This is a genomic window from Nocardia sp. NPDC052316 (assembly GCF_044547795.1).
Lineage (GTDB): Bacteria > Actinomycetota > Actinomycetes > Mycobacteriales > Mycobacteriaceae > Nocardia.
In genome coordinates, this window is the sequence record NZ_JBIUBB010000007.1 from 460207 (window position 1) to 517877 (window position 57671).

Annotated in this window: 43 protein-coding genes (2 of these 43 only partly in view); 29 read left to right on the forward strand and 14 right to left on the reverse strand. The window is 68.1% G+C overall.

Annotated features, from left to right (window positions below; translation table 11 throughout):
- The 3 genes in view from ACIHA7_RS33625 to ACIHA7_RS33635 are tightly spaced (at most 42 nt apart) and all read left to right on the forward strand, a layout consistent with a single transcriptional unit that may run on beyond the window.
- Positions 1-410 carry the 3' end of an aldehyde dehydrogenase family protein gene (locus ACIHA7_RS33625; RefSeq protein ID WP_397295218.1) on the forward strand. It extends 1078 nt beyond the left edge of the window, so 410 of the gene's 1488 nt are visible here — the last part of the coding sequence; its start codon lies off the left edge, out of view; it ends in the stop codon at positions 408-410.
- A 21-nt stretch (positions 411-431) separates the two neighbouring features.
- Positions 432-2294 (forward strand): asparagine synthase (glutamine-hydrolyzing), encoded by a 1863-nt coding sequence (asnB, locus tag ACIHA7_RS33630; protein ID WP_397295220.1) that lies wholly within the window; start codon positions 432-434, stop codon positions 2292-2294.
- A gap of 42 nt (positions 2295-2336) precedes the next feature.
- The gene (locus ACIHA7_RS33635; protein ID WP_397295221.1) at positions 2337-4628 is read left to right on the forward strand and encodes an ATP-binding cassette domain-containing protein; all 2292 of its coding nucleotides are present in this window, start codon (positions 2337-2339) and stop codon (positions 4626-4628) included.
- 50 nt (positions 4629-4678) lie between these two features.
- On the opposite strand, the gene ACIHA7_RS33640 is transcribed toward ACIHA7_RS33635, so the two are convergent.
- The 4 genes from ACIHA7_RS33640 to ACIHA7_RS33655 form a co-directional block, all read right to left on the reverse strand.
- Positions 4679-5515: an SCO2522 family protein gene (locus tag ACIHA7_RS33640; protein ID WP_397295223.1), complete on the reverse strand. Its 837-nt coding sequence runs from the start codon at positions 5513-5515 to the stop codon at positions 4679-4681.
- A gap of 28 nt (positions 5516-5543) precedes the next feature.
- A complete protein-coding gene (locus tag ACIHA7_RS33645) occupies positions 5544-6461 on the reverse strand; it encodes an SCO2523 family variant P-loop protein (RefSeq protein WP_397295225.1) in 918 nt (305 codons plus the stop codon).
- 4 nt (positions 6462-6465) lie between these two features.
- Positions 6466-8298, reverse strand: a complete 1833-nt coding sequence (locus ACIHA7_RS33650; protein WP_397295227.1) for an SCO2524 family protein — start codon at positions 8296-8298, stop codon at positions 6466-6468.
- A gap of 196 nt (positions 8299-8494) precedes the next feature.
- The gene (locus ACIHA7_RS33655) at positions 8495-10654 is read right to left on the reverse strand and encodes an acyltransferase family protein (protein ID WP_397295228.1); all 2160 of its coding nucleotides are present in this window, start codon (positions 10652-10654) and stop codon (positions 8495-8497) included.
- A gap of 272 nt (positions 10655-10926) precedes the next feature.
- On the opposite strand from ACIHA7_RS33655, the gene ACIHA7_RS33660 reads away from it, so the two are divergent.
- Entirely contained in the window at positions 10927-12069 is a 1143-nt protein-coding gene (locus tag ACIHA7_RS33660) for a Fic family protein (RefSeq protein WP_397295229.1), read from the forward strand.
- A gap of 163 nt (positions 12070-12232) precedes the next feature.
- Here ACIHA7_RS33660 and ACIHA7_RS33665 read toward each other — a convergent pair whose 3' ends face one another.
- A complete protein-coding gene (locus tag ACIHA7_RS33665; RefSeq protein WP_397295230.1) occupies positions 12233-13693 on the reverse strand; it encodes an MDR family MFS transporter in 1461 nt (486 codons plus the stop codon).
- A gap of 305 nt (positions 13694-13998) precedes the next feature.
- On the opposite strand from ACIHA7_RS33665, the gene ACIHA7_RS33670 reads away from it, so the two are divergent.
- From ACIHA7_RS33670 to ACIHA7_RS33680, 3 genes are all read left to right on the forward strand, one after another.
- Positions 13999-14853 (forward strand): arylamine N-acetyltransferase, encoded by an 855-nt coding sequence (locus ACIHA7_RS33670; protein ID WP_397295232.1) that lies wholly within the window; start codon positions 13999-14001, stop codon positions 14851-14853.
- A gap of 88 nt (positions 14854-14941) precedes the next feature.
- Positions 14942-16738, forward strand: coding sequence for an HSP90 family protein (locus tag ACIHA7_RS33675; protein ID WP_397295234.1), 1797 nt, complete (start codon positions 14942-14944; stop codon positions 16736-16738).
- A complete protein-coding gene (locus tag ACIHA7_RS33680) occupies positions 16738-19563 on the forward strand; it encodes a hypothetical protein (RefSeq protein WP_397295236.1) in 2826 nt (941 codons plus the stop codon). Before ACIHA7_RS33675 ends, ACIHA7_RS33680 begins: the two co-directional genes overlap by 1 nt.
- 49 nt (positions 19564-19612) lie before the next feature.
- Here ACIHA7_RS33680 and ACIHA7_RS33685 read toward each other — a convergent pair whose 3' ends face one another.
- Together ACIHA7_RS33685 and ACIHA7_RS33690 are read right to left on the reverse strand one after the other, a co-directional pair.
- Positions 19613-20611 (reverse strand): Acg family FMN-binding oxidoreductase, encoded by a 999-nt coding sequence (locus tag ACIHA7_RS33685; protein ID WP_397295238.1) that lies wholly within the window; start codon positions 20609-20611, stop codon positions 19613-19615.
- 220 nt (positions 20612-20831) lie between these two features.
- Positions 20832-21770, reverse strand: a complete 939-nt coding sequence (locus ACIHA7_RS33690; RefSeq protein WP_397295240.1) for an RNA polymerase sigma-70 factor — start codon at positions 21768-21770, stop codon at positions 20832-20834.
- Between the two features lie 168 nt (positions 21771-21938).
- Between ACIHA7_RS33690 and ACIHA7_RS33695 the strand changes: the two genes are divergently transcribed.
- From ACIHA7_RS33695 to ACIHA7_RS33760, 14 genes are all read left to right on the forward strand, one after another.
- Positions 21939-22424: a carboxymuconolactone decarboxylase family protein gene (locus ACIHA7_RS33695; RefSeq protein WP_397295242.1), complete on the forward strand. Its 486-nt coding sequence runs from the start codon at positions 21939-21941 to the stop codon at positions 22422-22424.
- Positions 22425-22591: 167 nt separating this feature from the next.
- Positions 22592-23224, forward strand: a complete 633-nt coding sequence (locus ACIHA7_RS33700) for a hypothetical protein (protein ID WP_397295244.1) — start codon at positions 22592-22594, stop codon at positions 23222-23224.
- Between the two features lie 25 nt (positions 23225-23249).
- Positions 23250-24782, forward strand: coding sequence for a dolichyl-phosphate-mannose--protein mannosyltransferase (locus tag ACIHA7_RS33705; protein ID WP_397295245.1), 1533 nt, complete (start codon positions 23250-23252; stop codon positions 24780-24782).
- A 167-nt stretch (positions 24783-24949) separates the two neighbouring features.
- The gene (locus tag ACIHA7_RS33710; protein ID WP_397295247.1) at positions 24950-25966 is read left to right on the forward strand and encodes an ABC transporter substrate-binding protein; all 1017 of its coding nucleotides are present in this window, start codon (positions 24950-24952) and stop codon (positions 25964-25966) included.
- Between the two features lie 11 nt (positions 25967-25977).
- The gene (locus ACIHA7_RS33715; RefSeq protein WP_397295249.1) at positions 25978-26790 is read left to right on the forward strand and encodes a siderophore-interacting protein; all 813 of its coding nucleotides are present in this window, start codon (positions 25978-25980) and stop codon (positions 26788-26790) included.
- Positions 26791-26860: 70 nt separating this feature from the next.
- The gene (locus ACIHA7_RS33720; protein WP_397295251.1) at positions 26861-27223 is read left to right on the forward strand and encodes a DUF6221 family protein; all 363 of its coding nucleotides are present in this window, start codon (positions 26861-26863) and stop codon (positions 27221-27223) included.
- A 109-nt stretch (positions 27224-27332) separates the two neighbouring features.
- The gene (locus tag ACIHA7_RS33725; RefSeq protein ID WP_397295253.1) at positions 27333-29675 is read left to right on the forward strand and encodes a bifunctional salicylyl-CoA 5-hydroxylase/oxidoreductase; all 2343 of its coding nucleotides are present in this window, start codon (positions 27333-27335) and stop codon (positions 29673-29675) included.
- The gene (locus ACIHA7_RS33730) at positions 29672-30460 is read left to right on the forward strand and encodes an SDR family NAD(P)-dependent oxidoreductase (protein ID WP_397295255.1); all 789 of its coding nucleotides are present in this window, start codon (positions 29672-29674) and stop codon (positions 30458-30460) included. The genes ACIHA7_RS33725 and ACIHA7_RS33730 overlap by 4 nt, the downstream gene beginning before the upstream one ends.
- Before the next feature lies 1 nt (position 30461).
- Positions 30462-31004 (forward strand): MarR family winged helix-turn-helix transcriptional regulator, encoded by a 543-nt coding sequence (locus ACIHA7_RS33735; RefSeq protein WP_397295256.1) that lies wholly within the window; start codon positions 30462-30464, stop codon positions 31002-31004.
- Positions 31004-31855 carry an enoyl-CoA hydratase family protein gene (locus ACIHA7_RS33740; protein WP_397295257.1) on the forward strand — a complete coding sequence of 284 codons (852 nt, stop codon included), beginning with the start codon at positions 31004-31006 and terminating at the stop codon, positions 31853-31855. The genes ACIHA7_RS33735 and ACIHA7_RS33740 overlap by 1 nt, the downstream gene beginning before the upstream one ends.
- A gap of 2 nt (positions 31856-31857) precedes the next feature.
- Complete coding sequence (locus ACIHA7_RS33745) at positions 31858-33024, forward strand: acyl-CoA dehydrogenase family protein (RefSeq protein WP_397295259.1); 1167 nt, start codon at positions 31858-31860, stop codon at positions 33022-33024.
- Positions 33025-33059: 35 nt separating this feature from the next.
- A complete protein-coding gene (locus ACIHA7_RS33750; RefSeq protein ID WP_397295260.1) occupies positions 33060-34697 on the forward strand; it encodes an AMP-binding protein in 1638 nt (545 codons plus the stop codon).
- Positions 34694-35122: a RidA family protein gene (locus ACIHA7_RS33755; protein ID WP_397295262.1), complete on the forward strand. Its 429-nt coding sequence runs from the start codon at positions 34694-34696 to the stop codon at positions 35120-35122. Before ACIHA7_RS33750 ends, ACIHA7_RS33755 begins: the two co-directional genes overlap by 4 nt.
- A gap of 5 nt (positions 35123-35127) precedes the next feature.
- Complete coding sequence (locus ACIHA7_RS33760) at positions 35128-36705, forward strand: carboxylesterase/lipase family protein (RefSeq protein ID WP_397295264.1); 1578 nt, start codon at positions 35128-35130, stop codon at positions 36703-36705.
- A gap of 4 nt (positions 36706-36709) precedes the next feature.
- Here the strand turns inward: ACIHA7_RS33760 and ACIHA7_RS33765 are convergent, their stop codons facing one another.
- The 4 genes from ACIHA7_RS33765 to ACIHA7_RS33780 all read right to left on the reverse strand — a co-directional run bounded on the left by ACIHA7_RS33765 (position 36710) and on the right by ACIHA7_RS33780 (position 41803).
- Positions 36710-37696, reverse strand: coding sequence for an ABC transporter ATP-binding protein (locus tag ACIHA7_RS33765; protein WP_397295265.1), 987 nt, complete (start codon positions 37694-37696; stop codon positions 36710-36712).
- A 176-nt stretch (positions 37697-37872) separates the two neighbouring features.
- The gene (gene rox, locus ACIHA7_RS33770; protein ID WP_397295267.1) at positions 37873-39297 is read right to left on the reverse strand and encodes a rifampin monooxygenase; all 1425 of its coding nucleotides are present in this window, start codon (positions 39295-39297) and stop codon (positions 37873-37875) included.
- A gap of 162 nt (positions 39298-39459) precedes the next feature.
- Entirely contained in the window at positions 39460-40113 is a 654-nt protein-coding gene (locus ACIHA7_RS33775) for a maleylpyruvate isomerase N-terminal domain-containing protein (protein ID WP_397295268.1), read from the reverse strand.
- A gap of 22 nt (positions 40114-40135) precedes the next feature.
- Entirely contained in the window at positions 40136-41803 is a 1668-nt protein-coding gene (locus ACIHA7_RS33780) for a bifunctional 3'-5' exonuclease/DNA polymerase (RefSeq protein ID WP_397295270.1), read from the reverse strand.
- Between the two features lie 135 nt (positions 41804-41938).
- On the opposite strand from ACIHA7_RS33780, the gene ACIHA7_RS33785 reads away from it, so the two are divergent.
- The 4 genes from ACIHA7_RS33785 (at position 41939) to ACIHA7_RS33800 (ending at position 46573) form a co-directional block, all read left to right on the forward strand.
- Entirely contained in the window at positions 41939-42721 is a 783-nt protein-coding gene (locus tag ACIHA7_RS33785) for an SMP-30/gluconolactonase/LRE family protein (RefSeq protein WP_397295272.1), read from the forward strand.
- Positions 42722-42785: 64 nt separating this feature from the next.
- Complete coding sequence (locus ACIHA7_RS33790; RefSeq protein WP_397295274.1) at positions 42786-45632, forward strand: AfsR/SARP family transcriptional regulator; 2847 nt, start codon at positions 42786-42788, stop codon at positions 45630-45632.
- 111 nt (positions 45633-45743) lie between these two features.
- Positions 45744-46139, forward strand: a complete 396-nt coding sequence (locus tag ACIHA7_RS33795; protein WP_397295276.1) for a nuclear transport factor 2 family protein — start codon at positions 45744-45746, stop codon at positions 46137-46139.
- Positions 46136-46573, forward strand: a complete 438-nt coding sequence (locus ACIHA7_RS33800) for an SRPBCC family protein (protein ID WP_397295278.1) — start codon at positions 46136-46138, stop codon at positions 46571-46573. Before ACIHA7_RS33795 ends, ACIHA7_RS33800 begins: the two co-directional genes overlap by 4 nt.
- A 37-nt stretch (positions 46574-46610) precedes the next feature.
- On the opposite strand, the gene hrpB is transcribed toward ACIHA7_RS33800, so the two are convergent.
- Positions 46611-49052 (reverse strand): ATP-dependent helicase HrpB, encoded by a 2442-nt coding sequence (hrpB, locus tag ACIHA7_RS33805; protein ID WP_397295280.1) that lies wholly within the window; start codon positions 49050-49052, stop codon positions 46611-46613.
- Between the two features lie 174 nt (positions 49053-49226).
- On the opposite strand from hrpB, the gene ACIHA7_RS33810 reads away from it, so the two are divergent.
- The 4 genes from ACIHA7_RS33810 (at position 49227) to ACIHA7_RS33825 (ending at position 54464) form a co-directional block, all read left to right on the forward strand.
- On the forward strand, positions 49227-51995 hold the full coding sequence (locus ACIHA7_RS33810; protein ID WP_397295281.1) for a PQQ-binding-like beta-propeller repeat protein: 2769 nt from the start codon (positions 49227-49229) through the stop codon (positions 51993-51995).
- Positions 51996-52047: 52 nt separating this feature from the next.
- Complete coding sequence (locus tag ACIHA7_RS33815; RefSeq protein ID WP_397295283.1) at positions 52048-52893, forward strand: alpha/beta fold hydrolase; 846 nt, start codon at positions 52048-52050, stop codon at positions 52891-52893.
- Positions 52894-52923: 30 nt separating this feature from the next.
- Positions 52924-53697, forward strand: a complete 774-nt coding sequence (locus tag ACIHA7_RS33820) for a MerR family transcriptional regulator (protein WP_397295286.1) — start codon at positions 52924-52926, stop codon at positions 53695-53697.
- A 125-nt stretch (positions 53698-53822) separates the two neighbouring features.
- A complete protein-coding gene (locus ACIHA7_RS33825) occupies positions 53823-54464 on the forward strand; it encodes a PAS and ANTAR domain-containing protein (protein ID WP_397295552.1) in 642 nt (213 codons plus the stop codon).
- A gap of 166 nt (positions 54465-54630) precedes the next feature.
- Here ACIHA7_RS33825 and ACIHA7_RS33830 read toward each other — a convergent pair whose 3' ends face one another.
- Together ACIHA7_RS33830 and ACIHA7_RS33835 are read right to left on the reverse strand one after the other, a co-directional pair.
- Positions 54631-55560 carry a bile acid:sodium symporter family protein gene (locus ACIHA7_RS33830; RefSeq protein ID WP_397295288.1) on the reverse strand — a complete coding sequence of 310 codons (930 nt, stop codon included), beginning with the start codon at positions 55558-55560 and terminating at the stop codon, positions 54631-54633.
- 165 nt (positions 55561-55725) lie between these two features.
- Positions 55726-57671: the 3' portion of a LuxR C-terminal-related transcriptional regulator gene (locus tag ACIHA7_RS33835; RefSeq protein WP_397295289.1), read on the reverse strand. 79 nt of this gene lie beyond the right edge of the window; the window shows 1946 of its 2025 coding nt (coding positions 80-2025); its start codon lies off the right edge, out of view; the stop codon is at positions 55726-55728.

Genomic DNA, 57671 nt, shown 5'->3' on the forward strand with positions numbered 1-57671 from the left:
AGGGCGCGACCTTGACGATCGGCGAGGTTCCCGCGTCCGTGCCGGACGGCGGATACTTCATTCGCCCAACGCTTTTCACCGACACGACACCAGACATGCGGATCTGCCGCGAGGAGATCTTCGGGCCGGTGCTGGTGGCGGCCCCCTTCGACAGCATCGACGAAGCCGTGCACTCGGCCAATGCCACCGACTACGGTCTCGCGGCCGGCGTCTGGACCCGAAACCTGAGCGACGCACACACTCTCGCCGCACGCCTGCACGCGGGCTCGGTCTATCTCAACACGTGGGCGCCGGGTGATCCCGCCGCGCCCTTCGGCGGTGTCAAAGCGTCCGGTGTCGGCCGGGAAATGGGCCGGGCCGGGCTCGACGCGTATCTCGAACCGAAGACCGTGTGGGCGACCCTCGCGTGACGACAGCGAAAGGACAAGACGATGTGTGGAATCGCCGGTTGGGCGGATTTCGCCCGTGATCTCACGACCGAGCGCCCGGTTCTCCAGAAGATGGTGGACACCATGGCTTTCCGTGGTCCCGATGACGAGGGACTGTGGCTACAGCCGCACTGCGCCCTGGGGCATCGGCGACTCTCGGTGATCGACCTCGCGGGTGGCAGCCAGCCGATGCTTACGCCGGAGACGCTGCCCGACGGCACACCGCTGGCCGCGATCAGCTACAGCGGCGAGGTCTACAACTTCGCCGAACTCCGCGAAGAGCTCATGGCGCACGGTCACCGCTTCCGGACACGAAGCGACACCGAAGTCGTCCTACGCGCCTATCTGGAGTGGGGCGCGGATTTCGTGCGGCGACTGAACGGCATGTTCGCCTTCGCGATCTGGGATAGCCGCGTCGAGGAATTGCTGCTGTATCGGGACCGGTTGGGCGTCAAGCCGCTGTTCTACTATCCGACCCCAGGTGGGGTGCTCTTCGGCTCCGAGCCGAAAGCGATTCTGGCCCATCCGGAAAGCCGGGCGGTGCTCACCCTCGACGGTCTGCGCGATGTGCTGTCCTTTGTCCGGGTTCCCGGACAGACACCGCTCGACGGCATGTACGAGGTGCGTCCCGGGCATGTTCTTCGGGTTCGCCATGGCCGGCGGACCGAGGAGAAGTATTGGGAACTGGCATCCCGGCCGCACACCGACGACATCCCCGCGACCGTAGGCGCGGTCCGCGGTTTGTTGGAGGACATCGTTTCTCGTCAACTGGTCGCCGATGTCCCGTTGTGCACCCTGCTGTCCGGCGGTTTGGATTCCAGCGCGTTGACGGCCCTGGCGCAGCGCAGGCTCGACGCCGACGGCGGCGGGCGAATCCGCAGCTTCTCGGTGGATTTCGAAGGGCAGGTGGAGAATTTCGCGCCGGAGCCGCTGCGTGAAGCGCCCGATCAGCCGTTCGCGACGGAGTTGGTGCGGCATGTCGGCACCGACCATCAGACGATCCTGCTGAACAACGCGGATCTGGTGGCCCCGCACATCCGGTCGGCGGTCTCGCGCGCCTGGGATCTGCCCTTCGGTGACGGCGACCTCGGCCCGTCGCTCTACCTGCTGTTCCGTGCGGTGCGCGAGCAGTCGACCGTTGCCCTCTCCGGCGAATCCGCGGACGAGGTCTTCGGCGGCTACCTGTGGTTCCACGACGAGAAGGCCGTGCGGGCCGATACTTTCCCGTGGCACGCGCTGGGCGAGCGGTCGATCACCGAGCAATCCACGGCGTTCCTGAATCCGGATCTGACGGCGCGGCTGAATCTTCCGGAATACATTGCCGACCAGTACCACACGGCCCTTCGAGAAGCGCCGCACCTGACCGGGGAAACCGGGCACGACCGGCGCATGCGCACCGCGAGCTATCTGAATCTGACGAGGTGGCTGCCGGTCATGCTGGATCGCAAGGACCGACTGAGTATGGCCAGCGGCATCGAGGTGCGTGTTCCGTTCTGCGACCATCGCCTGGTCGAGTATGTGTTCAATGTGCCGTGGTCGATGAAGACCTTCGACGGCAGGGAGAAGAGCCTGCTGCGCGCCGCCACCGCGGATCTGCTGCCGGAGTCCATTGTGCAGCGGCGCAAAGCTCCCTATCCCTCCACCCAGGATCCCGGCTACGACCGGGCGATCAAGCAGATACTCGGAAAGATCGTCGCGGAGCCGAGTTCACCGGCCTTGCCGTTGTTCGATCTCGATGCGCTCGACCGGCATCTCGACGCGCCGGTCGGGGCCGCCTCCTCCATGCAGGAAAGGGGGCTATACAACGAGACGCCGATTCGTCTCGCCGAATGGGTAGCCGACTATGAGGTCGACGTCCTGGTATAGTTTCCATACGGAAACTACTTGCGCACGCTGAGGGGAGTAGAGATGTCGGATCGACCCGGACGGCAAGCGAACGACAGCATTACGCTGCACGGCGTCCGAGAGAACAACCTGAAGAACGTGTCACTGGAGATCCCGAAGGGGCAGTTGAGCGTCTTCACGGGCGTGTCGGGTTCCGGAAAGTCGTCGCTGGTGTTCGGCACGATCGCGGTCGAATCACAGCGCCAGCTCAACGAGACATTCCCCTGGTTCATCCGCAACCGGCTGCCGAAGTACGAGCGGCCGCACGCCGAAGCCATGTCGCACCTGTCCACCGCGATCGTGGTCGACCAGCGCCGGATCGGCGGCAGTTCCCGCTCGACCGTCGGGACCATGACGGAGATCAATCCCATTCTGCGCGTGCTGTTCTCGCGGCACGGCAAGCCGAGCGCGGGCGAGTCGACCATGTACTCGTTCAATGTCCCGCAGGGCATGTGTCCCGAATGCGAAGGACTCGGCCGCACCGCACGACTCGACCTAGATCTGCTCCTCGACAAGTCGAAGTCGTTGAACGAGGGCGCCATCCAGTCACCGCTGTTCGCGGTCGGCGGCTACCCGTGGATCACCTACGCCGAATCCGGGCTGTTCGATCCCGACAAGCCGCTGCGGAAGTTCACCGCGGCGGAATGGGACAAGCTGCTGCACGGCGGGGGTTTCAAGGTCCGGCGCCCCGGCAAGGACGTGACGCACTCCAACGAATACGAGGGCATCGTCGTCCGGTTCAATCGTCGCTATCTCAAGAACGGCCTGGATGCGCTGAAAGACAAGGAGCGCAAGGACGTCGAGCAGGTGGTGCGGACCAGCACCTGCGATGTCTGCGGCGGCGGCAGGCTCAACAAGGCCGCGCTCGCCTCCAAGATCAACGGCAAGAACATCGCCGACTACGCGGACATGGAGGTGAGCGAACTGATCGTCGAGCTGGGGAAGATCGATGATCGGGTCGCCGAACCCGTTGTGCAGGCGGCTATTACCGCGCTGTCTCGGCTGGAATCGATCGGACTCGGCTACCTCAGCCTCGGCCGCGAGACCTCCACCCTGTCCGGCGGCGAGGGCCAGCGACTGAAGACGGTGCGCCACCTCGGCAGCAGCCTCAGCGATCTGACCTTCATCTTCGACGAACCGAGCGTCGGCCTGCATCCACGAGATGTGCACCGCCTCAACGAACTTCTCGCGCAGTTACGCGACAACGGCAATACCGTGCTGGTGGTGGAGCACAATCCGGACGTCATGGCGGTCGCCGACCGCATCGTCGACATGGGGCCGGGAGCCGGGTCGCACGGCGGTGAGATCGTGTTCGAGGGGACCTACCGGCAACTCCTGAAAGCCAAGACGCTCACCGGCCGACGGCTGCGTGCGCACACCGGCTTGAAGGAGCAAGTCCGGGAGCCGACCGGCGCGCTGGAGATCAGCAAGGCCTCGCTGAACAACTTGCAGAACGTCTCCGTGCGCATCCCCACCGGGGTGCTCACCGCGGTGACCGGCGTGGCGGGTTCCGGCAAGAGTTCGCTCATCTCAGGAGCTTTCGCCGCGCAGCACCCGGACGCTGTCATGGTGGACCAGTCGGGCATCGGCATCTCCGCGCGGTCGACGCCGGCCACCTATGTCGACATCATGGATACCGTTCGAAACCTGTTCGCCAAAGCCAACGATGCCGACCCCGGACTGTTCAGCTTCAACTCGACCGGTGCCTGCCCGGCATGCAAGGGACGCGGCGTGATCGAGACGGACCTCGCCTACATGGACCCGGTCACGGTCACCTGCGAAGTATGTGAGGGCAGCCGGTATCGAGACGAGGCACTCGAAAAGACGCTGCGCGGCAAGAACATCGCCGAGGTACTCGGACTCACCGTCGAGGAGAGCCTGTCCTACTTCACCGAGGACAAGGTGACCGCCAAGCTCGCCATGCTCCAGGAAGTCGGGCTGGCGTATCTGACACTGGGACAACCGCTCTCGACTCTGTCGGGCGGCGAGCGTCAACGGCTCAAGCTAGCGCACCGGCTCCAGGACACGGGCACCGTGTTCGTCTTCGACGAGCCGACCACCGGCCTGCACATGGCCGACGTAGACCGGCTGCTCACCCTCTTCGATCGCCTGGTCGACGAAGGAAACACGGTCATCGTGGTGGAACACGACCTCGAGGTCGTCAAATACGCCGACTGGGTCATCGATCTCGGGCCGGGCGCGGGCCGCCACGGCGGCAAGGTGCTCTTCGAAGGCACCCCGGAGCAGCTGACCGCGGACAAGAAGTCCGTCACCGCCGAGTATCTGCGCAAGGACCTCGAGCGCGCGGACCGCTGACCGTCAGAGCTCTGTGCCGACCCTTGCCTGCCGCTTCGTGTCCAGGGCGCCTACCAATACGCGATTGCGCAGCTCGTCGCACGAGGGTTCAGTTTGAGCACGGCGGGCAACTCCGACCAGCCGGCCGGCCAAGGCTGCCGACGGTCCCACAGCTGTGGTTCGATCACCGGCCTGCCGTGGAAGCGCAGCAGACCCAGCCGTAACAGCTGCCAGATCGACGTGAGAAACGGCAACGACCAAGTGATCGGCGACTCGTTGCTGCCGTGCTGTTTTCGCGGCTCCGCGCGCCACAGCTCGACATCGAGGAAGATCGAGTGCGCGGGACTGCCGAACTCTTCGGGCGGCCGATACGGGTCGTTGTGCATCGCCTGCACGGGTTCGTCGGAGGCGCGGGTGCCGTTGCACAACCAGCCGGATTGGTCGGTCGGCGGCCTGCGGCCCGTCGCGCCCCGGGCCGGTGCGGCCACAATCCGGGCCCGAACCGCCTGCGCCAGTTCGATTCCGGGCGCTTGCCCGGTGCCGGGGACGACCGCGCAGCCTGCCTCTCGACCCAGATAATCGATGGTGAGCCCCTTGTCCTCGGCGCACCCGAGCAGTCGGCCGAGCACCTCGCCGGGGTCGGTGTCGGCGCGGAAGTAGTCATCGACCAGCAGGCAGGTGCTCACGCGGGCCTGCGGGCCGAATTCGGCCTTCGCCGCGTCCGTGAACCACGTGACCAGCGGGACTACCTTGCGGAATTGCTCGCGGATCCAGTCGTCCCCGTTGTCGAGGTCTGCCATCCGCAGATGCCCCACCTCGATGGAGACGTGGGACAGCGGCACCCCGATGACCCGCGGCTGCTCGCTGCCCTCGCTGTATCCGGCGGCGTACTCCACTGTGCTCGACACCTTTCGCGATGATCTCGGCGCGCCCGCGCTACTGCAGCGGCTGCCAAATCGATTCGGAGAGTATGCGGTTCGCCAGGCTGCCGAACGCCTCGACGGTGTCTTCCTTGGCGATGCCCTGCATCACGTCGATATCCAGGATCAGTTGCTCACGCCACTGCAAGACCGGATCGATCGGTGTCTCGCCGAGCAGAACGCCGGCGCCGATCCGGTATTCGGTCGCCAGACGCTTCAGCCGCGCGTGCTGTTCGTGCAGCCACGCGGCCTGCAAGCCGGTGACCTCGGTCGCCTCGGTCAATCGTGGCACCGCCGTGCGCACGAATCGAATGTTCTCCAGCAACATCCGGGGATCGTGCCCGGCAACCGCACCGGACTCCAGCACGCCGTGCGGGCCATGGACCAAGCCGGCCGCCGCGACGATGTGTTGGCGGGTCCAGCGGTGAAAGACCAACCAGCGCACCGTCTTCGCGGCGAACTGCCGCAAGCCCGTCGCCTGCACCGCGATCTCCAACGCCACTGACCGGCCCGCGCTGACGTCGACGAGGCAGACATCGAAGTCCCGCTCGATCGCGAGCAGCAGCTCCGCACAGCGGTGGACCACCTCGTGGTCCACCTTCGCGAACTCCGCGCCACCCATGTCACCCGGCAACAAGGCGAGCTTGCCCGTACGCGTTCGCATCCGCTGCAACTCGCGGCGATCGGTCTTGTGCCGCACGTCGATTCGGGTGGGCACACCGACGCCGCCGGTCAGATAGGAATGCAACCCCGTACCCCCGGCAACACCCTGCTCGACACTGTCGATCTCGAACAGTGCGCCCGCCGTCGGCGACCCGAAATCGAAATCGAGATACGCGACGCTCTTCCCCATCACACACATCCGATACCCGATATTGGCGCTGGTCACCGAACGCCCGGTACCACCCTTGTCGGAAATCGCGAACACGATCACGGGTTCAGGTGCTCCTGCTCGCGTCGCGGCGGGCGATCGACAGCTGCTCGAGGTCGCGCAACGCCTCGATCGCGTGCACCAATGTGGTTGCGGGGTTGTGCTGCGCCTCTTGCCTTGCCGCGTCGATGCGCGCTTCCACACGGTCGAGCATGAGTCGTTTGGCCGATCGGTCGTCCAGAGCGACCCCCAGCTTGGTCTGATCGTATCGATGGTCGGCGATGGCCAGCAGGTTTCGTGCCATCCGCTGCAACTCCGGCCATTGCGGTGGCCGTTGCCGGTAGCTGCGCTCCGCGGTGATCAGGCACTCGACCAGTCGCTCGGTGATCGACCAGGAAGGCTCGGTCGCGACGGGCGCGCCATTGTCACCGAAGACGCCCGCCGGGTCGTCCCAGAGTCCGGTGGCGCCCGACCGGAGTATCCGCCGATCCAGATGGTCCATTACCGATTTGGCCAGTTCCATCAGGGTGTCTCTGGTCTCGACATTGCTGGACAATCCGACCGCTCGCAGCACCTGCCGCAACAGCATCGGGGCGAAGTCGGACACCGCCCACTGCAACACCGGACCGTCATCGGTCGGCTCGCTGCCGCGAAGGGGCAGCCGTAGGCCTGGTGTGTGCAGTCCAACGGCCGGATCACCGAGCAGTGCCCTGCGGGTGATTCGCCCACGAGCGGCCAATTCCTCGAAAATCGCTGCGACCCTTGTCAGGTCGTCGTCGGCGGCCGTGCGCGCGGTCAGATCCTGGATCAGTACCGCCGACACCAGGAGACTGAAGTAGTCCGACGCCGAGCCGTCCGAGGTGCGCCACGGGATGTCCTCCAGCGGCCAGCTGCCGACACCGAATCGGGCGAGCGTCGACCAATACCGCTGGGCCAGCTCCCATCTGAGCCGCAAGGCTTGGGCAAGCCGGATCTGGCGTTCGTCGAACCCGCCGAGCTCACCGGTCCGCGGGGCGACGAGGTCGTTGATGGCGTCCAGCGCGATGACGGTGAAGTACAGGTGGGGGCGAGGATCCGCGATACCGCCGCGGTGCGCGATCCGCGCGTCGACGCCATCGATCTCACCGGCGGTGTGCGCGATTCCCCAGCTCCATCCGCATTCGAAGAGCATGCTGTCGTCATCGAGCTCTACGGACAAGGCTGCTCGGCCGAGGATGACATCGTTGAGCAGCAGCGTCCGTACCCGTTCGAGGCTGCGCCGCAGATCGTCGTGTATCACCCGATCGGGCTGCCCCGACTGGTTCAACATGCCGAGTATCGCGTGTCCCGCAGGCGAATCGGGTGGCGCAGTAGTGACTACGAAGCTTCGGATCAATCCGGTCATCGCCGCGGTCAGCCGCGCGCTCAGCCGGGCGGACAGTGCGTCGATCCGGTCGGTCAGCTCGCCGTGCCGCGTCCTGACGCGGCAGGCCTGCAGGAAACGCAGACCGGTCAGGCAGACGGTCAGTGACACCGCATACGAGCTGACGACCTCGATGCGCCGTTGTGCGTCGGTCGGTTCACCGCGCAGGTAGTCGCCCGCGGCGAACATCGGTTCGCCGTGCTCGTCGGTGTTGCGGTCGAGGTACTGGGCCAGTAATGAGACGACGAAGCCGGCTAGCTGGTTCCTTCGACCGATCGGCGCCAGCACCTCGGCGACGTCGTCTTGGATGCGGTCCGGGTCGTCCAGCGCGAACACGTCGATCTCGGTGGCGGGGTAGAGCAGGCACAGCAGCTGTTCGGAGTCGCTGAGGGAGTTGGGGGCCGTCTGCTCGTTCCAGCACCAGCGCCGACCATCCCAGCATGCGGCGAGCAGGGCGCGCCACAGGTCCAGAAGCTGTTCTCTCGGTTGAATTCGCACCCGCCGTCCTCCTCCCCCACGCCGCAGGCTTGCCCGCGTGCGCACGGCGGGCTGGAAGGTACTCCGCGGATGGAGAATATCGCTCCGTCGAGTGCGGCGTCCCGGGAATGCCGGTCTCGTGGGCGGCCGCATCGTCGGCGCTGCGGTTCTGGTCGGGTCGAGTCCTGGTGCTTGGTTTCGTTCGTGCCCAGCGGGTTCAGGCGTGGGCCAGCGCGCGGTCGGCCAGTGCGGCGATGACCGGTGCGAGCGCTTTGGCGTAAGCGACCGTCAAGTGGTTGTCGTCGCGGTAGATCAGGGTGTTGCCGGTGATGGGCGGGCAGCGGTGGGCGGTGCAGAACAGGGCGGTGAGGTCGGCGTACTGGGCGTCGCCCGCCGTTGTCGCGGCCCGTTCGGCGGCGATGCCCGCGTCGTCGACGGCGACCGGACGGGTCGGTGCGCAGGCCAGCGCGTCGTCCAGATGGCCGGACAGGCAGGTGGGCACGGTGCTGTGCGGGTCCGGAATCGGCCCGAGGACAAGGACACTCGCTCCGGTCGCGCGCAACTGCGAGGTCAGCCGGGACAGGCTATCGATCCAGGCTTGGTCGTAGGTGGTGAATCCGAAGTCGCCGCCGTAGCGCCGGGACATGCTCAGCACGATCAGCCGCGGATGTTCGGCCTGCAGCCTGGCCAGGACCTGGTGCCGCCATTGCACGCATTCGGTGTAGTCCCGGCCGAGGTAGGGGCTGGTGATGGGCAGTTCCATCAGCGGGCAGGTGACCTTGCTCATCGTCTCCAAGCGCCAATGCCGTTGCTCGGCAATCTGTTCGAACGCCGGGCTCCACATCGCGGCGTGCGAGTCACCGACAAGTGCCATCGTGTTCGCCGAGCCGAGGTCGCCCGCGGCACACTCCGGCTGCCCGATATCGAGCCACGAACGCACGCAACCGTTGTTGAATACGGTGGCCTTGTCGGCGGGCGCGGCGGCGAGCGAGGGGGACAGATTCGACGGCACCGACGGCGATTCGGCCGAGGCCGCGACGGCGGTCTGCACCTGTGCGGTCAGCTGTCGCACCGCCGCATCGTGCGGATCGATGGATTCGGACGGGGGCGCCTGCGGTGCCGCGACGACAGTCAACGCCTCGGCCGCCGCGCCACGCCCGACCGGTACCGGCACGAGCACGAGCAGCGCGACTCCGACGCCGACGGCGACCGCCGTGACGACACCACCGCCGGCCAAACTCAGTGCGGCCGAACGCCGTAGCGGTGCCGCGAAGCGGGCGGGATCCTCGACGAACCACAGCGTCAGCATGGCCAGGCCCGCCGCCGTGGCGACCGCCCCCACCGAACCGACCAGATCGAGCGGGTGACCGCTGAGCTTCGGTGCGAGCAACAGCACCGGCCAGTGCCAGAGATACCAGGAGTACGACAGCCGCCCGAGCGACCGCAACGGTGCCGTCGACAACACTCGACCGACACCCAGGCGAGGCGCGGCACAGCCCGCGGCCACGATCACCGCCGCACCGAGCACGGGCAGCAGCGCAGCGGTCCCGGGGTACGGCGTCCGCCCGTCCAAGTAGGTACAACTCACGACGATCGCCGCCAGCCCCAGCCACCCGGCGACAGCGGCAACCGACGCCGGCATTCGACGCCAGACCGGAACCGAGAGCGCCACCATCCCACCGACCGCCAACTCCCACGCCCGCGCCGGTAGCGCGAAGAACGCCCACGACGGCAACGTGCTGGTCCATTCCAACGACACCGCGAACGACAGCGCGGCGACCACCCCGAGGACAGCCAGATACGGAGTCGGCGAAGCACTCTCGGTCCTACGCCGATGCACGAACCAGGCAACCCCGATAATCAGCGCAGGCCACAACACATAGAACTGCTCCTCCACCCCCAGCGACCAGTAGTGCTGAAACGGCGAAGGCGGCGCATCCGCAGCGAGATAGTCCGTGCCGTGCAACGCAAGCCGATAATTCCCCACATACAACGCACTGGCAATCCCGTCCCCCAGCACCTCCCGCGCCTGCAACGGCGGCAACAACGCCGCCGCACCCCCCGCCGTCGCAACCAGCACAATCCCCGCCGCAGGCAGCAACCGACGCGCCCGCGCCCCATAGAACCGCGCCAACCGAATCGTCCCGCTACCCGCCACCTCCCGCCACAACATCCCCGTAATCAAAAACCCGGAAATCACAAAGAAAACATCCACCCCCACAAACCCACCCCCCACCCCGGGCACCCCCGCATGAAAAACCACCACGGCCAGCACCGCAACCGCCCGCAACCCGCCCACATCCCCCCGAAACCCCACCCGCGCAGCCCCCACCCCACCATGGCGCACCAACAATTCCCGCGAGGCCGTCCCTATCATGGAACGCATTCTTACCAACGATCCCCAGCAATGTCGCAGCGACATTTACTTTTTAAGTTGTCCTGAATAATTCGATAAGTCTGGCTATACCAACCGCGACGCGCCCATATCAATGTGCGACCAAACGCGCGAAGGCCATCTACCGCAGATCATGAATCTCTACGCATCTGTGCCGGAGAAAGCTCGGCGATGCCGCACCGGCAGTCCCCTCCCCGGCGCGGCACACCCCGAATGTATTTGACGCAATGATTACGTCACTATATTGTTGACGTGTGCTGTTCCCTACACCGCCATTGAGCGACGCCGACGAACGCGTGCTGTCCGAGGTAGACCGCATGCGTGAAGCGCTGCGTCACCAGCTACAGAACGCGCCGGCGGCGTGGACAGGAGGACTGCGGAAGTTCCTCACCGCCGACGCGGTCGCCGCATCCAACTCCATCGAAGGATTCAAGGTCGCCACGGTCGACGTAGAAGATCTGATGGCCGGTGAGCGTGACGTCGATATCTCGGAGGAGAACCGGGCAGAGACACTGGCTTACGAGCGAATGATGACCTACCTCCAGACGCTGCACGATGCCCAGGACTTCTCGTACAGCAAGGGACTTCTCAACGCATTGCACTGGATGCTGCAGGGACACCGGCATACGGCGCGCCGACCGGCCGGGCAGTGGCGGCGCGGCCCGGTCTACGTGACCGATGTGCGCGACCCGAGCATCGCCGCCTATACCGCACCCGAGGCCGCGGCGGTGCCGACGTTGATGGCGGAGCTGGTGGATTGGCTTGCCGACACCGATGAATTCCATCCCCTGGTTCGCGCCGCGATGGCGCACCTGCATCTGGTATCGATTCATCCGTGGGCCGACGGCAACGGCCGGATGTCACGGTCGCTGCAAACGTTGATGATCGCGCGCGAAGGCGTGCTGGCGCCGGAGTTCTCCTCGATCGAGGCGTGGTTGGGGCGCCCGGGTAATACCTGGGAGTACTACCAGGTATTGGGGCGTCGCGGCAGCGAGTACCACCCGGATCAGGATGTCTCGGAATGGATCCGGTTCAACCTGATCGCCTATCACCAGCAGGCGCAGACCGTCCACGCGAGATTCGTGCGCTCCGGCCGAGTATGGGAGGCACTCACCGATTTCGCGACCTCCACCGGTTTGGACGAGCGGCTCATCACCGCGCTGCACGACGTCGCGATGTCCGGCCGGGTACGCCGCACCCGCTACGAGCAGAACGAAGGGCTGAATCTGCAACAGGCGCAACGCGATCTACGCGAACTCGTACGCAGGCAAGTGCTCGAACCAGTGGGACGCACCCGCGCGAGATTTTACGTCGCTGGTCCCGATTTTTCCGAGACCGCCCTGGAAATCGCGCGCACACCGACGACACTGGTGGATCCATACGCCGCGTCTACGTAGAGAACCGCCCGTTCCGCGACACCCGTTGCCGGACAAACGATCATGGGAAATTGTTGGGGTAGCTCTCTCGGGCGATGCCTACCTCAGCTCCTCGTGATCAGTCGACCAATAGACGAAACCCCCGGCGCGCGGGGTGCGGCCGGGGGTTCGTGGGGTGAAGTGGTCAGCCCTTGACCAGTTCGGGGGCCGCTGTTTCGGGTTCGTCGGATTCTTCCGGGGCGGCGGCCCGGTTGGGCAGCAGGACTGCCATGACGATGACGATCAGGGCCAGCACGGCGGAGACCAGGAAGGCCAGGCGCATGCCGTCGAGGTGGGCGGTGATGGCGTCGGTGCCGTCTTCGACGAGCTGGGTGCTGCGGGCCGACATGACGGTGACCACCATGGCGGTGCCGAAGGCGGCGGCGACCTGTTGCAGGGTGCCGAGCATGGAGCTGCCGTGCGAGTACAGCTGGTGCGGGAGCGCGCCGAGACCCAGGGTGAAGACGGGGGTGAAGGTCGCGGCCAGCGACACCATCAGCACCATGTGTAGTGCGATCAGCTGCCAGTACGGCATGGTCATCGAGACCTGGGTGAAGCCGGCCAGTGCCACGGCGATGCCGATCGAACCGGGGATCACCAGGCAGCGGCCGCCGAAGCGGTCGAACAGCCGGCCCACGGTCGGTCCGAGCAGACCCATCGCCAGACCACCCGGCATCACCAGCAGGCCGGTCGCCAACGGGCTCAGGCCACGCAGGTTCTGCAGGTACAGCGGCAGCAGGATCATCGACCCGAGCATCGCCATGAACGCAACCGACATCAGCACCAGCGCCTTGGTGTAGGTGCCCGCCAGCAGCACCCGCAGGTCGAGCAGCGGGACACCGGTGCGCTGCAGACGCAGCTGCCGGAACACGAACGTGGCGATGAGCGCCACACCGGCGGCGACGATCAACGCCGGGCCGGTCAGGTTGTCGGCCTCGAACTTGCTGAGCCCGTACACCAGACCACCGAAGCCGAGCGCGGCGAGCAGCACGCTGGACCAGTCGATCGCGCCGGGCTGCGGCTCGCCGACGTTCTCCAGCTGCCGCAACCCGAGCCAGGTGACCACGCCGGTGATCGGCAGCACCAGCACGAAAAGCCAACGCCAGGAACCGACCTGGAGCACCAGCCCGGAGATGACCGGCCCCATCGCGGGCGCGACCGAGATGGCGAGGGTGACGTTGCCCATCACCCGGCCGCGATCCTGCTCGGGCACCACGGTCATCAGCGTGGTCATCAGCAGCGGCATCATCACCGCGGTGCCGCCGGCCTGGATGATCCGGCCGATCAACAGCACCACGAACGACGGCGCAACGGCCGACAGCGCGGTACCGGCCAGGAAGACACCCATCGCCAGGGCGTAGGCCTGCCTGGTGGTCACCCGCTGCAGGAACCAGCCGGTGGTCGGGATGATGGCCGCCATGGTGAGCATGAACGCGGTGGACACCCACTGCGCCGCCCGTTCGGTGACCGCGAGGTCCTCCATCAACCGCGGGATCGCGTTGATCATGATGGTTTCGTTCAGGATCACCACGAAGGTCGCGAGCACCAGCACCCGGATGACGGTCGGTGTCCGTCCTCCCGAGGCGGGAGCGGATGGTTCGGGCATCGGATACCTCCGGGGGCAGTGAGATCGGCAGGGCAACGTGTGGCCTTGGAGCTGCGCGCCCGCGGCGCCACAATGATTGAGACGGACTCGGGTGCGCGAACTCATCGGCGCGCATCAGTAAACCGGTCGATACCGACAAGTTTCATCGGATTTTCCCGCGCGCCTTCCGTGAGCCCGACCCGAATCAGCTGGTCAGCGGCCATTAATGAACCAATCGAACTTCAATCGTGAGCCTGGTCACTCTCGAGGGTCACGGCAAAGTGAGACCCGACCGCACACGGCCGGCAACACACTAGGGTTCGGACATGCGCGAGATCGATGCGTCCGAGTTCCTTCGGCGTTTGTCCCTACCCGGCGCGGAACCACCGAGCGTGGCCGCCCTGACCAGACTGCACGAGGCCTTCGTACAGCATGTGCCCTACGAGGCGTTGGAGATTCAACTCGGCCGGACCACCACGCTGGACCCGCTCGACTCCGCCGACCGGATCGTCCGGCAGCGCCGCGGCGGCTACTGCTACCACCTCAACGGCGCCTTCTCCGCGCTACTGCGGGCTCTCGGCTACCGCGTCACCTTGCACCGGGCAGGCGTGCAGAATTCCGGCGGTACCCCCGAGATCAGCCGAAACCATCTGGCGCTCACCGTCTCCGGCTTACCGGACGATCCGGAGACGACCTGGCTGGTCGATGCCGGACTGGGTGACGCCCTGTTCGCGCCACTGCCGCTGCGCGCGGGCGACTATCGGCAGGGCCCGTTCACTTTCGGTCTGCGCCCGTCCACCGCGGTCGCGGGCGGCTGGCGCTTCGACCACGATCCGCGCGGCAGCTTCGTCGGCATGGACTTCGATCCAGCCCCCGCGACCATGTCCGACTTCACCGAACGCCACCAATACCTCTCCACCGCACCGGAATCCGGCTTCGTCCGGGTATGCGTGGTGCAGCGCCGACATGCGAACGGCGGCGACACCCTGCGCGCCCGCACCCTCACCAGAATCGAAGACTCCCACACCAGCACAACGGTTTTGGATACGCAGGAGGACTGGTTCACCGCACTGCACGAGGTATTCGGCATCTCCCCCGCCGTCTTCGATCGCGCCGCCCGCCACCGGCTGTGGCAGCAGGTCACCGCGCAACACGAGGCACATCTGTCCCGGCAGAGCTGAGCCGCCCCCCAGAATCGAGGGGGAAGCATCTGCCGGTCCTATGGCTAGAGTGATCGGCGTTAGCTGGTGGGTTTGTCGGAGGGCAGCGGTGGAGCAAGCGTTCAGGGTCGATTTGCGTGGCGTTGTCGACCTCCTAAGTCACCACCTCTACGGCAGCCCGCGGGTATACATCCGCGAGTTACTGCAGAACGCGGTCGACGCCGTCACCGCGCGGCAGGCCATCGACGCGGACGCACCCGCCGAGGTGCGCATCGAGACCCCCGACAGCACGGGCGACGGCAGTATCCGGGTGTACGACAACGGCATCGGGCTGACCGAGCCGGAGGTGCACGAGTTCCTGGCCACCATCGGCCACAGCGGCAAGCGCGACAGCCTCGGCTTCGCCAGGCACGAGTTCCTCGGCCAGTTCGGCATCGGCCTGCTCTCCTGTTTCCTCGTCGCCGACGAGGCGCGCATCCTGACCCGTTCGGCCCGAGGCGGGCCGTCGGTGGCGTGGACCGGCTACGCCGACGGTCGCTACCGCGTCGAGGTCGCGGCCGAGCAGCGGCCCGAGCCGGGCACCACCGTGACCCTCACCCCACGCCAGGGCATGGAGCCGTGGCTGACCAGCACCACCGTCGTCGAGTTGGCCACGCTCTTCGGCGGCATGCTCCCGTTCCGGGTCACCGTCGACGGACAGACCATCACCGCGCCCGATCTGCCCTGGCGGGCACCGCATCCCACCCCGAGTGACCGCCAAGCGGCGCTGGCCACCTACGCCGAGGACACCTTCGGTTTCACCCCGTTCGCCAGTTTCGACCTGTCCAGCGCCGAGGCCGGGCTCACCGGCGTGGCGTTCGTGCTTCCGCAAGCGGCGAATCCGGCGGCCAAGACCGGTCATCGGGCCTATCTCAAGCGCATGCTGATCGCCGAGAACGTCACCGGGCTGCTGCCCGATTGGGCGTTCTTCGTCCGCTGCGTGGTCGACACCAGCGAGTTGCGCCCGACCGCCAGCCGGGAAGCCCTGTACGAAGACGACCTGCTGGAGTCGACCAGGGAGGCACTCGGCGAACAGGTCAGGGACTGGTTGATCGAGCTGTCCGCCGCGGACCCGGCCAGACTCGCGCAGTTCCTGCAGATCCATGACCTCGGCGTGAAAGCCCTTGCGCTGCACGACGACGACATGTTGCGCCTGGTGGATCGCTGGCTCGCGGTGGAGACCAATGCGGGCCGGATCCCGCTCGCCGAGTTCCGGCGGCGCTTCGGCGACATCCGCTTCACGCCCTCGGTGGAGGAGTTCCGTCAGCTCGCCGCCGTCGCCAACGCCCAGGGCATCGGCCTGGTGAACGGCGGCTACGCCTACCTCACCGAGATCCTCGAACGACTACCGACGATCGATCCGGAGATCCGCGTCTCCCGGCTCGAAACCAGTGAGCTGGCAACCCATTTCGACCTGATCGATCCGGCGACCGAGTTGGCGTTGCGCCCCTTCCTCGTGACGGCGCAGCGCGCGCTGGACCGGTTGGACTGCGAGGTCACGCTGCGCACGTTCGACCCGCCCTCGCTCGCGGCGCTGTATCTGCTCGACCGGGAAACCCAGCATCGGGCCGAGCTGCGCGCCACCCGGGCGATCGCCGACGACCTCTGGGCGGATGTACTCGGCGCCTTCGACACCGGGCTCGGTCCGGATCGGCCGCAGCTGGTCCTCAATCATCGAAACCCTCTGGTGCGCAAAATCTCTGCGCTAGCCGATCCCCGACTGGCCACCATGGCGGTCGAGGCGCTCTACAGTCAGGCACTACTGCTCGGCCAGCACCCGCTCCGCCCCGTGGATACGGCCTTGCTCAACAGATCTTTCGTCGGCCTGCTCGATTGGGCGGTACACGACGAGCGGGGAGAGGCGTAATGGCCAAGTCGGCGGACAGCCTGTACCAGTTGATCGAACAAGCCGATCAACTACCCTACGGCGACGGCAAAGACGCACTGCTGGAAGAGGTGCTGCGGCACGCGGAGGCCGGGGAGCACACCGAAGTCGCCTTCTACGCGCGGCTGCGGTTGATCGACGCGTACACCCAGGGGATGCAGCCTGCCAAGCTGTTCGTTCCGTTCGCCCGGTGCCTGGCCGATTACGACCGTAACCCGGCGGCGCACGAGCCGTGGGTGGCGGCGACGCTGCGCTGGGATTTCAAGCACGCCATCACGGCGATGACGAAATTCCCTGAGGTGCCCAAGGATCGGGCGTTGGCCGTGCTCGACCAGATGGAACGGCGTTACCGCACCGAGGGCCAGAGCTTGCACGCGGTGTACGCCTACCGCTACCGAGTGGCCGCGCACATCGGCGACCGCGCGGCCGCCGACGAGTGGTACGCGAAATGGTGTACGACGCCGCGGGATGAGAACTCCGACTGTGCGGGCTGCGATCCGACCAACAAGGCCGACTACCTGGTCGATCGGGGCCGCGACGCCGAGGCCATCGCGGTCGCAGGCCCAGTGCTGGACGGCGAGTTGGACTGTGAGCAGCAACCGCAGCGGATACTCACCACCCTGCTGCTGCCGTATGTGCGCACCGGGCAACTCGAGCAGGCGCGCAACGCGCACCGCCGGGCCTATCGCATCCTGCGCACCAGACCGCAGGATGTGGCCGAAATCGGCGACCACCTGCAGTTCTGTGCCCTGTCCGGCAACCAATCTCGCGGCCTCGAACTCCTCGATCGGCATCTCGGCTGGCTGGATCGCGCGCCGAGCCCCAAGGACGCCATGTGGTTCGCCGCGTCGGCGGCCTTGTTGCTGCGCACGGTGGTCGACGCGGGCCACGGCGCGGCGATCGTCCGCCGACCGGCGCACGCGGATCGCCCCGCGGCCGAGCTCAACGCGCGGACGCTGCACGATGAGCTGGCGCGCCACGCGTTCGACATCGCCGCCCGGTTCGATCAGCGCAACGGCACCGATCATCAAACGTCCACTGTGCGAAGCCTTCTGGCGAGCGAGCCGCTGGTGGAGCAGCTGCCCTTGTCCGCCGCGGCCGACCATCGGGTACCGGCGCCTCGACCGCAGGTGGCCGCCGCGGTGGACGTCGCCGCGCTGACCGCCAACGAACTCGTCGAACGCGCCGAGCACCTGTTGCGCCGATATGCCGACGAAGCCGCAGAACCTCTTGTGCGGCAACTTATCTCGCTTTCCGAAGACGCTCCCGCCGACTCGCTGCTCGCCGCACGTACCGCAGTCCTGCGGGCGCGGTTGGCCTCGTGGGACGACCACGACGCGGCGACCGAATCGCTACTGTGGCAAGCCGTCGAGCGGTACGAGGCCGCGGGTGATGAGAACGGTCGCCAGGTCGCCCTCGGCTGCCTCGGCAAGTACCTGTGCGCGCACGATCGAGTCGAGGAGGGATCGGCGCTGCTGCGTGCTTCGCATGCCTATCTGATCCAGCGCCCCGAACTCGAAGGCCAGGTCTGGTCCGCTATCCGGTTGGCCAGCGGCCTGTTGCAGGCCGAAGATTCCCCGGCCGAGCACCTGGCCGAGGTCGAGTCCCTGCTCGCGCAGGCCGCCGCCACCGCGGCCGAATCCGGCGACCCGGTGCTGATCGGCGATGTCGCGGCGCACCGCATGCATCGGCACATCCACAGCGCCGAAGACCTCGACGCCGCGATCGACGCCGCGCGCACGGCCGTTGCGGCCTTCAAGGAGGCCGGAATCCCCCGGATGGTCGCGCCTTCGGCCTTCCGCCTCGGCGTGCTGCTGCGCAGCCGCGATGAGGCCGAGGCGGCGTTGGTCGCCGCCGACGAGGCGTTGGCCGCCCTCGCCGCGGACGCGCCCGCCGACCTGCGGGTGGTGACGCACGGCCTGCGTGGTGCCGTGCTCAACGACCTGGACCGGCCGGGCGAGGCCATCAACGATCTGCTCACCGCGGTCGCTATCGGCCGGGCGGAGGGTCTGCCTCAGGTCGCTCGTTGTGTGTGGGATCTGGCCATCGCCTACCGGGCGACCGGGCAACTGCTCGACGCCGCCGACCTCGCCGAGGAGGCCGTCGCGAGCTGGGAGGGGCTCGGCCAGCACGACTCGGCGCATCAGTGCCGGTATCTGCTCGCGGGCCTGCATCTGCAGCTCGGCGAGCCGGATCAGGCGCTCGCGCTGTACGAGGAGATCGTCGAATTCCACCGTGCCCGAGACGAACACGGCGCGGTGGCGGAGATCCTCGCCGAAACCGCCGACCTACTCGACACTCTCGATCGCGACGCCCTCGCCGCCGAACACTACCGACAGGCCGCCGACGCGGCGCTGCTCGACCACGACCCACTGCGCGTTGCCTACTGCCGCTACTGCGCGGCGCTCTCGCTGCACTGGAGCGGTGAAACGGCCGAAGCGCTCGCCGCGCTCGAGGTGGCCGATCAAGCCTTCCGCGATTTCGCCGACGCCGAGCCCGATCCGAGCCTGCTCACCTGGCATCGCGCACGGCTCGACTACAACGCCGCGCGCATCCTGTTCGCCGACGACCGGCTGGCAGATGCCGCGTCGCGAGCCGTTGCCGCCGCGACCGGCTTCCGCGCCATCGACGCCATCGAGCCCGCGCTACGCGCCGATCTCGTATACGGGCGGGTCCTGCTGGAGATGGGCCGCGCCGATGAAGCCGCAGCAGTCCTCGGCAAGGCGCTCACCGAAGTCGAGGAAGACGATCCGCTGCACGAAGTTCTGTCCAGCGCCTTGGCTGCCGCACGCGAACACAGCGAATGAGCCAGCCCCCCAGGCGATCCGTGGCGCGACGCGCCCCGAAGTAGACCTCTCAGCGCCCGAAAGCGCTGGCGGCCAAGGGATCCACGTCGATCATGTCTTCGATGTCCCGGCGCGGGGTGGCCGGCAACGGCGCGGCGTCGGTCGGCACCCAACCGACGCGGATCATGGTTTGCGGGAAGGCGCAGTCGTAGAGCACGTGGGATCGGATGTCGTCGCGCAGTTCGGGGAGGCCGAGCGGCTCGGTCTGCAGGCAGCTGGACAGCCCGAGGCGGGTGGCTTCCAGCAGCAGAGCGCTGGTGGTCTCGCCGGCGCGCAGTTGGGACGGGCGGTCGTCGTGCGGGGTGCAGACCACCAACCACTCCGCCGCGTCGGGCTCGGTGAGGCCGTCGATCAGCTCGGCGTCGGCGAACACGCGGGCGGGGATCTGGTCGCACTGGTGCGGGCGTGGCACATTCGCACCGGGCACGCCGTCCTCGGTCCGGTGCCCGCCGCTCCATTCGGCGAGCTCGAGCTGATAGTCGGAGTCCACCGCGTGCCGGGCCACGGCATCGTGGAACGGCCGCACCAACCGGAGGCGAAGCCCGTCCGGGACGTGGCGCACCACGGCGCCGAACTTCGCCGCCCTGGTCGAGATGGTCCGGAGGTGACCTGCCGGGATCTCCCACGAGCGGTAGCCACGGCGGTCGCTGTGCCGCTGTAGTACCGCGGCACCGAGCTCGATGTCGGCCTGGGTGGGCTGGTGCGGTGTGAGCTCGATGGTGGCCAGATGGTCCGGTTCGTCCGGGTCGGGCAGCTGCGTCACGTCGGCGGACCAGCCGACCACGGCCAGCGCGACGCGCAGATGATGCAGCGCCGCGCCGCAGCTCACCACCAGCTTGCCCTGCCGCGGATCGCTCGCCACCAGATGGCGCTTCGGATCGGCCCACAACTCGATCACCCGGTCCCGGATCCGCCACCGCCACGGCTGGGTGTTGTGGATCGACGGCGCGCGTACCGCCATCTCCAGCGCGATCTTGACCGTGTCCATGGTCGGCGCCGACGGTGCCATGAGTGCGAGATACCTTCCAGATAGAAAAATTCAGTAGGCGCCACACCTTGTTGACCAGGCCATTCGTCGTCGACGCCGTTCTCCAGTGTCACCGCGGTACGCCGTTCTGTCATCGAGGTGAATGTCACTTCAGTCCCAGACACAGCTCGACGCCGCCGGTCATGGGTAGACACGGCGGCGGCGGGCTGCGCTACCGCGGCACACCGCGCCATCATTCGACTCAGCGACGCAACGCCGTCTCCTGCTCCATGTGCGAGAACTTCTCCGGATTACGCACGGAGTAGAGCCCGGTGACCAGCCCGTCGTCGATACGCAACGCGATGACGCTGTCGACGGCGCCGTCGTGGCGGAGCAGCAGCGCCGGGGAGCCGTTGACCTGCACCGGCTCGATCGTCATCATGGCGCGGACCCGCGGCAGGCCGATGGACAGGAAGCGGGCGACCCGGTCTGCTCCGATGATCGGATGCAGTGCGGCCTGCTTGATGCCGCCGCCGTCGCCGAGGAAGACGACGTCCGGCGCGAGGATGTCGAGCAGGTCTTGCATGTCGCCGGTTTCGACGGCCCGGTGGAAGGCGTCGAGGGCGCCTTTGGTCTCGGCCGCGGACACCACCCCTCGCGGTCGGCGCGCGGAGACGTGCGCCCGAGCCCGGTGGATGATCTGGCGGACCGCGGCGGGGGTCTTGTCGACCGCTTCGGCGATCTCCTCGTACGGCAGATCGAACACCTCGCGCAGCACGAACACGGCCCGCTCGGTGGGCGCGAGCGTCTCCAGCACGAGCATCATCGCCATCGACACGCTCTCGGCCAGCTCGAAGTCCTCGGCCACGTCGGGTGCGGTGAGCAGCGGTTCGGGCAGCCATTGCCCGACGTAGGACTCCTTGCGACGACCTAGGGTGCGCAGCCGGACCAGCGCCTGACGGGTGGCGATCCGAACCAGATAGGCGCGCTGGTCCCGCACCGTATCGAGATCGACCCCGGCCCATCGCAGCCAGGTCTCCTGCAAGACGTCTTCGGCGTCGGCGGCCGAACCGAGCATCTCGTAGGCGACGGTGAACAGCAGATTGCGGTGCGCGACGAAGGTGGCGGTGGCGTCCGGGCGGTCGTCCTCGGCGCCGGCCGCACGGCGATCTTCGGGCGGGTGCTGCGACGTGCCTGCCATAAATGGCTCCTCTTCGCTCTCGACTGTGTCACGCATCAGACACCGGGCCCCGCGGTTTTGTGACACCCGCAGCGAGTGGCACACGTCACGCCACCGCGCCTGTCACACGAGCCGATGTCTCGGCATCTCATGGTCGTTCAGTTCAACACCACCAGTGAGGACCCAGTCATGGAACCCCGTATCGACCTGTTCAGCACTGAAATCGGCGGCAAGATCGCCAAGCGGTTCGCCAACGTCGGTCTGACGATCCAGCAGTCTGCGCTGCCGAAGGCCACCCAGGAACTGGTGTCGCTGCGCGCGAGCCAGATCAACGGGTGCGGCTGGTGCATCGATGCCCACACCAAGGACGCCGCGGCGGCCGGTGAAACCTCGGTCCGGCTGCATCTGGTGGCCGCATGGCGCGAGGCCACCGTGTTCACCGAGGCCGAGCAAGCCGCGCTGGCCCTGGTCGAGGAGGGCACCCGGCTTGCCGACGCCCATCAGGGTGTGTCCGACGAGACCTGGGCGCAGGTGCGCAAGCACTACGACGACGAACAGACCGTCGCGCTGGTCGCACTGGTGGCCATGATCAACGCGGCCAACCGACTCGCGGTGATCGTGCACCAGAAGGGCGGGTCCTACGAGCCGGGCATGTTCGCCACCATGGCCAACTGACCCAGGCGGGTTGCGGCCCGGCTCGGGATCAGATCCGGGCCGGGCTCGCAGTTGATCGGCGGATGATCGAAAACTTATGGGTGCGGGTTGGGGCCGCGCGATGCTCTAGCTGAGCTCCGCGATCCGAATGAGCGGCGCGCACCCGTCTTTGATCAGGTAAGGCCGAGATGACAGAGCAACCGTCCATCTATTTCGCGCTCGACGACCAGCCGCAGCCGCAGCCGCACAACGCCGTAAGGTCACTGCGGCCACGGGCGATGGCCGGGATCGTCGCGGCGGCGCTGGCCGCGGCAGCGGTCGCCGGAGCCGTCGCGACCCTGCCGTCACTGCCCGGCATCGCGACCGCGGAGGCGCCGGCAACCACGTTCGACCGGTTCGATGATCTTCCGGATCTGGCCAAAGACAGCTTCACCGCCGGAGACATCGAGGCGGCCCGCGGATACGCGCAGGAGCTGTTGGCGATAGCGCCGGGGTTCCGCGGAGACTGGAATTACGGCAACGCCATCCACGACGGAAACATGGTGCTCGGCCGAATCGCCCTGCGCGAGGGCCGCGTCGAGGACGCCAAAGCTCACCTGCTCGCGGCGGGCAACAGTCCGGGTTCGCCGCAGATCAACAGCTACGGACCGAACATGAGCTTGGCCAAAGACTTACTGGAGCACGGCGAGCGCCAGGTGGTCCTGGAGTATTTCGAGTTGTGCCGCCGGTTCTGGGAGCTGCACAACGGCCGTTTGGACCGGTGGAGTCAGCTGGTCCAGCTCGGGGTTGTCCCCGATTTCGGCGCGAATTTGGTCTACTGAATCGAGCCTTGCGTAGGGTCGTGTGGTGGTCGGTGCGGTGCGCGAGCGGTGGTCGGCTCGTCCGATAGTCGGTCCGTCGGCACCGGAGCTCGACGTCAACTCGACTGATACCGCGCGCGGTTGGTGGGTCACCGTGGTGCTGACGCTGCTCGCGGCGGCGACCCGGTTCGCTCAACTCGGCTCGACCACCGACGCCGGGATGCCGGTCTTCGACGAGAAGTACTACGCGTTGCAGGCCTGGGAGATGCTGCACAACGGGATGGGCATCGAGGACAATCCCGGGTACGTGGTCGTGGTCCATCCACCGGTCGGGAAGCTGCTGATCGCCGTTGGCGAGATCCTTTTCGGTTACACGCCGCTGGGATGGCGGTTCGCCGCGGCGGTGGCGGGAACCCTGCTGGTGCTGTTGGTGATTCGGATCGTCCGGCGGCTGACCCGCTCGACCCTGATCGGCGCCGTCGCCGGAATCCTGATGATCGCCGACGGTGTCACGTTCGTCTCGTCGCGGATCGGCATGCTCGATATCTTCCTGGCGGTGCTGGTCACCGGCGCGTTCGGCTGTTTGATCGTCGATCGCGACGAGGTCCGAGGGCGAATGGCGCGTGCCGCGGCCGAGGGCCGGATTGCGTTGTCCGCGTTCGGGCCTCGTCTCGGCGTGCGATGGTGGCGGTTCGGCGCGGGTGTGCTGCTCGGGTTGGCCTGTGGCACAAAGTGGTCCGGCGCGTACTTCCTGGCTTTCTTCGTAATCCTGTGTCTGGGTTTCGATGCCGCCGCGCGGCGTCACTACGGGGTGCGGCGCCCATTTCTCGGCACGGTCGTGCGAGACGCGGCACCTGCGGCGTTCGCGCTGGTCATAGTCGCGCTAGGGGTATATCTCGCGTCGTATGCGGGGTGGTTCGCCAGCGAGACCGGGGTGAACCGACATGCCGTCGCGGACGGCGGGTTCTTCGCCTTCGTCCCACAGGCGTTGCGCGCCTTGTGGTTCCACCACGCCGCGGTGCTTGACGTGCACACCCACCTGACCAATTCCGCCGGCTACCACCATCCGTGGGAGTCGAAGCCGTGGACGTGGCCGATGGGGTTGCGACCCATGCTCTACCACTTTCCCGAGCCCGAGCTGACCACCGGATGCGGGCAACCGGAGTGTGTGCGCGCGATCATGCTGATCGGCACGCCCGCGATCTGGTGGCTGGCGGTGCCCGCACTGGGGTGGGCGTTATGGCAGTCCGTCACGCGACGCGACTGGCGCTACGTCGCGATCCTCACCGGCTACGCGGCGGCCTGGCTGCCCTGGTTCGCCGTGCTCGACCGGCAGATGTACTACTTCTACGCCACCGCCATGGCCCCCTTCCTGATCATGCTGGTGGCCTTGGCGCTCGGGCAGATCCTCGGCCGCGCGACCGACCACCACGAACGCCGCGACACCGGTCTGCTGCTGGTCTGCCTGTACCTGGGGTTGGTGGTCGCGAACTTCGTCTGGAACTATCCGATCCTCACCGGGCTGCCGATCACCGTGTCGACGTGGCAGCAGCACCTGTGGTTGCCGAGTTGGCGCTGAGTTCTGCACCACAGCTGCGCAGTCCGCCGGGCCGGGACAAGGGGGCGCGGACACCTTCCGCAGCAACAGTATTGACCAGATTCCGCCACCGGCCACCGCACCGTCCGTGATCCACCTCATTCAGGTAAGGCTTGCCTAACTGACAATGGGTCGTTCTAATGGCCGCCATGGACACAATCCATATCTCCCGCCGCCGTCTGCTCACGACCGCCTGCGCAGCCGGGCTCGGCGCCGCTCTCACCGCGTGCACCGGCCGGTCCGCCGACGAGCAGTACACCGGACCGGGCGGCTGGTCGTTCACCGATGATCGGAACCACACCATCCACACCAAGGAGGTCCCGTCCCGCATCGTCGCGTTCGCCGGCTCCGCCGCGCTGCTGGCGGACTACGGACTACAGGACCGCATCGCCGGGGTCTTCGGCGAAACACGTACGACCGCGGGCGAACCGGCGCCGCTGGCGGGTGATCTCGATCTCGGCAAGCTGACCGTGCTCGGCAACAACTGGGGCGAGTTCAATGTCGAGAAGTACGCGGCGCTCGAACCAGATCTCCTCGTCACCGATATGTATGTGCCCGACCGGCTCTGGTACATACCGGACGAGAGCAAGGAGAAGATTCTCGCGATCAATCCGAATGTCGCGACGGTGCGCATCGCACACCGGACACTGCCGGAGATCATCGCGCGCTACGCCGAGCTCGCGCGCACACTCGGTGCGGACCTGAACGCCCCCAAGGCAACCCAGGCCAAATCCCGTTTCGAGGCCGCGTCCCAGGCGATCCGCGATGCCGTCGCGCAGCGCCCCGGCCTGCGCGTGATGGCGGCCTCGGCCGCGCAGGGAATCTTTTACGTCTCCGACCCGCGAATGTCGACCGACCTGCGCTACTTCGCTGAGCTCGGCGTCGACATGGTCACCCCGGACAACGTCACCCCCGACGGCTTCTTCGAGGAGCTCAGCTGGGAACACACCGACAAATATCGGGCCGATCTGATCCTGCTCGATCGCCGATCCGGCACCTTGTCGCCGGAAGCACTTGCCGCCAACCCGGTCTGGCGCGGCTTGCCCGCGGTGCGTGCCGACCAGGTCGTCGGTTGGCAACCGATCTTCCGGTTCTCCCACGCCGGTATCGCCCCGCTGCTCGAGGATCTCGCCGCCGCCGTCCGCCGCTCCGGCAAAGTGACCTGACGAGGAATCCCATGCGCGCCCAGCCTTTCCGATTCTTCGAGAACGTGCCGGTCCTGCGGACCGAACTGCTCAGCCCATCCCAACTGCGCATCGTGTTCGGCGGTGCGCCGTTGGCGGGGTTCGCCAGTGGCGGCCGCGACCAGAGCCTGTCGCTGTTCCTTCCCCACCCCGGCCAGCGAACCCCCTGGGTGCCGGTCGACGCCGGGGACGACTGGTTCGCCGCGTGGCGCGCCGCCGACCCGGCCGTTCGCGCGGTGATGCGCGCCTACACCGCGCGGGAACATCGGCCCGAGACCGCCGAATTGGCTATCGACTTCGTCCCGCACGCCGACGGCGGACCGGCCGCACGCTGGGCGGCGCGGGCGCAGCCGGGCGATCGGGTCACCATCCTCGGGCCCTGCGACGGCGACAACCGCAGCGTCGCCTTCCGCCCGCCCGGCGAGGCCGGATGGGTCCTCCTCGCCGCGGACGAGACGGCGTTGCCCGCGGCGGCGAGCATCCTCGAATCGCTGCCCGCCGGAACCGTCGCCAAGGTCTGGATCGAGGTCCCGCACCGGGCCGACCGCCGCGAGTTGCCCACCGAGGCGGACGCCGAGATCACCTGGCTGGTGCACGAGGACCGCGACCGTGGCCGCATCGTGCAGGCCGTCCGTGCCGCCACGCTCCCGGACCGACGGCCGTACGCGTGGATCGCCGGCGAGTCCGGCGTCGTCCGCGCCCTGCGCCGCCACCTCGTCGCCGAACGCCGGATCCCCAAGGCGGACGTGACCTTTCGCGGCTACTGGCGCCTCGGCGCCACGGAGGACGACCTGCGCAACGAATGATGCCGCCGGTCCCTCCCGGTCCTCCTTTCGACCGACGCCTACCCGGCGCACCCGCACCTACCGTGAATCCATGAACTCCCTGGTGCATTTCGTACGAGCCCGCATTCTGGACGACGAAGCCGAGGCGCGCGCCGCCGAGCACCGAGGGGCGAACGGCCCCTGGTCGAGCCGGCGCATCCTGGCCGAATGCGCCGCCAAGCGCGCGGTATTGGCGGCATTGGAACGCGATCACAAGAAGAAGTCCGAGGAACAAGACTGGGACTGGCTGGACGAGGAGGCGGCGTTCGCCTGGCTGTTCGGCGACTCGAAAGCGGACGAGTCCAAGAAGCTGGCCAGGGAGATCCTGCGGGCCTTGGCCCAACCGTACGCCGATCACCCCGACTACCAGCAGGATTGGTTCGCCAGTCCGCGGCGGATCCGCAGACCCTGGTAAGCGCCGTGGCGTGACGCTCGCGGTCGACAGCTCCCGATCCGGTGAAAATGCTTTATGCCTAAAGCTTTAGTTGTAAAGTACTCGCTACCGCGACTTCTGAGGAGAGCGCATGAAGGTCGTGTGCATCGGCGGCGGACCCGCCGGCCTGTACTTCGGGTTGCTGATGAAGCAGCTCAACGCCGATCACGAGGTCACCGTGGTCGAACGCAACCGCCCCTACGACACTTTCGGCTGGGGCGTGGTCTTCTCCGACGCCACGATGGCGAACATGCGGGTGTGGGATCGGGCCACCGCGGACCGCATCCAATCGGCGTTCAACCACTGGGACGACATCGAGTTGCGCTTCAAGGGTCGCGTGCTGCGCTCGGGCGGGCACGGCTTCGTCGGCATCGGCCGCAAGAAATTGCTGAACATCCTGCAGGCACGGTGCGAGGAGATCGGGGTAAAGCTCGAGTTCGACCGAGAGGTCCACTCGGCCGGCGAATTCCCCGACGCAGACCTGATCGTCGCCGCCGACGGCATCTCCTCCAAGATCCGCGGCGAACACCGGGACGTCTTCGCGCCCGACCTCGTGACGCGCCCGAACCGCTACATCTGGCTCGGCACCGAGAAGCTCTACGACGCTTTTACTTTCGACTTCGTGCGGACCGAACACGGCTGGATACAGGCCCACATCTACAAGTTCGACGAGAACACCAGCACCTTCATCGTCGAGGCGCCGGAGCGCGTGTGGCGAGCGCACGGCCTGGACCGGGCCCGCCCGGACGAGTCGGTGGCGTTCTGCGAACGGCTCTTCGCCGACAACCTGCACGGCGAGAAGCTGATGACGAACTCGCGCCACCTGCCGGGCTCGGGGTGGCAGAACTTCCAACGGGTCAAATGCGAGAAATGGTGGCTGCGCAACGGCAACAGCCACGTCGTGCTGATGGGCGACGCCGTACACACCGCGCACTTCGCCATCGGCTCCGGCACCAAGCTTGCGCTCGAGGACGCCATCGAACTGGTCCGCCAACTCGGCGAGCACGGCGACACCCCGGCCGACCTGCCCCTGGTCCTCGAGCACTACCAGCAGATCCGCTCGATCGACGCGCTCCGGCTACAGAACGCGGCATGGAACGCCATGGAGTGGTTCGAGGTGTGCGGCGAACGCTACTGCGACCAACTCGAACCCGAGCAGTTCATGTACTCGATGCTCACCCGGAGCCAGCGCATCAGTCACGAGAATCTGCGCCTGCGCGACAAGGGCTGGCTGGAGAACTACGAACGCTGGTTCGACGCACGGGCCGGGATCGCGCGCACCGCCGAAGAGCCCTCCGTCCCACCGATGTTCACGCCGTACACGGCCCGTTCGGTGACGCTGAAGAATCGGGTGATCGTCTCGCCGATGGCCCAGTACTCCGCCGTCGACGGCATCCCCGGCGACTTCCACCTGGTACATCTCGGTGCCCGCGCGCAAGGCGGTGCCGGGCTGGTCTTCGTCGAGATGACCTGCGTGAGCCCGACCGGCCGGATCACGCCGGGCTGCCCTGGCCTGTACACCGACGAGCAGCAGCGGGCATGGCGGCGCATCGTCGACTGGGTGCACGACAACTCCGACGCGAAAATTGGCCTGCAGATCGGTCATTCGGGCGCCAAGGGCTCCACCCGCCGCATGTGGGACGGCATCGATCAACCGCTCACCCCCGCCGACGACGAGCCGAACTGGCCGCTGATCTCGGCCTCGCCGCAGCAATACCTGCCCGGCGTGAGCCAATGGTCGCGGGCGATGACCCGCGCCGACATGGACGAGGTGACAACACAATTCGTCGAAGCCACTCGCCGCGGCGCCGCGGCGGGCTTCGACTGGCTGGAATTGCATTGCGCGCACGGCTATCTGCTGTCGAGCTTCATCTCCCCGCTCACCAACCAGCGCACCGACGCCTACGGCGGGTCGCTGGCGAACCGGCTGCGCTATCCGCTGGAGGTGTTCACGGCGGTGCGGGGCGCATGGCCGGCCGAACTCCCTATGTCAGTGCGTATTTCGGCGCACGACTGGGCCGAGGGCGGCATCACCCCCGCCGACGCCGTCGAGATCGCGCGGTGCTTCAAGCAGGCGGGCGCCGACCTGATCGACTGTTCCTCCGGCCAGGTGACCAAGCAGGAGCAACCGACCTTCGGGCGAATGTGGCAGACGCCGTTCGCCGACCGGGTACGCCAGGAGGCGGGCATCCCCACCATCGCCGTCGGCGCGATCTCCGAGGCCGACCACGTGAACAGCATCGTGGCCGCCGGTCGCGCCGACCTGTGCGCCATCGCCAGGCCGCACCTGGCCAACCCGGCCTGGACGCTCACCGAGGCGGCCAGGATCGGCTACGCCGAGCTCGCCTGGCCCAAGCAGTACGGCGCAGCCAAGCGGCAGTTCGAGGCGAACATCCAGCGCCAGCAGGCCGCCGCCGCGGCGGGGAACCGATGACCGGCACCGCCGAGCCAGGTCTCGCCGACCGGCACGCGTTCGTCACCGGCGGCTCCCGCGGCATCGGCGCCGCCATCGCGCGCAGGCTCGCATACGACGGCGCACGCCTCACCCTGGTCGCGCGCGACCTGGCCCGCGCCGCCGAAACCGTTGCCGGGCTGCCGAAGTCGGCCCGAGCGCTCACCATCGCGTGCGACGTCACCGATCCGGGCGCCGTCACCGCCGCGTTCGACCAAGCCCGCGAACGACACGGCGCGGTCGACATCCTGATCAACAATGCCGGCCAGGCGGCAAGCGCACCGTTGGCCCGCACCAGCGACGAACTGTGGCAGCGCATGCTCGCCGTCAATCTCACCGGCACCTTCCTCTGCACCAGAAACGCGGTGGCCGACATGCGCGCGACCGGGCGCGGCCGGGTGGTCAACATCGCCAGCACCGCTGGGCTGCGCGGGTATCCGTACGTCACCGCGTACGCGGCGGCCAAGCACGGCGTGATCGGGCTGACCCGCGCGCTGGCACTGGAACTCGCGGGCACGCCGATCACGGTGAACGCGGTCTGCCCCGGCTTCACCGACACCGACCTGTTGCGGGAGAGCGTGACCCGCGTGATCGAAACCACCGGCCGCAGTACCGAAGCGGCGCGCGCCGCCTTCACCCGGCACAACCCGCAGGGCAGGCTGATCGAGCCGGACGAGGTCGCCGACACCGTCGCCTGGCTGTGCTCGGACGGCGCGGCTTCGCTGACGGGGCAGTCGATTTCGGTCAGCGGCGGGGAGGTGATGTGAGGTGACCACCCACCCGGAGCTCGGCGACGAACGCATCGGTATGGAGGCCCGCACCAACTCCGGCGACCACCTCGATGTGCGGCTGTGGCTGCGACTGCTGGCCACCACCAACGAGATCGAGCAGGAGATCCGGACTCGGCTGCGGATGCGGTTCGCCACCACGCTCCCCCGTTTCGACTACCTGGCCCAGCTCGACCGGCACCACGACGGCCTGCGGATGAGCGCGTTGTCCCGCTATCTGATGGTGACCGGCGGCAATGTCACCGGCCTCACCGATCAGCTGGTCGCCGAAGGCTGGGTCGACCGGGTTCCGGACCCGATCGACAAACGCGCGACGCTGGTGCGGCTGACCGACCTCGGCCGCGCGCGCTTCGACGAGATGGCCGCCGAACACGAGCGCTGGCTCACCGAGATGTTCGCCGGGTTCGGCCGCGGCGACGAGCAGGCGCTGTTCGAGCTGCTCGGCAGGCTGCGCGTCCACCTCGCCGCAACGGCGGACAACGCCGACAATCACTCCCCCATATCGAACCACCGGGACCGCTGATGACCCAGAACCTCGACCCCGCCCTGCGCGCGGCCAACCGCACGACGCTCGCCGACTACGCGAGCACGCACTTCCGCTGGGAGGTGCACGAGGGGGTCGGCACCATCGTGCTCGACCGCCCGGAGCGCAAGAACCCGCTGACCTTCGACTCCTACGCGGAGCTGCGAGATCTGTTCCGCCGCTTGGCCTATGCCGAGGATGTCACGGTGCTCGTGGTGCACGGCGCCGGGGCGAACTTCTGCTCCGGTGGCGACGTGCACGACATCATCGGCCCGCTGATCGCGCTGCCGGCACCGGAGCTGTTGCGGTTCACCAGGATGACCGGCGACCTGGTCAAAGCGATGCGGGCCTGCCCGCAACCGATCGTGGCCGCCGTCGACGGTGTCTGCGCGGGTGCGGGCGCGATCCTCGCGATGGCGTCCGATCTGCGCGTCGGCACCGCACGCAGCACCACGGCGTTCCTGTTCACCCGGGTCGGGCTCGCCGGGTGCGATATGGGGGCGTGCGCGATGCTGCCGCGGATCATCGGGCAGGGCCGCGCCGCCGAGCTGCTATACACCGGCCGCGCGATGACCGGCGACGAGGCGTACACGTGGGGGTTCTTCAACCAGCTCGCCGAACCGGAGGCGCTGCTCGACGCCGCCGGGCAGCTCGCGCGCCGCCTGGCCGAGGGGCCGACCTTCGCCCAGGGCATCACCAAAACCATGCTGCACCAGGAGTGGTCGATGTCGGTGGATCAGGCCATCGAAGCCGAGGCACAGGCCCAGGCCCTGTGCATGCTCACCGAGGATTTCGCGCGCGCCTATCACGCGTTCCGGGCCAAGCAGCGCCCGAAGTTCGAAGGGAACTAGCGATGTCCGAAGACCACTGGGACTGGCCCTTTTTCGAGGACGAGCACCGGAAACTGGCTGCCGCACTGCATGCTTGGGTCGCCGATCAGCCTGCCGAGGCGAGCGGCACCGATCTCGATGATCGCTGTCGTCACCTGGTTCGTACCCTCGGCAAGGCGGGCTGGCTGCGCCACACCGTCGCCGGAACCGACTTCGGCGGAAGTCATGACCGGATCGACACGCGCACAATATGTCTGGCGCGCGAGATCCTGGCCGAGCACGACGCGCTCGCCGACTTCGCGTTCGCCATGCAGGGACTCGGCTCCGGCGCGATCAGCCTCGCGGGCACCGAGGAGCAGAAGCGCCACTACCTGCCCCGGGTGGCCGCCGGTACGGCGATCGCGGCGTTCGCGCTCTCGGAGACCGGCGCGGGCTCCGACGCCGCCGCGCTGTCGTGCGCCGCACGCGCCGACGGCGACGAGTTCGTCATCGACGGGGAGAAGACGTGGATCTCCAACGGCGGTATCGCGGACTTCTACGTGGTCTTCGCCAGGACAGGGGAAGACAAAGGCGCACGGGGCATCTCGGCGTTCCTCGTCGACGCGGACAACCCCGGCCTGCACATCGCCGAACGGATCGACGTGATCGCCCCGCATCCGCTGGCGCGGCTGCGTTTCGACGGCTGCCGAGTACCCGCTACGAAGCGGCTCGGCGCAGCGGGTGCGGGTTTCGGCCTCGCGATGCGCACCCTCGACATCTTCCGCACCTCGGTGGCGGCCGCCGCCGTCGGCTTCGCCAGGCACGCCATGGCCGAGGCACTCGCCAGGGTCACCTCGCGGCAGATGTTCGGCGGCGTACTGGCCGACTTCCAGCTGACCAGGTCCGAACTCGCGCAGATGGCCACCACGATCGACGCGACCGCCCTGCTCACCTACCGCGCGGCCTGGCAGCGCGACCAGGGACGGCCGGTCACCCGCGAGGCCGCCATGGCGAAGATGGCCGCGACCGAAGGCGCGCAACGGGTCATCGACGCCGCCGTGCAGATGTGGGGCGCCTTGGGGGTGGTCCGCGACCGGCCGGTCGAGCGGCTCTACCGCGACATCCGGGCCCTGCGCATCTACGAGGGCGCCACCGAGGTGCAGCAGCTGATCATCGCCCGCGAACTCCTGCGGGCAGCCACGAACTCCTGACCCACGATTCTCCCTCTCTCCCACAAGGTTCGACCATGACAAGCGCGCACCTCGACACCTTCGCCCGTGACAACCTGCCCCCGCTCGACCAGTGGCCGGACCTCGTGTTCGACCTGCCTGAACTCCAGTTCCCTGCCCAACTCAACTGCGCGAGTGAACTACTCGAGCGCCACCTGACCGACGGCAACGGGGAACGACTGTGCGTGCAAGCGCCGGGGGGACCACGCTGGACCTACGCCGACCTCGACGACCGGGCCAACCGCATCGCGGCGGTGCTGGTGCACGAGATGGGGCTGGTGCCGGGCAACCGCGTACTGCTGGACGCCCCGAACACGCTCATGCTCGCGGCGTGCTGGTTCGCCGTGATGAAGGCGGGCGGCATCGCCGTGACGGCCATGCCGCTACTGCGGGCCAAGGAGCTCACTCAAATCGTCGAGAAGGCGCGAATCACGCACGCGCTCTGCGATGTCGCGCTGTCCGCCCGCGTGGCGGCGGTAGCGGCGGCCTGCCCGACCCTGGACCGGATCCGCTACTTCCACAGCACCTCCGACGACGGACTCGAAGCGCTGATGGCCCGCCACGACGGCCGGTTCGACACGGTCGCGACCGCCGCCGACGACGTCTGCCTCATCGCCTTCACCTCCGGCACCACCGGAGTTCCCAAGGCCACTATGCACTTCCACCGCGACGTCATGGCGATCTGCCACTGCTTCCCACAGCACATTCTGCGCCCGGCGCCCGACGACGTGTTCATCGGCAGCCCGCCACTGGCCTTCACCTTCGGCCTCGGCGGGCTGCTGCTGTTTCCGATGTCGGTGGGCGCCTCGGCGGTGCTGCTCCAGCAGGCCACTCCCCCACTGCTGCTCGACGCGATCACCGAATTCGGCGCGACCGTACTTTTCACCGCGCCCACCTCCTATCGAATCCTCGCCCGCTACGACCTGCGCGGGACCTCGCTGCGCAAATGCGTCTCGGCGGGCGAACCGCTGCCGCCGAGTACCAGGACCCGCTGGCGCGAGGCCACCGGCCTCGAGCTGATCGACGGCATCGGCGCCACCGAGATGCTGCACATCTTCATCGCCGCCGACGAGGCGCAGGCCCGGCCAGGCGCGACGGGCCTGCCGGTACCCGGATATCAGGCGCGCGTGGTGGATGCGGAGGGAAACACGTTGGGCCCCGGCGAGATCGGCTTGCTCGCGGTGCGCGGGCCGACCGGCTGTCGCTACCTCGCCGACGACCGGCAGAAGGTCTATGTGCGCGACGGCTGGAACTACACCGGTGACACATACTCGACCGACGTCGACGGCTACTTCCACTATCAGGCACGCTCCGACGACATGATCGTGTCGTCGGGCTACAACATCGCCGCCCCCGAGGTGGAGGACGCGCTGGCGGGGCATGCCGCGGTGGTCGATTGCGCGGTCGTCGGCGTGCCCGACGAAGATCGCGGTCAGATCGTCAAGGCGTATGTGGTGTTGCGCGCGGAGGTCGAGGCGAACGACGGGATGGTGGCGGAGTTGCAGGATTTCGTGAAACAGGCGGTGGCGCCGTACAAATATCCGAGGGCCATCGCGTTCGTCGACGCCCTGCCGCGCACGCCCACCGGCAAACTGCAGCGCTTCCGGCTGCGGGAACCCGCTGCGGTGCCGAGTGATTCGGGAGCCGACGAATGAGGGTCTTGCAGCCGCCGGGATGGCCGCGCCCGCGCGGGTACGCCAACGGCGTTGCCGCCCGCGGGGAATTGGTGTTCGTGGCCGGCATGATCGGCTGGGACGCCGACGGCGTGATCCGGTCGACCGACATCGCCGACCAGGCGCGCCAGGCGCTGCGCAATGTCGTGGCGGTGCTCGCCGAGGCGGGCGCCGAGCCCGCGCACATCGTGCGGATGACCTGGTACGTCACCGATGTCGACGCTTACGTACAGGCGTATCGGGAGATCGGGGTGGCCTTCCGGGAGATCATCGGCGGCTTCCAGGCGGCGATGACCGCCGTGGAGGTGAGTCGCCTCGTGGAAAAGGACGCCAAGGTCGAGATCGAGGTCACCGCAGTGATTCCGGATCCACCGGGCACCGATGATGTTCCGGCAGAGCAGGAGTGAGTTCCGTGGGAGTTGTCGTCACCACCACCGCCGGTGCCGTCGAAGGTCGTCGGGACGGGGAACTTTCGGTATTCAAGGGCATCCCGTACGCCGCGGCACCGGAGGGTCCGCTACGCATGCGCGCCCCGGCCCCGCCCGAAGGCTGGCACGGCATCCGCCCTGCCCTCCAGTACAGCGTCGCGCCGCCGCAGTTGCCGCTGACACCGGGCACACCGCCGCTGTGGCGGCCCGCCGACGGGCTCGACTGCCTCAGCGTGAACGTCTGGACACCGGGCGGCACCGGCGACCGGCTGCCGGTGATGGTGTGGATCCACGGCGGCGGCTGGAAGGCGGGCTCCTCCAGCGACCCGGCGCACGACGGCGCGACGCTGGCCCGCGGCGGCGTCGTCCTGGTGACGTTCAACTATCGAGTCGGCTTCGAAGGCTTCGGCTTCGTCGCGGGCCGTCCCGCCAATCGCGGCTTCCTCGACCAGGCCGCCGCGCTGCGCTGGGTGCACGACAATATCGCCGCGTTCGGTGGCGACCCGGACAAGGTGACCCTCTTCGGCGAATCCGGCGGCGGACTGTCCATCGCCGCACTGCTTTCCGCGCCGGCCGCCCGCGGGCTGTTCCGGCGCGCCATCGTGCAGAGCCCGGCCGCGCGCCTGCTGCCCGAGCACGAGGCGCGGCGGATCGCCGAGCTCACCGCCGCCGCCCTCGGCGTCGCGCCCGCCGAGCTGGCGGCGCAGCCACCGCTGGCCCTGCTGTCGGTGCAGGACGAGCCGCTCGCCGCGATGGAGGCCGACCCTGGCTCGTGGACCACGCCGGAGGCGATCACCGCCTTCACCCCCGTGATCGACGGCGTCACCGTGGTGGACAAACCGTGGCTCGCGCTCGGCTCGGGTATCGCCCGCGACATCGACCTGATCACCGGCTCGACCCGCGACGAGTTCACCTTATTCGCTTTGAGTCGCGGGCTCATCAAACCCAGCGCGTCCGCGATGCTCAAAGCACTGCCGACTTTCGCGCGCATCACCGCCCATGGCATGCGCAGCCACGGACTGCCCAAGGCGCGCCGCCCGACTCCGCTGCGCACGGTCGACTTGTCCACCACCGCAGCACATCTCGGCCTGCCTGTTTCGGCGCCGGCCGCTTATCGCGCGGCTTACCCGGGCGCAACGGACGCCGAGCTCTACGTGATCATGTATTCCGACGCCATGTTCCGGATGCCCGCGATCTGGCTCGCGGAGGCGCACACGGCCGCGGGCGGGCGCAGTCATGTCTACGACTTCGCCTGGGCCAGCCCGGCTTTGGGCGGCGCGCTCGGCGCCTGTCACGTGGCCGACATTCCGGTGACCTTCGGCAATACCGACAGTCCGCTCGCCTCGTTCGTGCTCGGCGGCGCCCGGCCCTCGGAGAGTCTGCTGCGACTATCCGAGCAGCTGCGGTCCTCGTGGATCTCCTTCGCCACCAACGGCGATCCCGGCTGGCCCGCGTTCACCGCCGACGGTGCACTGACGCGCGTCTGGGATACCCCGCCCATGGTGGCGGCCGACCCGCTGGCGGCGTCCCGGCGGATCTGGCAGGAACTCTCGGGTCGCTGATCGGTCAGTTGTCGTTGCGGTCGAGTGATTCACGGATCGCCGCTTGGGCGGCGTGCGGCAAGGTGTGCATGATCTCGCGGACCCGCTCCTTGCGGCGCAGCACCGCCTGACGCACCGGCATACCCGGTTGCGCCTGCATCTGCGGAATGATGCCCTCGACCTCCTGTGCGCCGCCGTCGTGATGCCCGGCGTCGAACATCGCCTGCTCGCGCGCCATCTGGGCCTCGTCCTTCTCCTCGGACATGCCGATCGGACCCTGCATGCGGCCGTTGAGGAACTGCTTGACCACCGGCTCGTCGGAGGTGAGCAGCACCTCACGCGGGCCGAACATGACCAGCTGGCGGCGGAAGAGCATGCCGATGTTGTCCGGTACGGTGCGAGCCAGGTTGATGTTGTGCGTGACGATCAGAATCGTGGCGTCGATCTGCGCGTTGATGTCGATCAGCAATTGGCTCAGGTACGAGGTGCGCACCGGATCCAGGCCGGAGTCCGGCTCGTCGACGAGGATGATCTGCGGGTCCAGTACCAGGGCGCGCGCGAGGCCCGCGCGTTTGCGCATACCACCGGAGATCTCGCCGGGTAGCTTGTTCTCGTCGCCGAGCAGGCCGGTCAGCTCCAGCTTCTCCATGACGATGTTCTTGATCTGCGACTCCGACTTCTTCGTGTGCTCACGAAGCGGGAACGCGACATTGTCGAAAAGGGTCATCGAGCCGAACAGCGCGCCGTCCTGGAACAGCACGCCGAAGAGTTTACGAATCTCGTAGAGCTCCTTGGTGGTACAGCGCATGATATCGGTGTCGCCGATATAGATCGCTCCGCGTTCCGGGCGCAGCAGGCCGATCAGCGATTTCAGGAAAACGGACTTACCGGTGCCCGACGGGCCCAGTAGCGCGCTCACCTCGCCGTACGGCAGCGTCAGTGAAACATCCTGCCAAATACGCTGCGCACCGAATGATTTCGTACAACCTTCAGCCCTGACGGCGACGCCCATGCTAGACCTCCATCGAATTCCGACGAGAACCCACCGGCGTTACCTGACGCACCCGACATCTCGTACTGGACCGTCGATCCACTGTAAACCGGCATTGCGACGGGCAAGTGCCGATTCCCGCAACCCGGTGCGCTACGCAATATGCACAAGGTGCGACGGTGGGTCGGCCCGTGAAATCATTTGGCGGTCTTGCCGAACCAGCGGGTGAGGTGGTCGTCCAGGTCCCGCTGGTGCTCGCCGATCCAGGCGATGTGGCCGTCGGGGCGGACCAATATGGCCGGAACATCGAGGGCCGCAGCGGGATCCGTGAGGAGATCGACGCGGTCCGACCAGCCGTCGACGGTCAGCCGTTCGGTGCGGTCGAGCACCAGGCCGCGGCCCTGATGTAGTCGGGGGTAGAGGCGTCCCTTTTGCAGCTCGATATCGGGCAGCCGCCTGCCGAGCAGGTCGGGGCCCTCGCCGAAGTCGTACCGGATGCCGATCGCGGTGATCTTCTCGATGAGGTAGCGGTTCACCTCGTCGAAGTCCATCAGTTCGGTGAGCAGCCTGCGCACGGCCTGCGGGCCCGGTTCGGTGGACAGCAGTTGGGTCTGGGCGCGGGTGTTGTCCAGCACGTCCGCGGCGACCGGATGACGTTCGTGCTGGTAGGTGTCCAGCAATGTCTCCGGTGCCCAACCGCGGACCTGTGCGGCCAGTTTCCAGCCGAGATTGACCGCGTCCTGAAGGCCGAGATTCAAGCCCTGGCCGCCGATGGGTGGGTGGATGTGCGCCGCGTCGCCGGCCAGCAGCACCCGACCGACCCGATATCGCTCGGCCAAGCGGGTGGCGTCGCCGAAGCGGGACAGCCAGCGCGGGGAGTGCACGCCGAAATCGGTACCGGCGATGGCACGCAGCTGCTGCTTGACATCGTCGAGGGTGGGCGGCTCGGCCCGATCGCTTACTCCCGCGGCGGGGACGACGACGCTATAGACCCCTTCGCCGAATGGTCTGAGCAGCAATCGCCTATCGGTTTTGTGGATTTCGGCCACCGCGGCGGCGATTTCCTCCGGCGGCACGCCCGTTTCCAGCTCGCCCATCAGCGTCTCGCTGCGTGCGGGCTCACCGGGGAAGCCGACGCCGAGCACCTTGCGCACCGTACTGCGTGCGCCGTCACAACCCACGAGGTAACGCGAACGCAGCCGCTGCCCGTCGGTCAGTTCGACGGTCACGCCCTGCTCGTCCTGCTCGAAAGCGACTGCCGCACAACCGCGCCGGACCTGTGCCCCCAGTGCGATCGCATGTTGTTCGAGTTGGTCTTCGATGACCGGCTGCGGGATGCCGAGCAGGTAGGCGTACGCGGAGTCCAGGCCCTCGGGCGCGGGTTTGGGGATGGCGGCGAAAATGCCGCCGACCGAGCGCTGTCTACCGCGCTCGAGCAGGCGGTCCAGCAGTCCGCGCATGGCCATCAACTCGAGACTGCGCATATGCAAACTGACTATTCGGACAAACGATGTGGGCGCGGTTTCCTTCTCCACCACGAGTACCCGTACCTCGTGCAGCCGCAGCTCGGCGGCGAGCAGTGCACCGGTCGGCCCGCACCCGGCAATGATCACATCGAACATGAACCACCCAATTCTCTTTCCGGAGGCGGCCGCGGCCACGTCTGTACGCGACCCGTCGATCCCGGATTTCCCCAGGTCCTGGCATTGGCGGCCCATTGTGCGGCACTCCGCGCGCCCGCCACAAGCGATATATGCCGACGGCGGCGCGCGACCCGAACCGGATCAGCCGAGGGCGAGTGGGAGTTTCGCCGCCAGTGCGCCGAGTTCGGCTTGCTCGGCGTCGGTCGGGGCCCGGCGTCCGGTGCCGACCAGCAGGGCGTCCTTGTCCGACAGTGCCGCGGGAAACGGTACGCCTGCGATCTTTTCGAGCATGTCGCGGGCGTACGCCAAGCTCTCCGTGGGTGGTTCGGCGGCGTCGGGGAGGTGCGCGATCAGGTCGAGGTGATGCAGCGTCCACTCCATGACGTACGCGCCGAGGTAGTCGCCCACGGTGATCACTTGGCCTTGGGTGCCGACCCGGAGGGCGGGATCGGCGAGTTCGGCGGCGCGGCCCGCGGCGGAGCCGACATCGTCCAGATGGAATTTCAGCAGGCTCGGGTCCTCGTATGCGGCGGCCAGCCGGACGATCAGCGCGTCGAGCGGATCGTCGCCGGTGGGCGGTTCGACAACTTTCCAATAGGTCACCGCGTCCCTGGTCGGCTCCGCCGCCGTGGGCGTCACCAGGGTGATCAAGACGTCTTGCGCGTCGATGATCAAGTGGCACACCAGGTCTCGGACAAGCCAACCGGTGCAGCCGGAGGGTCGCTCGAAGTCCTGATCCGAGAGTTCGGCGACGGCCTTGCGCAACGCCGCCCAAGAAAGTGCGAAGAGTTCCACGGTGGCCAAGTTAGCAACATCGTCACTTGGCGTCCCAGTAGCACTCCACCACCGCCGTCGTGAACGGGAACCGCACCGGCGTCGGCCCGAAGACGATCCGGCCCGCGTTCTCCGCGGCAGTCGCGATCGCCGCCGCGACCGTCGCGGCCTCCTCGGTCGGGCAATGCACGATGACCTCGTCGTGCTGGAAGAAGACCAGTTCGGCGCGGAGCCCGGCCTGGGTCATCGCCTGCCGCAGGCCCGCAAGCACCAGCAGTGCCCAGTCGGCGGCGCTGCCCTGCACCACGAAATTGCGGGTGAAGCGGCCGCGAGCGCGCGCCGCAGCGGTGCTGCCGTAGCCCCTGACCTCCTCCTGCGGTAGGTCGGCTTGGTCGACGGCGGACACCGGCGGGCTGGTGCGACCGAGCCACGTGCGCACCAGCCGCCCTTCCTCACCGGCCCGCGCCGCCTCGTCGACATAGGCCACCGCCGCCGGATAGCGCCGCCGGAGTTCGGCCATGTGAGTGAGGGCGTCACCGGAGGTCTGGCCGTAAATGGCGCCGAGCAGAGCGATTTTGGCGAGGGCACGGTCGCCGCCGAAGGCCCGGGCCGCCAGGTCGGCGTAGAGATCTTCGCCGCGACCGGCGACCTCCATCAGCCCCGGGTCGCGGGAGATCGCGGCGAGCACGCGCGGCTCCATCTGGTCGGCATCGGCCATTACCAACGTCCAGCCAGGGTCCGCGCGGATCGCCTGTCGGATCACCTTCGGGATCTGCAGTGCGCCACCACCATTGGTCGTCCAGCGGCCGGTAACCGTCCCACCGGGCTGATATTCGGGGCGGAAGCGGCCGTCGTGCACCCACTGCTCGAGCCAGGACCAGCCGTTGGCGGTGTGCAGTCGATAGAGCGATTTGTAGGCCAGCAGTGGGGCCACCGCAGGATGGTCGATCCGCTGGAGTTCCCATTTTCGGGTGGACGACAAGAAGATTCCGGCGCGGGCGAAGGCTTTGATGATGTCGTTGGGCAGGTCCGGCCGGACCCGCACGCCGGACCCGAAGGCCCGCGACACCTCGTCGGCCAACTCCGCCATCCTGCGCGGTTCCAACCCGCCGGGAAAGCGCTCACCCAGTAGCTTGTCCAGCAATTCGCGGTGCACGTCGGCGCGCCAAGGAATCCCGGCTCGCGACATCTCCGCGGCCACCAGCATGCCCGCCGATTCGGCGGCGACGAGCAACCGCATCCGCTCCGGATGTTCGGCCTTCGCCGTCCGGGCGAGCTGACCCCGATACACCTCGAGCAACGCGGTGAACTCGTCCGTGCCCGGCGGCAGCGGTACCGGACCCGACTCGAACAACGACGGCTGAGTCTCGGCCGCCCGCACCGGCGCGTCCGCCGGGACCGGCAGCCGGTGCAGCCGCGCCCACGCGGCGGCCAGCGACCGTGCTTGCCCCGACTGACCCTCCTCGTGCCCGATGAGCAGCGCCTCCGCGGCCTGCACGTCGTAGCACCGCTCGACCCGCACCCCGGCCGCCAGCAATGTCCGATAAACCTCCGCCGTCGACCGCCACACCCACCGCTCGACCTCCGGCCGCGCCCGCACCGCCTCGACAAGCGACGGCTCACGCACCACCGGCCCCGCGGGCCGCCCCTCCTGATCGAGCGGACACAGCCGAGCACCCCCGTCGCCCGTCTCCGCCACCGCCCATCGCACGTCGAGAGTCTTGCACCGAGGTCCGACACGAACGCCGAGGGCGGACGCGAGCCGCGTGTCCGCCCGCGAGCGAGCAGCCGCGCTGCGTTACTTTTGCCGGACGGCCCGAGTCGCCGCCAACCGATCGGAGATGACATGCCGACAGCGCTGTACACGACGACTGGCCTGCTCGAAGCACCCCTGGTGGAACCGGACCGCAGCGTGCTGTTCGCCGACGTCACCGGCGGCGGCATCTACCGCCACCGGGACAACCGCACCGAGACTGTGCTTGCCGCGCGGCGCGGCATCGGCGGGCTGGCGCGGCACCGCGACGGCGGCATCGTGATGAGCGGACGCGACCTGTCCTACGTCGGCATCGACGCGGTGACCCGACAGATCCTGACGGTGGACGGCGCCACCGGCTTCAACGACGTCACCGTGGCCGCCGACGGCGCACTCTACGCCGGTGTGCTGCGCCACCGGCCCCAGCGCGGGGAATCCGCCGGACCCAGCGAGGTCATCAGAATCGACCGGGCGGGCGAGGTCTCGATCGCTGCCGAGAACATCCGCTGGCCCAATGGCCTGGCCTGGACACCCGACGGACAGGCACTCTACATATGCGAGTACGCCGAAAGCCGAGTCTTGTTGCTGCACAACGAGGACAAGCAGGTGTTCGCGACAGCGCCGTCGGGCGAGTGCGATGGCCTCGCCGTGGATGTCGAAGGCGGCGTATGGGTCGCACTCGGCACGGGCGGTGCCGTCGCCAGGTTCACCGCCGACGGCCGTCTCGACACCACCATCGAACTGCCCGACGGCTTCGTCTCCTCGGTCGCCTTCGACGGCGCCACCCTGCTCATCACCACCGCAGGCCGGCTGCTGAGTCAGCCCGTCGGAGTCGCCGGGGTCCCCGTCCACGCCACCGATATCCCTGTCCCCTGACTCGGAAGACGCTCGTAACCGCGGTAGTGTCCAGCGGTCGGTGCCCGCCGGTTACGCTCGGGACGTGCTGTTTGTCCGGGTGCTCGGCCCGCTGGTGGTCGAGGTGGACGGCCGCGTGGTCGACCTGGGTGGCCGGGTGCCGCGGCGATTCCTCGCGGCGCTCGCAACGACGGTGGGGCGGCCCGTGCCCGACGCGGCAGTGGCCGAACTGGTGTGGGCGGCGGATCAGCCGCAGCAGGCCGTCGCGACGATGCGGGTGATCGCGTCGCGGCTGCGCACGGCGATCGGCCCAGGTGCACGGGACTGCCTGCGGCGCAGCGAATTCGGCTATCAGCTCGCCGTGCCGCCGGAGTGGACCGACAGCGATCGCTTCGCAGATCTGGTCGCCCAAGGGATACGGCTACTCAACGCGGCGGAGGCCGAGGCCGCTGCGCGCTGCTTCGATGCGGCGCTGGCGCTGTGGCGAGGGCTGCCCTGGCTCGAATTGGATGACGCCCCATTGCTTTCGGCCGAGCGAGCACGGTTGGTCGAACTCCGTGAGGTCGCGGTCGAAGAGCTGCAAGCGGCGCGCCTGGCCTGCGGGCGCACCGCTGCGGCGGTGGCCGATCTGATCGAGGCGGTCACCGCGACACCGTTTCGGGAGCGGCGCTGGGAATTGCTCGCGCTCGGCCTGTACCGCAGCGGTCGGCAGGCGCAGGCGCTGGCCGAGCTCCGCCGGGTCCGAGAGCTGCTGGTCGACGAGCTCGGCGTCGAACCTGGCCCGGCATTGCGCAAGCTGGAGCGACGCATGCTCGACCACGACGCACAGCTCTTGCTGGTCGAATCGCCTGCGCCGCAGCCGGTTCCGGCAGATGCCGCGGTTTCGCCGGAGCGGCAGGTCATCCCGCGTCCGCTGTCCTCATTCGTCGGGCGCTGCGATGAACTGACCCAGATCGGTGCGCTGGTGTCGGCAGGACGGCTGGTCAGCCTGGTCGGATCGGCGGGGATCGGCAAGACCCGGTTGGCCGTCGAATACTGTGCCGCCGAGGAGAACTCGCCCGACCGGTGGCTGGTGCGGCTGGGTGATGTGCACGATCCGGACGGCGTCGTTGTCGCGGTCGCCACCGCGCTCGGCCTGGTTCACGTCACGGGAGATCCGGCCATGCTGGTACGGCGCGCGCTGACCTTACGACCGGGGCTGCTGGTGCTCGACAACTGCGAACACCTGATCGGCCCCGTCGCGGAGCTGACCATCATGTTGCTGGGCAGCTGTCCGGAACTGCGCATCCTGGCGACCAGCAGACAAGCCCTCGGCATCGACGGTGAACAGGTGCTGGTGCTCGAGCCGTTGCCGGTCCGCGCGGCGGACGGGACCGACGGTGCCGCGGTCCGGTTGTTGCTCGATCGGGTGCGTGCCGCCCGGCCGGGATGGCAACCTGCGGACTCGGATCTGGTGGCGGCGCGGGAGATCTGCACGACGGTCGACGGGTTGCCGCTGGCGATCGAACTCGCGGCAGCCAGGGAACGGACATTGGGGCTGCGCGGGATCGCCGCACACATCCACGACCGGATGGACGTGCTCGGGCCGACTCCGCGCGGATCGCTGTCGCGCCATGCCAGCCTGCAGGCCGCGATCGGCTGGAGCGTCGAGCATCTCGCCGAGACCGATCGGGCGATGTTGTTGCGGCTGTGGCCGTTCGAGGGCGGATTCACCTGGCAGGCGGCCGAAGCCGTCCGTCCGGTCGAGGCCGACACCGGGGTGCTGGCCACGCTGGCCTCGCTGCTCGACCGCTCGGTCATCACCGCCGATATCGGTCCGGCAGGGCCGCGCTACCGGCTACTCGAGACCATGCGCCGATACTGCCGGGTCACCGATTCGGACCAGGACGCTACGCGAGCCGCACACGCGAGCTGGGTGCGCGGATTCGTGGCCGAACAGTCCGCCTTGCTGACCGGGCATCACGCGGGCACGGCCTATCGCGCGCTCGCCGCCGAGTTGCCCAATATCAAGTCCGAGCTCGAACACGATCTCGCGCATTGTCCGGTGGCGGCGTTACGGACCGCGGCGGCATTGCATTTCGCGTGGAGCAGCCTCGGCGTGCTGGTAGAGGGTCGCAATTTCATCCTGAAATCGCTCGCCGCGGCCGGGGACGCCGCGGGCCTGGATCGGGTGCGTGGACTGCTCGCGTTGTCCATCGTGTCCTTTCACGCTGGCGATCCTCACGAAGCGCTGACCCGGGCCGACGCCGCCCTGCATCTGCTCGGCAACGCCGAAGCCGACCGGGAGCTGTGGCTGCACGGGTTGATGTATCGAGCTATCGCGGTGAGCGCGCTCGGTGATGCGACGGCGACGCGGGTCGCGGCCGATCAGCTCGTCACCGAAGTAGACCGACTGCCGACGCCGGACTGGATTCGTGGTTGCGCGCAGTTCGGCCAGGGCATCGCACTGTTGTTGGCCGGCCGGCGCGGCGAGGCGCTCGACTACTTGCGCGCCGCTCGGCAACTCAGTGCCGAGTGCGGTCACCTGTGGTGCCAAGGCATGGCCGACGTCGCGCTGGCCTGGTCGATCCTGACGTCCGTGGACGACACCGACGCGGCGCGTGCGGCCATCGCCGCCATCGATCGAGCGCTGACCGCCTTTGCCGCACAGTCGAATATCGCCGACGCGCTGGGTGCCGTCCATGCCGGCGCGTACGCGCTGCTGGTGTTGGCCTCGCCCCGGGTGGCGGTGCAGCTGCGCGCGGCCGCCCTGCAGCACTCCGCACGGGTCGGCGCGGATCCGCGCCGCTATCTGCACTTCGCGCACCCCGCTCTGATCGACCGGATGGAACGTTCCCTGAACCCGGCGGAGCGGCGTGCCGCCGAGGAGGTGGGCAGGCGGATGACCTGGACGCAGATGGTGGCCCTCGTGCAGGCTGCCGACGCGAGCTGACCGGAGGTTGCTCGAGGTTGTTGTAGCGGGATTGAAACGGCCGGGCGCGACAGTGGATTCGAGCGGCCAGCACCGTGCCACTCGAGCCGACGCGACCAAGGAATCTCAGCCATGCCGCCTTCCAGCCTCGACCTCATCGCGCAGGTGTATCGGGCCTTCGACACCCGCGATTTCGGCGTGATCCCACGCTTGTTCGCCCCCGATATCGCCATCAACCAAGCCGATGAACTGCCGTGGGGCGGCCACCACCATGGTCATGCCGGGGCGGTGCGGTTCTTCACCACTCTGCTCGCGCATATCGACAGCACGGTGATCTCCGAGCGGCTGTTCGCCGCGGGTGACGACGTGGTGCAGGTCGGGCGCACCACCGGGATGACCGTTCCGGACGGGGTCGCGTTCGACCTCCCTGAGGTCCACGTCTGGCATGTGCGCGATGGACTGATCGCCGGTTACGACGCCTACATCGACACCCCGGCCATGCTGACGGCGCTGGGGGTGCGGCGATGAGAACGTTCGACCTGAGCGCGGAGACGGTGATCGAGCGGCCTGCCTCGATCGTCTGGGCGTTGCTCGCCGATTACGCCAACGACAGTGCCTGGCGCGCCGGAGTTGTCGCGATGACCGCGGAACCGCCGGGCCTTGCCACGCCCGGTACGCGAACCACCGAGGAACTCCGGCTCGCCGGGCGCACCTGGCACAACGATGGGGAGGTCCGCACGGTTGATCCCGGTGTTCGAATGACGTGGCGCACCACTTCCGGCGCGGACGCCGAAGGGGCGCGCATGGTGCGTCCGTTGTCGCCGGACCGCTGTCTGGTCCGTCTCGAACTGCGCGTCACGCCGCACGGCATGCAGCGGGTGTTCGGACCACTGCTCGCATATATGTTGCGGCGCAACCTTACTCACGATCTGTCGACGCTGCGCGATCTGTTCGAGTCGTAGCCATGCCGCCCGCGCAGAGCTCGCCCGCGGCGAGTGCTCAACCCCGGGTTCGGCCGGTCGCGTTGCGGGCGGTGCCGCGGTGCGCGGGGACGGTGGTGGGGTCTTCGGGCCAGGCGTGTTTCGGGTAGCGGCCGCGCAGGTCGGCGCGGACCTGAGGCCAGCCGGTGCGCCAGAACGATGCCAGGTCCGCGGTGACCGCGACCGGGCGTTGGGCGGGTGAGAGCAGGTGCAGCACGATCGGGACGCGGCCGTCGGCCAGGCGTGGCGCTTCGGTCCAGCCGAAGACTTCCTGCACCTTGACCGCGAGGACCGGCGGGTCGGCCGAGTAGTCGAGGCGCGGGCGGCTGCCGGAGGGGACGGCGAGGCGTTCTGGTGCCAGTTCGTCCATGCGGGTGGCGTCCGGCCAGGGCAGCAGGCGGCGCAGAGCTTGGCCCGCGTCGATGCGTGCGAGGTCGGCGCGGCTCCGAGCGGTGGCGAGTTCGGGGCCGAGCCAGGTGTCGGCGGCGGCGAGCAGCGACTCGTCGTCGACCGCGGGCCAGGGGTTGCCGAGGGTGCGGTGCAGGAATTCGAGGCGCTGCCGGAGGGCGAGCGCGTCGACATCCCAGCGCAGCAGGCCAAGGCCGGTCGAGCTCAGTCCACGATGCACCGCGGCGGTGACCAATTGGCGATCGGGATTGTGGATCCGCTGCTCCGACAACACGATCGCACCGAGGCGTTCGATCCGCCGGGCGACCACCTCACCGTCGAGCCAATCGACTTCCTCGGCGGTGGTCAGCAGACTCGACGCGGCGCGGCGGGCCAGTTGTTCATCGGCGACGGCGGCCGACCGGATCCAGCCATCGGAACGACCAGGATCGCGCGTCGCGACACCGACCGCCAGCCACTCCGCGTCACCCAACCCCGAACCGGGCGGCAGCGTCACCGCCGTGCCGCCGACCATGAGATAGCTCGACGAACCCGCATTGCGGCGGCGCGCCAGGCGCTCCGGATGAGCTAGTGCGACAACGAAAGCCGGGTCATCAGCGCCGTCCGACGGGTCCACCAAGCGGGCCAGCCGGTCGGCCTCACGCCGCCAGCGCGCCGGCCGTTCGCGTCGCAGCACACGCAGACCGGCGGCCAGATCTACTCCGGAAATGAGGGTGTCGTCGTCGAGTACGGTGACCACTTCCGCGGCCGCTCGCGCACCCACCACGGGCGCTCCGTCGAGCAGCGCCCGCGCCAACCGAGGATGCAATCCGATCCTGGCGATGCGCCGCCCACGGTCGGTTACTCCGCCGTCCTCGTCCACCGCACCCAACGCGCGCAACACCTCTCGGCCCGCGGCCAAGCCACCTGGGGGCGGGGCATCCCACCAGGCGAGGCCGTGTCCGTCGGCCGTGCCCCAGCACGCCAGTTCCAATGCCAGCCGGGTCAGATCCGCCGTCCGAATCTCCGGCTCGGGATAGGCGGGCAGCGTACTGTGCTCGTGTTCCGGCCAGCATCGCCATACCCGCCCCGGCGCCGCACGCCCGGCTCGGCCGGCCCGCTGCTCGGCCACCGCCGCCGAAACTCGCACTGTCGCAAGGCCGGACAGCCCGCGCCCCCGATCTATGCGTGGCACCCGAGCCAATCCCGAATCCACCACCGCGCGCACACCGGGGACCGTCAAACTGGACTCCGCCACTGCCGTGGACAACACCACGCGCCGCCGCGACCCGGGCCGCAACGCCGTATCCTGCCCTGCCGCGGATAGCCTGCCGTGCAACGGAACCACGTCCACCCCGGCCACGTCGCTGAGAAGTGCTGTCGTGCGACGAATTTCGGCGGCACCGGGCAGGAAAACGAGCACGTCACCCTCGGTAGCGGCGAGGGCCGCCCGGGTGGCGCGAGCGACCTGCGCTTCGACCCGCTCCCTGGGCAGCGGCGGAACATACGTCAGGTCGACCGGATAAGCCCGGCCTTGCACCTCCAGCACCGGCGCCTCGCCGAGTAGCACCGAAAGACGTTCCGCCGCAACGGTCGCCGACGTTGCCAGCACCCGCAGATCCGGCCGCAGTCCCGCCCGCGCGTCGAGCAGCAACGCCAGCAGCAGATCCGCGTCGAGATGCCGCTCGTGACACTCGTCGAGGACAACGATGTCCACGCCAGCCAACTCGGGATCGCCCTGCAACCGTCGCACCAGCAACCCCGAGGTGACGACCTCGATGCGGGTCTGCTTTCCTACCCGCCGATCCCCGCGGACCGAGTAACCGACGGTCTCGCCGACCGACTCCCCCAGTAACGCGGCCATCCGTCCGGCCGCGGCCCGAGCCGCCAACCGCCTCGGCTCCGCCACCAGCACCCGGGCGCTGGTCCCTGCCGCCAACGCCAACGGCACCAAGGTCGTCTTGCCCGTCCCGGGCGGCGCGACCAGCACCGCGGTCGCGCGCTCGGCCAAGGTCTCGACGATGCGGTCGAGCGCGCCGCGGACCGGCAGATCGGGAAGCTCAGGCAGTTTCATTACCGAACAGTCTGCCTCGCACGTAACCGGCGGCAGTTCGCTGCCTACGGCTCGAAGGGAACATCGGCGGTACAGCGGGCGAACTGTAGCGACAGACGGCCGCGCCGCGGACACCGGTCCCCTAGCGTTATTTCCGTGCGGAAATGCCTGCTATGTCTGTTCATCATCCTCACAATGGTCACCGCGACCGGACCGGCAGACGGGGCGGCAGACGCCGCCACCGAGGCGCGCGGCACCGTCTTCGACGATCGGAACGGCAATGGCGTCCGCGACAGCGGCGAGCAGGGCCTGCCGGATATCTCGGTCACCGACGGCTCGGTCTGGGCGAAGACCGGCAAAGACGGCGACTACCGGCTGCGCATAGATCCGAAGCGCCGGGAAACCGATCTGATCCACGTTGTCTCGCCGGATGGCTACACGCCGGCGCTGCGCGAGGACTCGGTCCCCCGCTACTTTCGCCCGCTCGACGAGGACACTCCCCGGCAGGACGGCATCGACTTCGCCCTGGTTCCCGACAAGCACGCCGCCGATCCGCGAGAAACGTGGATGATGTTGTCCGACAGCGAAACCGACAATCGCAGCGACGCCTCCGCCGCTGCCACGCGGGCGCAATGGACCGGGCAGGTCCAGGCGATGGCACGCAACCGGGAGGCCACCGTCGCCATCGCGACCGGCGACATCACCGTCACCGACTACACCGCGCACGAACGCCGCCAGGGCAGCTACGACATCCTGCGCAGCGGTCTGACCGAGGGACGCTTCGGCCGCCCGTTCTATCCGGTGATGGGCAACCACGACGCCGGCGGCACCGAGACCGCGACCGGGTACGCCGCGAGCATGGAGGTCTACCGGCGGAACATGGGGCCGGAGTGGTACAGCTTCGACCGCAACGGCCGTCATATCGTGGTGTTGGAGAACAACTACGACACCTCAGGGCTGGCACCCCAACTTCGCTGGCTGCGTGAGGATTTGCGACGACATGCCGTCGGTAAACAGGTGTTCGTCTTCGCTCACCGGTCACTGTTCACCAAATACGGTGCGGGAGAGGCGATCCAACCGACCATGGACGAGCTCGCCCGCTACGACGTCCGGATGTTCGCGGCAGGCCACAACCAGCAGAGCGAGTTTCGTCGCGGCGCCTTCGCCCGCTCGGTCGAGGTGAACAACATGGGCGCCACCTACGGCATCGACGGTGCGCGGCCCGGTTACCAGCTGTTGGACTTCGCGGGCATCACCGACGACCGCGCGACGCCGGAGAATGAAGACGTCGGCTATGTCTCCGGCACGCACCGGCAGTTCTTCGTGCGCGACCGGACGGCGCTGGTGAGTCCCGCACCCGACAGCGTGCATCGCGGCGGCGCGCCGGTCCCGGTGGACCTCCATGTGGAGGATGCCGGGCGGACTCCGGCGAACGCGCAGGTCCGGGTGCGCGCCGACGGTGGCGGCGAGGTGTGGCGCGCGGATCTGCGGTTCGGCGCGAGCACTGCGCGGCCCGGGAAGGTGAATTGCTACACACCGCCGGGCGGGCAGACCGAGCCGTGCCCGCCCGTGCGCGCCGATTGGACTGCGGCACATGGCAGCATCCCGGATCTGCGGCCCGGGAAATACCGCATCGAGGTAACAGCCGTTGATACCGCGGGTCAGTCATGGCCTGCTATGCAGGGGGCCTTCGGCATTGCGGACCAGGCGGCGCCCACTGCCGGAGCGGACTGGCCTCGCCAGGGCGGTGCCGAATCAGGCGGATCCGCCGCAGCCACCGACCCGGGCGCCGTGCTGGACCAGCGATGGTCGGCCGATACCGGCGAGCACTTCCACCTCAACGGGGCCGCCGTGGTCGGCGACACGGTGATCGTGACATCCCAGGCCTTCGCCTCTCCGTATCACCAAGTGCTGGCCTACCACCGGGATACCGGCCGTGAACTGTGGCGGACCTATCTGGACGGCGACGCGGAGTCCTTCCCGACCGTGCAGGGTGGTCGCGTGTACCTCACCACCGGTGTCGGCCGGGTGTACGCGCTCGATGCGAAAACCGGTGCCGTGGTGTGGCAGACCATCGATGACGAGCACCGAGTCGGTCAGACCGTGCGCCGTTACGGTAGAGCGGGCGGCCCGGTGAGCGTCTTCGAACTGCCCGATCGTCGCGGGGTCGCCGTCTACCAGCAGTACGACCAAATCGTCTGCCGCGATGCCACTTCCGGGGAGCGGCTGCGCGGTGGGTTCACCGCGCCGGCCGGGTGGGGCGAGTTCCACAGCACCGCGGTGCGCGGCAAGGACGCGAAGGTGGCCTATTTGCACTCGGGCTCCAGCCAAACCCTCCTCGCCATGGACCTGACCACTTGCACCCGCCGCTACTCCGTCGACACCGCGGGCGGACTGTTCAGTCACTCCTCCCCCGCGCTTACCGACGATGATCGTCAACTGATCACCATGACAGCGGGCGGTGTGACAGGTCATGACCCGCGCGACGGACGCGCGCTCTGGCACGCCGAAATCCCCGGCAGCGCTTGCGAACCCGGGCCGCCGCCGGTGACGGCCCCCGCCACCCGCGGGCAGTTCGTCTACGTCGCGTCCATCGATGGCAAAGTCCGTGCGTTCGACACGCAGGCACACGATCCGGCTAGGCCCGTATGGGAGACCGGAGTCGGCTACGTGCCGGGCACCGGCCCGCTCGACGACCCCGCTCGCGTAGCCGCAGGCTGCAACGCCGCACCGAACGCGCCCGCCATGCACGTGCTGACCACCGAAACCGTTGTCTACGCGGGCACCTGGGACGGCCGTCTGGTCGCGCTGGACCGCCGCACCGGAAAGCTACTGAGCCAGTACGACTTCGGCGGCGCGGTCACCTCCGCCATGTCGGTCACCGGCGACTGGCTGTTCGTCCTCACCACCGATGGCGCGTTGCACGCACTGGCCCGCCGCCCTGGCGAACGTGCCGGAACATGAGCCCCACGTCGGCTTGACCTTGACGCAGGGTCAACCGTTCAGCATGGTCGGCATGACTACGGATACCGAACACTTCACCGTCCACCGCGACGGTGTCACTATTCCGGTGACTCGGGGCGGCGCAGGTCGACCGCTGGTGCTGTGCCCTGGTCTCACGTCGACACAGGCCGAATTGCACGAACTCGTCGAGTTGCTGCGGCGCGACTTCGACGTGTTCACCTTCGACCTGCGCGGCCACGGCTTTTCGTCTGCTGCGGACCGATACTCCTTCGAGGCGTTCCTCGGCGATTTCGTGGCCGTGATGAGAGAGGTGGGTCGCCTGTCCCTTCCCTTGGCCCCTCTGCTCGCGGGCCACTCGTACGGCGCGGACCTCATCCTGCACTATGCCTGCGAATATCCCGACACTGTCGGCGGCCTGATTCTCATCGACGGAGCGAATCCGCTACCCGCGCCGTTCATCACCCAGGCCGACCTGCCGGACTTCCGCACATTGTGGGCGGACGTGGTGACGTGGCACGAGACCCTGAAAGGAACCCCACGTCAGGTGCTGCTCACTGCCGAGCAAATCCTCGAGCTCAATCTCGAACTGGATGTGATCAGGTCCGGAATTAATATCGACATCGACGTGGTCGGCATTGGAATTCTCGACCGATACCGCACACTCGACCGCCCGATCCACCTGATCATGGCGACCGCCATGGCCGGTGACAGCAACGAGGGGCGGGTGCCACGCCACAATCGGCTCTGGCGTGCGGGCATGGACAGACTGGGCCGCGAGCGGCCGGATATCGTCACCTCCCGGCTCGACGCCACCCATGGGCTGGTGGTCACGCACGCCGAGGACGTCGCGCGCATCATCCGGACTGCCCACACGCCCGCCGCCCGAGCGGCTTCCTGAACCGATACGCGATTCAGGAAGACTGGACCAATGCTCACCATCGGCAAGCTCGCGTCCTACGCCGGCGTAACGGTGCGCGCGGTTAGGCACTATCACGCCAAAGGGCTACTGCCGGAGCCGGCGCGAGACCACTCCGGTTATCGCAGCTACGACGCCGCTGCCGTAGTCGAGCTGATCAAGATCCGAACCCTCGCCGAGGCCGGCGTCCCCCTGGCACGCGTCCACGAACTGCTCCAGGCCGACGAACAAGAATTCGCCGCAGCAGTCGCCGACATCGATAGGCTGTTACAGGCGGAAATCGAGTTACGCCAACAACACCGAGACCGCATCGCCCGCCTCACCACCGGAGAAAGTCTGGCTTTACCCCCGGAGGTAATCGACTTTCTCGACCATCTCCGGGCACTCGGTGTCGACGAACGCATAATCCAGGTCGAACGGGACGGCTGGATCCCCCTGGCCGCCCACTCCCCCGACCTGATCCCGGAGTTGATGGCCCGCAAACAAACCCAAATCGCCGACTCCCCCCTCATCGACTTCTACCTCACCCTGAGCCGAGCCCTCGACCGCACCGACAACGACCCGATCCTCACCGACCTGGTCGACAAGATAGCCACCTACCTCACCCACCTAGCCGACGAACACGGCGACAACTACGTCGGCGGCAACATCGACCCCGCCCTGGCCACCCTCCTCGACACCCTCGCCCGCGACACCGCCCCACCCACCCACCGCCTGACCCAACTACTCCGCGAGCGCGGCTGGACCGGCTGGACCAAACTCGAACGGCTCGACCCGCCGCGATAACGCCCCGCGCCAACGGGTTGTTGGTGACCTTCGACCCTCGCGGCGGGGGGTGGTTCGCTTCGATAGTTGGCGTTGTGACGGAGTTCGGAGAGGGCGTCCCCGGGTGTGCCGACGGGGTGGGGCGGGTGGCTGCTGGGCGGCCGCAAAGTGTTGGCAGCTTTCGGTTTTGGTTTGCGGACCAACGGTGGGAGTGGTCGGACGAAGTGGCGGTGATGCACGGGTACGAGCCGGGAGCGGTGGTGCTGACGACCGAGGTGGTGCTCTCGCACAAGCATCCGGAGGATCGGGCGCAGGTCGCCGCCACGCTGGCCGAGACGATCGGCACCGGCGCCCCGTTCTGCAGCAGACACCGGATCATCGACACCGCGGGGGTGGTGCACTCGGTCATCGTGGTCGGCGACCGCCTGGTGGACGAGGACGGCGCGGTGGTCGGCACCAGCGGGTATTACGTGGATGTGAGCGACTCCGTCGAACAGGGACGGCGAGAGTTCGCCGAGGAGCTGCTGCCCGACCTCATCAAGGCCAGGGAGGTGATCGAACAGGCCAAGGGTGCACTGATGCTCGTGTACGGCATCAACGCCGAGCAGGCGTTCCGCGTCCTGCAATGGCGATCCCAGGAAACCAACACCAAGCTGCGCCAACTGGCCGAACTGCTCGTCACCGCGATCACCGGGATGGGCGGGGGCCCACTACCGCAACGCACCACCTTCGACCGCCTGCTACTGACTGTGCACACACAGGCGCAGGAAACCACCGACCAGCACTGATCACCGTCGTGGTTCGCGGAATGCCGCGCACAGTAACACATTCGAGCCCGCAAGCTCGCTTCGACTCGATGGCTCGGCGTCGTCGGCGCGGATCGAAAGGAGTCGGCCGAACCGCGCTGTAGCCGGCGGCATTCGACTCGATGGCGTCCGCGCCGGTCGGGAAACGTCAGCGCGCAGAGGAATCCCCGAGCGCCGCATCGGAATCACCCACCACCGGGTGGGTTTCGGCCGCGGCCTCGGGTGCCCGGCGCCGCGTGACGAGCCAACCGAAGGCGGTCGCGATCGGGAAGATGGCGACGCCGTAAACGGCTGCGGGGATCGCCATTTCGATGCTGCCCAGCACGCTGACGGCGATAGTGATGGCAATGACACCATTGTGGATGCCGACCTCCATCGAGCTGGAGATCGCCTGGCGACCCTGCACGCCGAAGAGCCGGGGGACGGTGTAGCCCACGCTCAGGTTGATGAAGCAGAACAGGATCATGGGGATCCCGACGGCTTGCACGTAGGGGACGATGTCGGCGCGTTGGTCGACGATGGTCGCCAGGATGACGAGGGTCAGGGTGAGCGCGGAGCCGATGCGCACCGGCCGATCCATCCGCTGCGCGAAGGCGGGTGAGAGCCTGCGCACCAGCATGCCGAGCACGACCGGGATCAGCACGATCGAGAAGACCTGGACGACCTTGCCGAACTGCAGACCGACCGTGCCCGACTCGCCGGGGTCGAAGTGGTCGATGGCGAAGTTGGTGACCAGCGGGACGGTGACCACCGCGATGATCGAATTGACCGCTGTGAGAGACACATTGAGCGCGACGTCACCGTGGAACAGGTGACTGAACAGGTTCGCCGCGGTGCCACCCGGCGACGCCGCGAGCAGCATCACGCCGACCGCGAGCAGTGGCGACAGATCGAACAGCTTGACCAGACCGAACGCGGCGATCGGTAGCACCAGCAGTTGACACACCAGCGCGATGGCGGCGGCCTTGGGGCTCTTCGCGATCCGGGTGAAATCCTCGACGGTGAGCGAAAGCCCGAGCCCGAACATGATGATTATCAAAACTACCGGCAAGCCCACGGAGATGAGCGCTGAGTCCATGGTGTCCTCACCATTCGATCGAATCCGCCGACAGACCCGATCGCTGTCGCCGGCCTGCCTCGGCACGTGCGCCCGAGGGCCGAGGGTGACTCACGTCGAGCTACGCACCGAGACAATTACCGAAACTGCCAGAAGTGCGCGAGGGACGCAAGATCAGCGGCGCACCTATCCGGTGACGGAGACCGACGAGCCGGTGTCCGGACGCCGCGCCGCGCCTAGCACGAAGGTCAGTTCGGTGCGGCGGGCGACGTCCAGTTTGCGGTAGACGCGGGTGAGGTGTTGTTCGACGGTGCTGGTGGTGATGGCGAGCGCGGCGGCGATGTCACGGTTGCGTTCGCCGCGCGCGGCGAGCTCGGCGACGCGGCGTTCGGCGGGGCTCAGAGCGTCGAGACCATGGGCGTGCGTGCGCAATCGGGCAATGGGTGCGGTGCGCTGCGGGCGGTCGCCGCGCAGGTCGTGCAGCAACGGGTCGGCACCGCAGGAATCGGCGAGCCGGGTGGCCTCGCGGATCAGGGTGCGGGACTTGTCGTGGTCGCCGACGGCGCGGTGTGCCGCGCCGAGTTCGCCTAGGACCGTCGCCAATTCGAGGTCGCAGCCGCCGCCGCGAGCGATCGCCGCGGCATCCCGGAGCAGCCGGACCCGCTGGTAGCGGTCGGCGGCCACGGCGAGCAGCCGCAGCGATACCCCGCCGGTGCGGTGCTGGCTCGCGGCACCGAGCAGATCGAGGTGGCGGTTCGCGACGGCGCGAGCGTGCCGGTGTTCGCCGAGCGCGAGGTGCGCGGCGGCGATGTCGTTGCGCCACGGCACCAGCCAGGGAAAGTCCATCTGCCAGCGCCGCATCAGGTGGCCGCAGCGGCGGAAGGTGCGCAGCGCCTCGTCGGCACGGCCGACGGCCAACTGGTGGTGGCCCTGGGCATGCAGATACAGCAGGCCGAACCGTGATTCGAACAGCGCCCGCGGCACCGGCCTGCGCAGTTGCGCCTCGGCGTCGGCGTGCCTGCCGGCCAGGGTGTGTGCGCGAATCAGCGCCGCGATCGGAATGCCGATCCAGACCCCGAGGTGTTCGGCGGGGACCACGTTGAGCGCGACCATGGCGTCATCGGCCGCGGCCCGCGCATTCCCCTTGCGCAGCATCGTCTCCGCGCGCAGGCCGGCGAAGATCGACTGCCAGGTCGGTGCCCGCCGCGCCTCGGCCTCGGCCAGCAGCGAGTCGCACCAGGCCGCGGCGGTGTCGAGCCGGTCGGTGTAGATCAGGCAGTGCACCGCTGCCGCAAGGGTTTCCACGGTGCTCGCGGCGAGCCGATGACAGGTGAGCAGACGCTGGGCGATGGTGACGGTTTCGTCCTGCGGGCACCCGTCGAACAGGCCGGTGAGCAACTGCGCGCCGAGCAGGTGCGGTGACGGTCGCGCCGCGACCGCCGGGCGCCGCCGGGCCTGGGCGGCGAGCAACCGCTGATGGCGTTGCGCGTGCGGCGGGTGCGAGGACCGCAGCCAGGCACACAGGAAGTCGATCTTCGGCGCCGCCTCGTCGAGCCTGCCGCAGTCCAACTGACCGAGCGCCTGATCGGCGTACTGCGCCTGCCCGTGCCAGAGCAGGAACATGACGGCGGCAGGCAGCCCCGCCATCGGCACCCGGCCCGCCCGGATGGCCGCACGCACCCGGCTGTAGTTCCGCGTTCGACTCGACGGGCTGAGCCGCCACTCGGCGCGCACCAGCCGGATCGCGATCGTGGCGCGCTCGGCGGCGTCCCGGGTCACTCGATAGGCCAACTCCAGTCGCTGCACCGCGCGGTCGATCTGGTCGTTCGCCAAGGCCTCCGCCGCGGCGATGAGCAGCACACCAGCCGCCCATGGATGCCCGGTGGCACCGGCCGCGACCAAGTGGTCGGCCACGACCGCCGCCGGGAACCCCTTGTCGTGCAACAGCTTCGCGGCACGACGGTGCAGTTCCCTGCGCACCTCCGCCGGGGTGTCGCGCAGGACGCGCTCACCGATGTCCAGGTCGAAAAGCGCCCGCCCGGACGAGCCAGCGGCAAGCTGGCGCACGGCCGTGCGCACCGCCGCCTCGTCGGCGGCGAGTAGTTCGGCGACCAAGCCGACCGTGCTGGCGC

Bases quoted from the DNA above. Each gene is read 5' to 3' on its own strand.
- asnB (WP_397295220.1), top strand. From the start codon at position 432: ATGTGTGGAATCGCCGGTTGGGCGGATTTCGCCCGTGATCTCACGACC.
- ACIHA7_RS33635 (WP_397295221.1), top strand. From the start codon at position 2,337: ATGTCGGATCGACCCGGACGGCAAGCGAACGACAGCATTACGCTGCAC.
- ACIHA7_RS33655 (WP_397295228.1), bottom strand. From the start codon at position 10,654: ATGATAGGGACGGCCTCGCGGGAATTGTTGGTGCGCCATGGTGGGGTG.
- ACIHA7_RS33665 (WP_397295230.1), bottom strand. From the start codon at position 13,693: ATGCCCGAACCATCCGCTCCCGCCTCGGGAGGACGGACACCGACCGTC.
- ACIHA7_RS33670 (WP_397295232.1), top strand. From the start codon at position 13,999: ATGCGCGAGATCGATGCGTCCGAGTTCCTTCGGCGTTTGTCCCTACCC.
- ACIHA7_RS33680 (WP_397295236.1), top strand. From the start codon at position 16,738: ATGGCCAAGTCGGCGGACAGCCTGTACCAGTTGATCGAACAAGCCGAT.
- ACIHA7_RS33685 (WP_397295238.1), bottom strand. From the start codon at position 20,611: ATGGCACCGTCGGCGCCGACCATGGACACGGTCAAGATCGCGCTGGAG.
- ACIHA7_RS33690 (WP_397295240.1), bottom strand. From the start codon at position 21,770: ATGGCAGGCACGTCGCAGCACCCGCCCGAAGATCGCCGTGCGGCCGGC.
- ACIHA7_RS33695 (WP_397295242.1), top strand. From the start codon at position 21,939: ATGGAACCCCGTATCGACCTGTTCAGCACTGAAATCGGCGGCAAGATC.
- ACIHA7_RS33700 (WP_397295244.1), top strand. From the start codon at position 22,592: ATGACAGAGCAACCGTCCATCTATTTCGCGCTCGACGACCAGCCGCAG.
- ACIHA7_RS33710 (WP_397295247.1), top strand. From the start codon at position 24,950: ATGGACACAATCCATATCTCCCGCCGCCGTCTGCTCACGACCGCCTGC.
- ACIHA7_RS33715 (WP_397295249.1), top strand. From the start codon at position 25,978: ATGCGCGCCCAGCCTTTCCGATTCTTCGAGAACGTGCCGGTCCTGCGG.
- ACIHA7_RS33720 (WP_397295251.1), top strand. From the start codon at position 26,861: ATGAACTCCCTGGTGCATTTCGTACGAGCCCGCATTCTGGACGACGAA.
- ACIHA7_RS33725 (WP_397295253.1), top strand. From the start codon at position 27,333: ATGAAGGTCGTGTGCATCGGCGGCGGACCCGCCGGCCTGTACTTCGGG.
- ACIHA7_RS33730 (WP_397295255.1), top strand. From the start codon at position 29,672: ATGACCGGCACCGCCGAGCCAGGTCTCGCCGACCGGCACGCGTTCGTC.
- ACIHA7_RS33740 (WP_397295257.1), top strand. From the start codon at position 31,004: ATGACCCAGAACCTCGACCCCGCCCTGCGCGCGGCCAACCGCACGACG.
- ACIHA7_RS33745 (WP_397295259.1), top strand. From the start codon at position 31,858: ATGTCCGAAGACCACTGGGACTGGCCCTTTTTCGAGGACGAGCACCGG.
- ACIHA7_RS33750 (WP_397295260.1), top strand. From the start codon at position 33,060: ATGACAAGCGCGCACCTCGACACCTTCGCCCGTGACAACCTGCCCCCG.
- ACIHA7_RS33755 (WP_397295262.1), top strand. From the start codon at position 34,694: ATGAGGGTCTTGCAGCCGCCGGGATGGCCGCGCCCGCGCGGGTACGCC.
- ACIHA7_RS33765 (WP_397295265.1), bottom strand. From the start codon at position 37,696: ATGGGCGTCGCCGTCAGGGCTGAAGGTTGTACGAAATCATTCGGTGCG.
- rox (WP_397295267.1), bottom strand. From the start codon at position 39,297: ATGTTCGATGTGATCATTGCCGGGTGCGGGCCGACCGGTGCACTGCTC.
- ACIHA7_RS33785 (WP_397295272.1), top strand. From the start codon at position 41,939: ATGCCGACAGCGCTGTACACGACGACTGGCCTGCTCGAAGCACCCCTG.
- ACIHA7_RS33795 (WP_397295276.1), top strand. From the start codon at position 45,744: ATGCCGCCTTCCAGCCTCGACCTCATCGCGCAGGTGTATCGGGCCTTC.
- ACIHA7_RS33800 (WP_397295278.1), top strand. From the start codon at position 46,136: ATGAGAACGTTCGACCTGAGCGCGGAGACGGTGATCGAGCGGCCTGCC.
- hrpB (WP_397295280.1), bottom strand. From the start codon at position 49,052: ATGAAACTGCCTGAGCTTCCCGATCTGCCGGTCCGCGGCGCGCTCGAC.
- ACIHA7_RS33810 (WP_397295281.1), top strand. From the start codon at position 49,227: ATGGTCACCGCGACCGGACCGGCAGACGGGGCGGCAGACGCCGCCACC.
- ACIHA7_RS33815 (WP_397295283.1), top strand. From the start codon at position 52,048: ATGACTACGGATACCGAACACTTCACCGTCCACCGCGACGGTGTCACT.
- ACIHA7_RS33820 (WP_397295286.1), top strand. From the start codon at position 52,924: ATGCTCACCATCGGCAAGCTCGCGTCCTACGCCGGCGTAACGGTGCGC.
- ACIHA7_RS33830 (WP_397295288.1), bottom strand. From the start codon at position 55,560: ATGGACTCAGCGCTCATCTCCGTGGGCTTGCCGGTAGTTTTGATAATC.